The 57,212-nt window shown below is 65.8% G+C and carries 51 protein-coding genes and 4 tRNA genes (2 of these 55 running past the window's edge); 32 read left to right on the top strand and 23 right to left on the bottom strand.

The annotated features are described in order from the left end of the window. From N2K99_RS10350 to N2K99_RS10325, 6 genes are all read right to left on the bottom strand, one after another. On the bottom strand, positions 1-376 hold the 5' portion of the coding sequence (locus tag N2K99_RS10350; protein WP_227923758.1) for a hypothetical protein. It extends 371 nt beyond the left edge of the window; only the first 376 of its 747 coding nucleotides appear in the window; its start codon is at positions 374-376; its stop codon lies beyond the left edge, outside the window. 27 nt (positions 377-403) lie between these two features. Then, entirely contained in the window at positions 404-1,702 is a 1,299-nt protein-coding gene (locus N2K99_RS10345) for a hypothetical protein (RefSeq protein ID WP_227933699.1), read from the bottom strand. Next, a complete protein-coding gene (locus tag N2K99_RS10340; RefSeq protein ID WP_227933698.1) occupies positions 1,702-2,154 on the bottom strand; it encodes a DUF6507 family protein in 453 nt (150 codons plus the stop codon). Before N2K99_RS10340 ends, N2K99_RS10345 begins: the two co-directional genes overlap by 1 nt. 186 nt (positions 2,155-2,340) lie before the next feature. Further along, a tRNA-His gene (locus N2K99_RS10335) sits at positions 2,341-2,416 on the bottom strand. Between the two features lie 140 nt (positions 2,417-2,556). Then, complete coding sequence (orn, locus tag N2K99_RS10330) at positions 2,557-3,117, bottom strand: oligoribonuclease (protein ID WP_231711868.1); 561 nt, start codon at positions 3,115-3,117, stop codon at positions 2,557-2,559. Positions 3,118-3,210: 93 nt separating this feature from the next. Next, a complete protein-coding gene (locus N2K99_RS10325; RefSeq protein ID WP_227933697.1) occupies positions 3,211-3,819 on the bottom strand; it encodes a hypothetical protein in 609 nt (202 codons plus the stop codon). Between the two features lie 241 nt (positions 3,820-4,060). Between N2K99_RS10325 and mptB the strand changes: the two genes are divergently transcribed. Beyond that, positions 4,061-5,605 carry a polyprenol phosphomannose-dependent alpha 1,6 mannosyltransferase MptB gene (gene mptB / locus N2K99_RS10320; RefSeq protein ID WP_227933696.1) on the top strand — a complete coding sequence of 515 codons (1,545 nt, stop codon included), beginning with the start codon at positions 4,061-4,063 and terminating at the stop codon, positions 5,603-5,605. Here mptB and N2K99_RS10315 read toward each other — a convergent pair. Further along, entirely contained in the window at positions 5,568-6,833 is a 1,266-nt protein-coding gene (locus tag N2K99_RS10315) for a glycosyltransferase family 87 protein (RefSeq protein ID WP_227933695.1), read from the bottom strand. The two genes, mptB and N2K99_RS10315, sit on opposite strands and share 38 nt — an antisense overlap. 118 nt (positions 6,834-6,951) lie before the next feature. On the opposite strand from N2K99_RS10315, the gene N2K99_RS10310 reads away from it, so the two are divergent. Then, complete coding sequence (locus N2K99_RS10310; protein WP_227920992.1) at positions 6,952-7,371, top strand: DUF3224 domain-containing protein; 420 nt, start codon at positions 6,952-6,954, stop codon at positions 7,369-7,371. A gap of 13 nt (positions 7,372-7,384) precedes the next feature. On the opposite strand, the gene N2K99_RS10305 is transcribed toward N2K99_RS10310, so the two are convergent. From N2K99_RS10305 to N2K99_RS10285, 5 genes are all read right to left on the bottom strand, one after another. Further along, positions 7,385-8,122, bottom strand: a complete 738-nt coding sequence (locus N2K99_RS10305) for a M50 family metallopeptidase (protein WP_227933694.1) — start codon at positions 8,120-8,122, stop codon at positions 7,385-7,387. A 20-nt stretch (positions 8,123-8,142) separates the two neighbouring features. Continuing rightward, positions 8,143-8,976: an anti-sigma factor gene (locus N2K99_RS10300; RefSeq protein WP_227933693.1), complete on the bottom strand. Its 834-nt coding sequence runs from the start codon at positions 8,974-8,976 to the stop codon at positions 8,143-8,145. After that, entirely contained in the window at positions 8,957-9,529 is a 573-nt protein-coding gene (locus N2K99_RS10295) for an RNA polymerase sigma factor (protein WP_227920999.1), read from the bottom strand. Before N2K99_RS10295 ends, N2K99_RS10300 begins: the two co-directional genes overlap by 20 nt. 62 nt (positions 9,530-9,591) lie before the next feature. Further along, positions 9,592-10,272, bottom strand: coding sequence for a class F sortase (locus N2K99_RS10290; RefSeq protein ID WP_227933692.1), 681 nt, complete (start codon positions 10,270-10,272; stop codon positions 9,592-9,594). Positions 10,273-10,359: 87 nt separating this feature from the next. Then, the gene (locus N2K99_RS10285; RefSeq protein WP_227921003.1) at positions 10,360-11,187 is read right to left on the bottom strand and encodes a DUF4397 domain-containing protein; all 828 of its coding nucleotides are present in this window, start codon (positions 11,185-11,187) and stop codon (positions 10,360-10,362) included. 282 nt (positions 11,188-11,469) lie between these two features. Between N2K99_RS10285 and N2K99_RS10280 the strand changes: the two genes are divergently transcribed. The 5 genes from N2K99_RS10280 (at position 11,470) to ettA (ending at position 16,370) form a co-directional block, all read left to right on the top strand. Continuing rightward, a tRNA-Arg gene (locus tag N2K99_RS10280) sits at positions 11,470-11,542 on the top strand. 188 nt (positions 11,543-11,730) lie between these two features. Next, on the top strand, positions 11,731-12,813 hold the full coding sequence (locus tag N2K99_RS10275; protein ID WP_227933691.1) for an alpha/beta hydrolase: 1,083 nt from the start codon (positions 11,731-11,733) through the stop codon (positions 12,811-12,813). Between the two features lie 195 nt (positions 12,814-13,008). Continuing rightward, entirely contained in the window at positions 13,009-13,605 is a 597-nt protein-coding gene (ssb, locus tag N2K99_RS10270) for a single-stranded DNA-binding protein (RefSeq protein ID WP_227933690.1), read from the top strand. Between the two features lie 65 nt (positions 13,606-13,670). Beyond that, positions 13,671-14,129 (top strand): DUF6993 domain-containing protein, encoded by a 459-nt coding sequence (locus tag N2K99_RS10265; protein ID WP_260554625.1) that lies wholly within the window; start codon positions 13,671-13,673, stop codon positions 14,127-14,129. 558 nt (positions 14,130-14,687) lie between these two features. Further along, complete coding sequence (gene ettA / locus N2K99_RS10260; RefSeq protein ID WP_227921013.1) at positions 14,688-16,370, top strand: energy-dependent translational throttle protein EttA; 1,683 nt, start codon at positions 14,688-14,690, stop codon at positions 16,368-16,370. 78 nt (positions 16,371-16,448) lie between these two features. On the opposite strand, the gene N2K99_RS10255 is transcribed toward ettA, so the two are convergent. Further along, positions 16,449-17,333, bottom strand: a complete 885-nt coding sequence (locus N2K99_RS10255; protein ID WP_227933688.1) for an acyl-CoA thioesterase II — start codon at positions 17,331-17,333, stop codon at positions 16,449-16,451. A 147-nt stretch (positions 17,334-17,480) separates the two neighbouring features. Between N2K99_RS10255 and N2K99_RS10250 the strand changes: the two genes are divergently transcribed. Together N2K99_RS10250 and N2K99_RS10245 are read left to right on the top strand one after the other, a co-directional pair. Next, positions 17,481-17,954: a thioesterase family protein gene (locus tag N2K99_RS10250; protein WP_227921018.1), complete on the top strand. Its 474-nt coding sequence runs from the start codon at positions 17,481-17,483 to the stop codon at positions 17,952-17,954. Further along, complete coding sequence (locus tag N2K99_RS10245; protein WP_227921029.1) at positions 17,954-18,616, top strand: hypothetical protein; 663 nt, start codon at positions 17,954-17,956, stop codon at positions 18,614-18,616. Before N2K99_RS10250 ends, N2K99_RS10245 begins: the two co-directional genes overlap by 1 nt. A 9-nt stretch (positions 18,617-18,625) precedes the next feature. Here N2K99_RS10245 and N2K99_RS10240 read toward each other — a convergent pair whose 3' ends face one another. From N2K99_RS10240 to N2K99_RS10220, 5 genes are all read right to left on the bottom strand, one after another. Then, complete coding sequence (locus tag N2K99_RS10240; RefSeq protein ID WP_227933687.1) at positions 18,626-19,111, bottom strand: globin; 486 nt, start codon at positions 19,109-19,111, stop codon at positions 18,626-18,628. Next, positions 19,104-19,772: a mechanosensitive ion channel family protein gene (locus N2K99_RS10235; RefSeq protein ID WP_227921034.1), complete on the bottom strand. Its 669-nt coding sequence runs from the start codon at positions 19,770-19,772 to the stop codon at positions 19,104-19,106. Before N2K99_RS10235 ends, N2K99_RS10240 begins: the two co-directional genes overlap by 8 nt. Positions 19,773-19,821: 49 nt before the next feature. Continuing rightward, positions 19,822-20,340, bottom strand: a complete 519-nt coding sequence (locus N2K99_RS10230; RefSeq protein WP_227921036.1) for an OsmC family protein — start codon at positions 20,338-20,340, stop codon at positions 19,822-19,824. A gap of 58 nt (positions 20,341-20,398) precedes the next feature. Then, positions 20,399-22,951 (bottom strand): aminopeptidase N, encoded by a 2,553-nt coding sequence (gene pepN, locus N2K99_RS10225; RefSeq protein WP_227933686.1) that lies wholly within the window; start codon positions 22,949-22,951, stop codon positions 20,399-20,401. A 178-nt stretch (positions 22,952-23,129) separates the two neighbouring features. Continuing rightward, positions 23,130-26,225, bottom strand: coding sequence for an LGFP repeat-containing protein (locus N2K99_RS10220; protein WP_227933685.1), 3,096 nt, complete (start codon positions 26,223-26,225; stop codon positions 23,130-23,132). A 248-nt stretch (positions 26,226-26,473) separates the two neighbouring features. On the opposite strand from N2K99_RS10220, the gene N2K99_RS10215 reads away from it, so the two are divergent. Both N2K99_RS10215 and N2K99_RS10210 read left to right on the top strand, forming a co-directional pair. Next, positions 26,474-26,944 (top strand): ribose-5-phosphate isomerase, encoded by a 471-nt coding sequence (locus tag N2K99_RS10215; protein WP_227933684.1) that lies wholly within the window; start codon positions 26,474-26,476, stop codon positions 26,942-26,944. Then, complete coding sequence (locus N2K99_RS10210; protein WP_227933683.1) at positions 26,944-27,864, top strand: Fpg/Nei family DNA glycosylase; 921 nt, start codon at positions 26,944-26,946, stop codon at positions 27,862-27,864. The genes N2K99_RS10215 and N2K99_RS10210 overlap by 1 nt, the downstream gene beginning before the upstream one ends. A gap of 88 nt (positions 27,865-27,952) precedes the next feature. Here the strand turns inward: N2K99_RS10210 and N2K99_RS10205 are convergent. After that, a tRNA-Gly gene (locus tag N2K99_RS10205) sits at positions 27,953-28,026 on the bottom strand. Positions 28,027-28,177: 151 nt separating this feature from the next. Between N2K99_RS10205 and N2K99_RS10200 the strand changes: the two genes are divergently transcribed. The 6 genes from N2K99_RS10200 (at position 28,178) to N2K99_RS10175 (ending at position 33,444) form a co-directional block, all read left to right on the top strand. Then, a tRNA-Pro gene (locus tag N2K99_RS10200) sits at positions 28,178-28,251 on the top strand. Between the two features lie 54 nt (positions 28,252-28,305). After that, the gene (tig, locus tag N2K99_RS10195) at positions 28,306-29,655 is read left to right on the top strand and encodes a trigger factor (protein WP_227921048.1); all 1,350 of its coding nucleotides are present in this window, start codon (positions 28,306-28,308) and stop codon (positions 29,653-29,655) included. Positions 29,656-29,935: 280 nt separating this feature from the next. Further along, positions 29,936-30,556: an ATP-dependent Clp protease proteolytic subunit gene (locus N2K99_RS10190; protein WP_227922731.1), complete on the top strand. Its 621-nt coding sequence runs from the start codon at positions 29,936-29,938 to the stop codon at positions 30,554-30,556. 47 nt (positions 30,557-30,603) lie between these two features. Next, complete coding sequence (locus N2K99_RS10185) at positions 30,604-31,278, top strand: ATP-dependent Clp protease proteolytic subunit (protein WP_227921049.1); 675 nt, start codon at positions 30,604-30,606, stop codon at positions 31,276-31,278. A 168-nt stretch (positions 31,279-31,446) separates the two neighbouring features. Then, positions 31,447-32,739 (top strand): ATP-dependent Clp protease ATP-binding subunit ClpX, encoded by a 1,293-nt coding sequence (gene clpX / locus N2K99_RS10180; RefSeq protein WP_227921050.1) that lies wholly within the window; start codon positions 31,447-31,449, stop codon positions 32,737-32,739. Between the two features lie 66 nt (positions 32,740-32,805). Then, complete coding sequence (locus N2K99_RS10175; protein WP_227921051.1) at positions 32,806-33,444, top strand: DsbA family protein; 639 nt, start codon at positions 32,806-32,808, stop codon at positions 33,442-33,444. Positions 33,445-33,514: 70 nt separating this feature from the next. On the opposite strand, the gene valS is transcribed toward N2K99_RS10175, so the two are convergent. Together valS and N2K99_RS10165 are read right to left on the bottom strand one after the other, a co-directional pair. Then, positions 33,515-36,142 carry a valine--tRNA ligase gene (gene valS / locus N2K99_RS10170; protein WP_227921052.1) on the bottom strand — a complete coding sequence of 876 codons (2,628 nt, stop codon included), beginning with the start codon at positions 36,140-36,142 and terminating at the stop codon, positions 33,515-33,517. 47 nt (positions 36,143-36,189) lie between these two features. Further along, a complete protein-coding gene (locus tag N2K99_RS10165) occupies positions 36,190-36,513 on the bottom strand; it encodes a hypothetical protein (RefSeq protein ID WP_227933682.1) in 324 nt (107 codons plus the stop codon). Between the two features lie 615 nt (positions 36,514-37,128). Here N2K99_RS10165 and N2K99_RS10160 point away from each other — a divergent pair. From N2K99_RS10160 to ndk, 6 genes are all read left to right on the top strand, one after another. Further along, a complete protein-coding gene (locus tag N2K99_RS10160) occupies positions 37,129-37,971 on the top strand; it encodes a hypothetical protein (protein ID WP_227933681.1) in 843 nt (280 codons plus the stop codon). Between the two features lie 183 nt (positions 37,972-38,154). Continuing rightward, positions 38,155-38,925 carry an SDR family oxidoreductase gene (locus tag N2K99_RS10155; protein WP_227921058.1) on the top strand — a complete coding sequence of 257 codons (771 nt, stop codon included), beginning with the start codon at positions 38,155-38,157 and terminating at the stop codon, positions 38,923-38,925. A gap of 327 nt (positions 38,926-39,252) precedes the next feature. Next, the gene (gene ileS, locus N2K99_RS10150) at positions 39,253-42,552 is read left to right on the top strand and encodes an isoleucine--tRNA ligase (RefSeq protein WP_227933680.1); all 3,300 of its coding nucleotides are present in this window, start codon (positions 39,253-39,255) and stop codon (positions 42,550-42,552) included. Beyond that, positions 42,552-43,931 (top strand): folylpolyglutamate synthase/dihydrofolate synthase family protein, encoded by a 1,380-nt coding sequence (locus N2K99_RS10145; protein WP_227933679.1) that lies wholly within the window; start codon positions 42,552-42,554, stop codon positions 43,929-43,931. The genes ileS and N2K99_RS10145 overlap by 1 nt, the downstream gene beginning before the upstream one ends. A gap of 11 nt (positions 43,932-43,942) precedes the next feature. Further along, positions 43,943-44,419 carry a DUF4233 domain-containing protein gene (locus tag N2K99_RS10140; protein ID WP_227921061.1) on the top strand — a complete coding sequence of 159 codons (477 nt, stop codon included), beginning with the start codon at positions 43,943-43,945 and terminating at the stop codon, positions 44,417-44,419. Positions 44,420-44,458: 39 nt separating this feature from the next. Further along, the gene (ndk, locus tag N2K99_RS10135) at positions 44,459-44,875 is read left to right on the top strand and encodes a nucleoside-diphosphate kinase (RefSeq protein ID WP_227921063.1); all 417 of its coding nucleotides are present in this window, start codon (positions 44,459-44,461) and stop codon (positions 44,873-44,875) included. A gap of 72 nt (positions 44,876-44,947) precedes the next feature. Here ndk and N2K99_RS10130 read toward each other — a convergent pair whose 3' ends face one another. After that, positions 44,948-46,048 carry an SDR family oxidoreductase gene (locus tag N2K99_RS10130; protein ID WP_227933678.1) on the bottom strand — a complete coding sequence of 367 codons (1,101 nt, stop codon included), beginning with the start codon at positions 46,046-46,048 and terminating at the stop codon, positions 44,948-44,950. Between the two features lie 125 nt (positions 46,049-46,173). Between N2K99_RS10130 and N2K99_RS10125 the strand changes: the two genes are divergently transcribed. Further along, positions 46,174-46,812 carry a CG0192-related protein gene (locus N2K99_RS10125; RefSeq protein WP_227933677.1) on the top strand — a complete coding sequence of 213 codons (639 nt, stop codon included), beginning with the start codon at positions 46,174-46,176 and terminating at the stop codon, positions 46,810-46,812. Between the two features lie 34 nt (positions 46,813-46,846). Here the strand turns inward: N2K99_RS10125 and N2K99_RS10120 are convergent, their stop codons facing one another. Continuing rightward, positions 46,847-47,503 carry a vitamin K epoxide reductase family protein gene (locus N2K99_RS10120; RefSeq protein ID WP_374200050.1) on the bottom strand — a complete coding sequence of 219 codons (657 nt, stop codon included), beginning with the start codon at positions 47,501-47,503 and terminating at the stop codon, positions 46,847-46,849. A gap of 441 nt (positions 47,504-47,944) precedes the next feature. Here N2K99_RS10120 and N2K99_RS10115 point away from each other — a divergent pair, with 441 nt between their 5' ends. The 8 genes from N2K99_RS10115 to nadD all read left to right on the top strand — a co-directional run. Further along, entirely contained in the window at positions 47,945-51,253 is a 3,309-nt protein-coding gene (locus tag N2K99_RS10115) for an Rne/Rng family ribonuclease (RefSeq protein WP_227933676.1), read from the top strand. A gap of 374 nt (positions 51,254-51,627) precedes the next feature. Next, positions 51,628-51,939: a 50S ribosomal protein L21 gene (gene rplU / locus N2K99_RS10110; protein ID WP_146361875.1), complete on the top strand. Its 312-nt coding sequence runs from the start codon at positions 51,628-51,630 to the stop codon at positions 51,937-51,939. Between the two features lie 84 nt (positions 51,940-52,023). Then, positions 52,024-52,287, top strand: a complete 264-nt coding sequence (gene rpmA / locus N2K99_RS10105) for a 50S ribosomal protein L27 (RefSeq protein ID WP_104053918.1) — start codon at positions 52,024-52,026, stop codon at positions 52,285-52,287. A gap of 107 nt (positions 52,288-52,394) precedes the next feature. Then, on the top strand, positions 52,395-53,978 hold the full coding sequence (gene obgE / locus N2K99_RS10100) for a GTPase ObgE (protein ID WP_227921074.1): 1,584 nt from the start codon (positions 52,395-52,397) through the stop codon (positions 53,976-53,978). A 52-nt stretch (positions 53,979-54,030) separates the two neighbouring features. Continuing rightward, on the top strand, positions 54,031-55,245 hold the full coding sequence (proB, locus tag N2K99_RS10095; RefSeq protein ID WP_227921078.1) for a glutamate 5-kinase: 1,215 nt from the start codon (positions 54,031-54,033) through the stop codon (positions 55,243-55,245). Next, positions 55,242-56,552: a glutamate-5-semialdehyde dehydrogenase gene (locus N2K99_RS10090; RefSeq protein WP_227921080.1), complete on the top strand. Its 1,311-nt coding sequence runs from the start codon at positions 55,242-55,244 to the stop codon at positions 56,550-56,552. The genes proB and N2K99_RS10090 overlap by 4 nt, the downstream gene beginning before the upstream one ends. A 120-nt stretch (positions 56,553-56,672) precedes the next feature. Beyond that, positions 56,673-56,906, top strand: coding sequence for a hypothetical protein (locus tag N2K99_RS10085; RefSeq protein ID WP_227921083.1), 234 nt, complete (start codon positions 56,673-56,675; stop codon positions 56,904-56,906). Positions 56,907-56,998: 92 nt separating this feature from the next. Further along, positions 56,999-57,212, top strand: partial view of a nicotinate-nucleotide adenylyltransferase gene (nadD, locus tag N2K99_RS10080; RefSeq protein WP_231709344.1) — the 5' end (the start) only. Its footprint extends 395 nt past the window's final position; the window shows 214 of its 609 coding nt (coding positions 1-214); the start codon lies at positions 56,999-57,001; the stop codon falls past the right edge of the window.

Raw genomic sequence — 57,212 nt, 5'->3', positions numbered from 1 at the left:
AGCTGTTCCCTACATAGGTTTGTTCAGCCCCAGCATTCAAGTTGAAGGAAGCCAAGAGACCTTCATCCGTGTTGTCTGCAAAGAGCAGCAGTTGGAGCGTCGTTGGCCCAGTCGGTTTTTCATTTTCTTTGCGCACTAGCTCTTGGAGGCCGTCTAAAGTACTAGGTGCGGGGGAATAGCCCAGCCCATCGTCCGCGATCCGCATCCAAAAGGGGTTCACAGCGAGCTCCTTCGGCACCGCGTGAGTGAGCGCGGACATAGTCGCTGTGGCCCTGACTAGTACTTCTGTGGACGTCTCCTTCCGTCCACCCCACATGAGCGGAATAAAGGCGCAGCCGTCCTCGGGAGTAAAGAGTTCTGCAACGGTCTGTTTCATGGAGTCAACCTACCTGACTGATGGTATTCACGGCATCGGCTCAAATCTGACCACGATGTCCTTCCGTAGCAGGGGGTATCGCTTCATGACCTGCTCAAAGGTATCCATGACTACCTTTTCGGTAAATACCAATTCATGGACATATCCGGGTGTTCCGGAGTGCTTCAGCGCATCAATCTGGGGCACCAGCTCCCGAGTAACCATTTCGTCCAGTCTCTTTGTCAGCAGAGCAGGCTTGATATTGTCCAGGAAATCCAGATGCCCTTTTACCTCTTGAAAAACTTCTACGGGAGGATCCCCCCGCCATGTGTGGCCGTCGAAAGCAATCCCGACGCCGTCTTTGTTATGAACGACGTATTCGCGGGCTTGCGTTTCGTGTATCCGGTCGATGCCCGTTATGTATTGCTGCTCGGGGGCCCCGTTGATGCTGCGTGGTTTTATATCCTGGAACGAGCCGTTGCCTCCGTCAGGGTCGCCGACCTGAGGCTGGTGCGCCGGATCCCGGCCGTTGGGACTGTAAGTGTCGGCGAAGTCCTTCCCCCCGGCGGAGCCTTTGCCATCCCGGAATCTGGGGCCCTTGTTCGGGATGCCGGGGACGAAACCGTCTTTGATGGTGTCCCAGACACGTTCGCGCACCTCTTTGCCGGTGTCCCAGACACGTTCGCGCACCTCGTTGCCGGCGTCCCAGACACGTTCGCGGTTGCGTCCGGTCCACTCCCACCAGTCCACCAGCCAAAAATCGCCGTCTTCCATGGGGCCGCCCATGCCGGCCACCCGGTCTTCCGGAGAACGTCCGTACCCGATTTCCTCGCCGTCCCCGCCCTCTGAGTAACGGCGGCTGCTTCCGGAGATCGCGGCGATCCGGTTCGCTGCGTCCCTTTGCGCCTGATCCAGATCCGCCAGCAGCCGGGCCGACTCCGAAGCTAAAACGTTGTGCTCGGCGACAGCCTCGTCGTCGTCATTCCAGTCGGCCTTCTCCGTCCAGGGGTGCTCCGCATCGAAGCTGTCCACCCGGGCTTTGAGGTCCGTGTACCGGCCTTTCAGTGAATCGATTTCGTCAGCATAGCTAGCCATGGCTTCGGATAATTCGGTGGCTGTTTCAACCAGGTCCGACGTTGCGGTGCGCGCCGGCTGCAGGGCCGTGAAAACGACTTCGTCCCCGGTTACCGAATAAACGCCCGGCTGCGACAGCCGAAGCCAGGTTTGTTCGATCCCCTCCATCGCGGCATCCGTACGATTGACGACACGGTGGACCGCTGTGGTGTGGGAAAGTATCGCCGCCGCGTCGGGGAGTCGTTCGGCGAATTCCTCCAGCCCGAACGCCATCAGAAGGCCTGCGCGGGGCCGCGCCCTGTGTTGCGGGGATTGTCCGCAGCGCCGGGGGCGTCATCTGCGTGTTCCTGGGCGGCTTGGGCGGCAGCGCTGCGGGCGGACTCACTCATCTGGTCGTCGCCCTGCGCCAGCGCGTTAACCGCCTGAGACACGGCGACGACGGCATTGGCCGTACGGCGGCTGGCGATATTGATCGCCCACCTCATGACGTACGTGTAAAGAGAGGAGAGCTCTGCGGTGATGGGAGGTGCCTTGCAGGCCTGCGAGAGTTCCATCATTTCAGTAGCGGCCTCGCCGGTCAGCTGACCGAACTCGGCGGCCTGAATCTGTACGTCGGAGAGGACCTGACGGACGGCTTCCGGCATGACGTCGTAGGTGCCGTCACCCGACCCGGATGCCTCCGCGGGTCCTGGCTGCTGTTGTTGTACGGATAGATCGAACTTCATGACTGAGCCTGCCCCCATAAGCTGATGTGCGGCAATCAAAACCGACGCCGGCAGGCATGTCAATGGGGAGTTCTGTCCGCGCTCCGCGCCGGGACCGGTTGCCGGTAGGGGAGTGAAGATGATTTTCCCGCAGCAACGCTTAAACGACTGAGGGACGCCGTTTCCGGCGTCCCTCAGTCCTTCTCTTGGGGTGAGTAACGGGGGTTGAACCCGCGACCTCCTGGACCACAACCAGGCGCTCTGCCAACTGAGCTATACCCACCATGTGCCTCAAACGTTCATCCGCGAAGTCCAGGCGAGTGGTCTTGCGGACTCATTTATCTGAGGCAGCGGAATCAAGCTTACACGGTTTTTGGAATGCTTTTGACACGTCCTGCGCCGTACGGCTCTTTTGTGATGGAGCTAACTCGAAATCCCTGCGGCAATCTTCTTGGCAGTCGCGGAATCCGGCCCCGGCGCGGGGACGAAAATAGCCTCGCGGTAGTAGCGCAGCTCATTGATGGAATCGCGGATATCGCCGAGGGCACGGTGGCCGCCGTTCTTCGCCGGCGCCTGGAAGTAGGCCCTCGGGTACCAGCGGCGGGCAAGCTCCTTGATGGTGGATACATCGATGATCCGGTAGTGCAGGTAATCGATCACTTCGGGCATGTCGCGGGCCAGGAACATCTTGTCCGTCCCCACGGAGTTGCCCGCGAGCTGCGCTTTCTTGGGCTCGGGCACCCACTTGGTGATGTATTCGACGACGGCGGCCTCGGCCTCGGCCATGGTGATGCCGTGGGGCAGTTCGTCCAGGAGCTTGGAGGTGGTGTGCATCTGGCGCACAAAGTCACCCATCTGCGCCAGCGAGGCGTCATCGGGCTTTATGACCACGTCCACGCCGTCGCCGAGGATGTTCAGCTCGGAGTCCGTCACGAGGACGGCTACTTCGATCAGGGCGTCGTTCTTGATGTCCAGGCCGGTCATTTCGCAGTCGATCCAGACCATACGTTCATTTGTTATTGGCACTTCTCCAATGTACCGCTTTCGACCACCTGGTCCTTGGAAAGGGTCCGGAGGCTAAAGGCTGGAGTGGCTGCGCTGGCGCCGGTCCGGAAGGTCGTTGTCAGCGGTGGCGTAGCTCGCGGGAACGCCGGCCAGGTAGGGCTGCAGGGGGATCTGGCCGGTGTCGGGCGGTCCGAAGGTGCGGGTCCAGCGGCTCGGCTCGGCGGGCATCTCGTGAAACACCGGGGCGGCGGCAGCACGCCGTCCGTGCGGCGCGTTTCGGGTCCGGTCTGCGGAACGGGTGCGGGCATGCGGAGTGGCCGGTGCCGCGGATGCGGGAGATGCAACAGCAACGGTGGGCGGGGCTGGGGCGGGAACCGCTGCCGGAGCAGGCACCGCCGGAGCCGGAAGAGCCTGAACGGGAACGGCGGAGGCCGCCGCCGTCGTCGTACGCGGCGGAGCGAAGAGCCAGCTAAGCCCGAACGCGAGGAACAACAGCGCCGACGCGGCCGTCACGGTGCCCCAAGGCACCTCGACCCACAACATCGCGACGACGGCAACGGCAGTGAGGAAGACACCCCACGCCAGCAGTTCCGGACTGCGTCCCTGCGGCAGTACGGGCCGCGCTGCCGCGACCCGGATCCCTACGGGTTTGTTTATCGTTGTTGCCCGGTGGCGCCCCACAGCCAATACCGCCTTGCCTCGTTTGTCACAACAGAAACACCAGTGTATGCGACGGTGGTCCGGCTCACAGGATTGACGGCGGCCGCGTCGGCTACGACCCGGGCAAGCGCAGGGCCCGGTGCTAATATCAGCCTGTTACGGTACCCGGGCATTTTCATGCCCGCATTCGAAGCAGGTACCGGACCCTGACTGCCGACAGGCCCGCAGGACACAGTGTCACCCAGAGATTGGAACCACGTAGATGACCGCCCAGGTCCCCGCGACCGAGCCTTCGTCTCCGGGCACGGAGATAGCGAAAGCCGACCGCCCCAACATCGCGATCCTGCAGGGGTTCATCGGTTCCCTTTTGATCCTCTTCGGATCATTCGGCGTGGGCTGGCTGTCGCTCGCTTCTGCCAATCTCCGGAGCAATCCGCTGATTATCTGGATGCGCTTCGATCAGCCCATCGGCGCCGTAGCCGCTGTGCTGATGCTGGCAACGGGCGGGATGCTCCTGGTGCGGTCCTGGCTGCGGCTCGGCCAGCGGATGAAGGGATGCTGGGGTCCGGAGTCGCGGCCGGTAGTGCTGAGCGCCGTGATCGCATGGTCGGCACCCATGTGCGTTGCCCTGCCGCTGTTCAGCCGGGATGTCTTCGCGTACATCGCCCAGGGACTGGTGATGGTCAGCGGGTTGAACCCGTACAAGGACGGCTACTCCCAGATCTCCAACTACCTGCAGCTCGGCGCGGATGATCTCTGGGCCCAAAGCCCCACCCCTTACGGGCCGGTCTTCCTCTGGATCGAAGAACTCGTGGTCCGGATTACCGGCGGCCAGCCTGAGTTCTCGATCCTGCTGTTCCGGCTGATAGCCCTGCTCGGCGTCGCCCTCTGCATCTACTACGTGCCGAAGCTGGCCGAGCTGCACGGCATCAACCCGAACCGCGCCCTCTGGCTGACCGCCGCCAACCCGCTGTTCCTGGTTAATTTCATCGCCGCAGTCCATAACGATGCCCTGATGATCGGCCTGGCACTGGCCGGGCTGTACCTGGCCGCGACCAACCGGGCCCTCGCCGGCATCCTGCTGGTGACCCTGTCCATCGGCATCAAGCCGATCACCATCATTTTCCTTCCGTTCATCGGCCTGCTGTGGGCCGGAAAGAACGCGTCGTGGCGGCGGAAGTTTGTCTACTGGTTCATGACTGCGGGTATTTCCCTGGGCCTGCTGTGGATCATGGGCCTGATCAACGGCTTCGGCTTCGGCTGGGTGGGCGCCCTGAGCACGCCCGGCAGTGTCTGGATCTGGTACGCCCCGGTGGGCTTCGCCGGCATGCTGGTGGCAACCCTGGGCAACGCCCTGGGGTTGCCGGGCTGGACCCTGGCCGACATTGTCCACACCATCGGACGCGTGGCCTCCGTGGGGATTGTGCTGTGGCAGATGTTCGTGGGGCAGCACAGCCGCATGATCAGGCGGCTGGCACTGGCCTTCGCCGCCATCGTGATGCTGGCACCGATGATCCAGTCCTGGTACGTCGTGTGGCTCATCCCGCTGTTCGCCGTCACAGGCCTGCGGGACGACTGGCAGGCGAAGACGCTGTACCTGTTCGTGTCGTTCTTCATGGTCTACGCCATCAGCGACCAGCTCGATATCTGGCCCTACTTTGAGTTCAGCCTCAGCGCGGCCCGCCAGATCGCTGCCGTGATCGCGCTGGGCTTCGCCCTTTACCTGATCTTCCTGGATCCCAAGACCAAGGTCCTGTTCCGCAAAAAGCTTACGGAGCCTGCTCCGGGCGAACTTCGGACGCACTGAGGCTTTCGCCGCCGGCCCGGGTAAGGCGGATGACCCGGGCCACCGACCAGCCGAAGAGCACCAGCAGCAGGATGTTGCGGGCGGTCAGGAGCAGGGCGACGGCAATGTTCAGGTCGTTGTACAGGGCAGAGTAGAACATCGGATAGACCAGCGTGGTCAGCGCGGCAATTGCCGGCATAAGTACCCCGGGTACCTTCCAGGCCTTGCCTTCCCATGCCAGTCCGACGGCGACCACGGCGCCCAGCCACAGCATGAACTGCGGCGATCCCACCTTGTTGAACACAATGAACGCGCTCACCAGTGCCAGCGAGCCGGAGATCAGCAGGGCACGGGAATCGGCTCCGCGGTGCAGCGCCCAGATCAGCAGTCCGACGACGGCGAGGGCGGCCAGCGCCAGCAACGGCGTCATCAGCGCGGCCACGGGCTCGCCGAGGGCTCCGCGGACTTCACGGGTGTTGATGACCTTGTCTTCGAAAATGTATGCGTCGGAGGATCCGAGGATTGCCTGCCAGAGCCCCGGCGTGGTGAACGGCGCTTCCATCTGCATGCCGCGGGCGCCCTGTTCACCGATAAAGCTCAGCAGGTGGGAAAGGCCCCCGGAGAGTGCCACGGCGACGGCAATAACCGCCGACACGGCGGCACCGGTAGCCAGCAGGGTGAGGCGTTTCTTCCACGCTACGAGCACCGCGAGGATTACGGCGGCGGGCCAGACCTTGATCCAGGTAGCCAGCGACAGCAGGGCCGATGCCAGGACCGGACGGGTGGCAAGGAAGAGCAGGCCCATAATCACCAGCGGTGCGGTGAGTCCGTCCACGCGCCCCACGGCAACCGGTCCGAGCAGTGCCGTGACGGCCAGCCACCAGTAGGCGGAGGCGATGCCCTGGGTCCCGGCGCGCCGTGCGAGGACCGCGACGCCGGCCGCGTTCAGGGCGGTGAAGAGCAGGAACCAGGTGAACTGGTAGGCATCGTAGCCAAAGACCGCTGACAGGACCATCGGTAGGAGCGCCGCTATGGGATAGACCCAGCCGCCGTCAATCCCGACCCAGTAGCCGTTCTGGATTCCCGAGAACGCCCACAGCCGGTAGAAGCCCACATCGCTGAGGACATCGCCGCCGAGGATGCGGGTCGCGAGGGCGGCAAGGAAGCCCAGATGGACTACGGCAAATACTGTCCAGAGGGTGGCGGGGCGGAGTAACCGATGATGCTGGGATGCCGATTTCCGGGTCATGCGAGGGTGGTGCTCCTTAGGTAAATCCGTTGCCGTGCCGCGTCCGTGCACAGCGATAAGGCTACCCAAGCGCGGCACCCGGCATGCAATCCGCCGCCGGACACGGGATACTGGAGTAATGACCGACCTAACTGAAGAAGTGATTGTGGCGGATTTCGACGTTTCGGAGTGGGAACCGACGCCGTACCAGGTGGAAGGAACCAACAGCGAACTCTCCACGGTTCGGGCGGTGAAGATCTACGAGGGTGACATCACCGGGACTTCCGTCGCGGACCTGATTATGGCCGGCAACTCCATGGGAGCTGGCTATGTGGGCTCCGAGGTCTTTGCCGGAACCATAGCGGGACGCTCCGGAACCATGGTCATCCAGCACTGGGGGTTGGCCGAGGGAACTGCGACGGCGAGCTCCGGGCACATCATTCCCGGCTCCGGCACCGACGACCTCGCCGGCATTTCCGGCAAGGCCATCTACACGCAGGAAGAAGACGGCCAGCACCGGCTCGAGCTGCGGGTAACCTTCCCCGCTCCCCAGGCCTAGGTCCGCGGGCGGACTAGGCGCCCAGCGCGGCGAACACCGCCGTCGCGAGCGAAGCGGCAATGACGAGGGCGAATCCCGCCAGCCACAGGGCGGCAGGAACCCCGGTACGCCGGAAGAGGATGTAGGCGTCGGAGCTTTCCAGGTTCCGGCGCCGGCGTGTGTGGACGCTCAGTACATTGAGCCAGTCCCGGACAGCGCCCACCAGGAGCGCGATACCCGTACACATGGCCACATAGCCCGCCACCGGCGGGGCAGTGAACCAGACCAGCAGCACAGACACGGACGCGCAGCCGAAAGCAATTATGAACCCCTGGCCGTTTCGGATGAACAGCAGGGCAGCAACCAGGACCAGGGCGCTGAGCGACAGTGCCGCACCCGACCAGCCGCCCAGCGCCGCCAGCACCAGGACGGCACCGACCACGGCCGGAACAGGGTAGCCCCAGAAGCCGGCCCAAGCTGCGGGGAAACCGCCCCGCCCCAGGGAACGCATGTCTCCTGAGTGGTCAAAGCGGAGGCGGATGCCCTTCACTACCTGCCCGGTCATCAGCGCCGCGAAGGCATGGCCGAGTTCATGGACAAACGTCACGAATAGCCCGAACCACCGCCACGTTGCCCGGGGAACGCTCAGCAGTGCGGCAGCGGCGGCAATCATCAGCAGCACCCCGGGCCCGGGCTCCACGGCCGGAACGCGGTCGAAGCCAGCCAGGACCCGCGACCACCACTCGGCGGCGACGCCCAGAGACTCATCCACGGACGGCCGCCAGTGCGGGCTTAGAGCTCGAGGACTCCGCGCAGGATGGAATCGCCGGAATGGGTGGGATTGCCGTCAAAGGGCTCGTCCGAGATATCAACAATTGGGTACTCATCGAGGTCAAGGTTAGCCGGGATGGTGAACCGGCCTTCCGTGCCCTCCATCGTCCCGAGGCTGACCATGCGCTGAACATCAGGGGCGATCAGCCAGACTTCGCGGAAGCCCTGGGCATCGGATCCGCTCGCCGTGACTACCAGCTCGCGTCCGCCGTCGGAACGCTGGTCCACCTCGGCCCGGCCCGTTTCCGAATAGGCAGGCAAGGGGGCCAGCTCCACCGCGGCAATAACTTCGCTGCGGTCCGCCAGGATCCGGGAGATGCCCCAGGTGCCTGCGGCTGCCAGCACCACGGCGGCAGCGGCGGCACCGAGGACCTGCGGGAGCCGACGTCGTTCGCGGCGCCTCCGGGCGGCGTCCAGCGGAACCGGCGTCGCCCCTGCCGGGGACGACTGCACGGGCGCCGGAGACGGCGCCGATCCGGCCTCCACGTTCTGCTCGGGCGGAGACGATGCCTGCGCAGCCTCAGCGGACGGAGCCGCGTCAAAGGTAGGGGCGTCAAAGGGATCGGCGCGCACGGCATCCCCGAGTCCCAGCCGGGCGTGGATGGCGTCCCAGACCGACGACGGCGGCCGGGGGAGCCCCTCGGGAACTGACGTGGTCCTTCCGGCGGTCACAACGCGCTGCAGTGCGGTGACCTCGGCGGTGCACTCGGCGCAGTTGCCGAGGTGCGCCGTGTCCTGTGGACCGGCCTCGCCCAGGGCGCACAGGGCCAGCGCTTCAGGTGGCAGATGCTGCATCGCTGACCTCCAATCGCTGCCGGAGTTGGACAAGGCTTCTTCGAATATGGCTCTTTACGGTACCCAACGGGAGTTTCAGTGTTTCCGATATCTGCTGATGTGTCAGGTCTTCATGAAAGGCCAGGCGGAGGATGGAACCCTGGGGTTCCCCGAGCCTGGCCAGCTCGGCATCCAGCACCACGCGGTCTGCCACGCCGTCGGGATCAGGACCGGCGGGCGGAACCGGATTCCTGCCGGACTCCGGAGCCTCCATCAGGGTCTCCGAAGAACGGCCCCGGGCAGTGGCCATACCGGCTGCCACGTTCCGTCCGATCCCTACCAGCCAGGCGGCGAGGGTGGAGCGGTCAGGTGCGTAGCTGTCCCGGTATTTCCAGGCCCGGATGAACACTTCCTGCACGGCGTCGTCGGCTGAGCCCTGATCGAGCAGCTTGCGCAGCGCCAGCGCGCGGATCAGGGGCGAGAACCGGCGGTAGGCCTCCGCCAGCGCCGCTTCGTCCCCTGCCGCAAAGGCATGGTCCATCGCGGCGTCGCGATCTGGGGCGCCCGTGGGCATCAGTGCCGTTCTCCTGCCGTGCGGGGCTGCGTCCGGTATCCGGCAGCTCTCTGAGGTAGCCACTATGGTACGGGTACGGCGGTGAGCACAACGTTGTCTTCATAGTCACCTACCGAGTCCAGCCATCTACCGCCGCACGTTACCAGTTCCAGCCGCGGCGCACCGTCACGGTCGAAGAGATTAAATTCGTTGAGTGATGCCTTGGGAATGTTCTGCACCTTTTCGGTGGTGTACTTCACGACGGTTCCGTCGCTGCGGGTCACGGTCACGGGGGTGCCGGCAGGGACATCATCCAAGCCCGCGATGGGAAGTTCCTCGGTGCGTGAGTCCACATGGGCGGCCAGCACCGCTGCTCCGCGGGAGGACCCGGGCGCGGGTCCGTAGCGGTACCAGCCGGCCTGGTAATGGTTGTCCGGCAGCGTCATGGCGCCGTTCGCTTCCTGCCCCACCGGGATCACGTCCAGCTCGATGCCGGTTCCCTCCACGCTGACCCGCACGGGTTCGGGAACAACTTCCGCCGGGGTAGGTACGGCGGGCCGAACGGGTATGTCAGTGGCGGGAACGGTTGGTGCCGCCGTCGACGTCGGCGCGGGCGCCGTCGTCGACGCTGGTGCGGGTGCCGTCGAAACCGAATCCGCCGGGGAAGCGGTCTCGGGGGCGCCGCTGCAGGCCGCAGTACCGGCCAGGACGCCGGCGGAGAGGCAGGCCGCTGCGGCGAATCGTCGCAGGGGGACAACGGTCATGGATGGACCTCCGGAAAAGGGTGGCCCCGGTGCTGCGGCGCGGAAAGGGGGTGCGCCGCAGCATCGGGGGGATCGGGCGGGTGCTGCTTAGCTGTCGCTGACCGTGGCACGGCGGCGCAGCAGGGCGGCACCCAGGGTGAGCAGCGCGACGCCGCCGACAGCGGCAGCCGCCGTCAGCGTCTGGTCATCCCCGGACTGGGCAACCTGCTCCATGGCACCCGGAACAGCCTGCGGTGCGGAGTGCAGCCCCTCGATGGTCTGGGTGGCGAGGGCCAGGTTCCCTGCTTCAAGCGAACCCCACGCATAGACAATCGTGTTCGTGCCTTCGGCCAGGGCCAGATCCGCCGGACCGATCACCGGAGTGGTGGTGCCGGCTGCAGCGACCGAAGCGGAAACCGTTCCGGCATCCACGGTCAGCGCCTTCTCATTGGGGTTGGTGAGGCCCTCGATTACCGGTGTGCCGCCGGCCAGGACGTCGACGGCCGGTGCGGCGGCCACGTGGCGGACGGTCAGGCGTGATTTGCCTGCGTCGACGGCGGATGTGTCATTGGTGAACAGGTTTGCCGTCGGGTTGCCCGAGGCATCGAGGTTGGCGGTGGCAGTGTAGTTGCCTCCAGCTGCCAGGTCTGCAGAGACCGGGCCGATGATCGGGGCGGAGGCGTCGGCGGCGTCGGCGGCCGTGATGGCCAGCTGGTAGTTGCCGCCCGGCAGCTCCAGCGGCCCGGCAAGATCGCCGGGCATGAAGTCATCCAGGGTAAGCGTGCCGTTGACGTAGACGTCCACGGGAGTGTCCGGGACGCCGTGCAGTACCGACAGTTTTGCCGTGTCGGAATCAGCAGCGGATGCCGGTACAGCCGAGAAGGCTGCGGCGGCACCCAGTCCGAGGGTCGCGAGAGCGGTAGCGGTCTTGCGCATGGTCTGAGCTCCTTGATCTGCCGCACCTTTCGGGTACGGGTTCCGTGACTTACACCCCTACTACTTCCGCAGGGACCGTCGTGGATGCAGAACCGGAGATATTTTCCGCAAAAGTTTTTCCAAGGAGCCAAGCCCTACTTCGACGGGCGAAGCCCGGTACTTCGACGAGCCAAGCCCGGGACGGTGGCGGCGGGTGTGGCAGGGAACGGACGCGCGCAGAAGTGCCGTGCGGGAACGGTCCCGGACGGGAGCCTGCGGCGTCCGTAGTATCATCGTGTGGTTGCCCCCGTAGCTCAATGGATAGAGCAACGGCCTTCTAATCCGTAGGTTGCGCGTTCGAGTCGCGCCGGGGGCACTCAGCAGTCGCAGCGCCTTCGACGGTGGCGTAGGCTTCGCGGGGTACGCCCGCTCTCCCAAGGAGCCGCAGTGCCCGCCGGTTACCTCATCACCCTTCTATTGCTTGGAGTGAGTACCTGCTGCGCGCTTTGGCCGCCCGGCGCGGCCAGTCCACGTAAACGTACCTCCATACGGTCCCGTTGGTCCGTGGCGGCCTACCTCATCGGCATGACCTTCAACGAGGCTCCGCTGTTTCCGCTGCTGCTGGGCGTGGCCGCAACTGCCTTTGCCATTGGAGAAGGGGACGTCTCTCCGCCGCTGGCGACGGCCGCTGTGGGAGGCATGGCAGTTGTTGGAGCCGGGCTCGTGTGGGTGGCAGTGCGCGCGGTGCGGAGCCGCGGCGTTCCTATGGCGGCCCTGGATGCCTGTCTCGGTGGCGGCTGGCGCCCCGCCCTGCGAGGGGAGGCTTCCGCCGGGGCTGGACGCGGCACCGTCGTGGCCGGGCTTTTCCTGCCCTTCAGGCGCCGTCGCCGGGACGTGCAGCGGGTCAGGGGACTGCGGTACGGAGACTTGGGCCGGGAAAACACCCTTGACCTGTATCTGCCGCGGGGGAGACCGGCCAGGGGTCCCGTGTTTGTGCACTTTCACGGCGGACGTTTCGTCTCCGGGGCCAAGAACCGGGAATCGTTGTATCTGTTGCACCGGCTGGCATCCCACGGGTGGACCTGCGTTAGCGCCAACTACCGTTTGGCTCCGGCTGCGCGGTTTCCCGACTACGTGGTGGATGCCAAGCGGGTCCTCTCATGGGTCACGACGAACGGAGCCGCCTATGGCGCAGGTACGGGACCGGTGGTCGTGGCGGGAAACTCGGCCGGTGCATTCCTGGCAGCATTCACCGCGTTGACACCCGGCCGGACGGAGCTGCAGCCCGGATTCGAGGATGCCGATACTACGGTGGCAGGGGCTGTCTGCCTCTACGGCTATTACGGCAGGGTGCAGGGCACCAACCCGGACAGCACGCCGGCAGCCTATGCCAACCCCGCCGCCCCGCCTTTCCTGCTCCTCCACGGTGACAGTGACAGCGTGGTGTCCGTTGACCACGGACGGGACTTTGCGCAGACCCTTGCCGGGATCTCCCGGCAGCCGGTGGTGTGGTGCAGGCTGCCCGGTGCACAGCATTCCTTTGACTACTTTGCGTCTGTGCGTTCCCGTTTCGCGGCCGAGGCCATCGAAGGATTCGCAGACTGGGCCCAGGCGAGGAAAGTGCAGGGCACACGGTCCGGGGACTGACAGCTCTTCCTCCACAGGACAGGCAACGCCCTTTCCCGCCTCTCATGGTCCACACTCTGGCCCTTCCCAAGGGCACGGTCACACCCATCGGTGAAGACTCGCACGCACCGGTGGACCAGCCGGAACGCATGCGGGCGACACTGCGCATCGCCAAAAGGCGCAGGCGCCGCGGTACCGAACCGAAGGCAGGAAAACATGAGTGACACCATTACGCTCCGGGGCTACGTTGCCACCGACCTCCGCCAGAACACCACTGACAACGGACTCGCGGTGGCGAGCTTTCGAATGTGCACCACGGAGCGCCGGTATGACCGTGACACCGGGGGATGGCAGGACGGACAGACAAACTGGTACGCCGTCAGCCTGTTCCGCCAGCTGGCCACCAACGCCGCGTTCAGTATCCACAAGGGGGACCGGGTAGTAGTGACCGGCCGGCTGCGCCTGCGGCAGTGGGTCACGGAGGACGGTCGCAGCGGCACCAGCGCCGACATCGACGCCGACACCGTGGGCCATGACCTGATGTGGGGGACCGCCAGCTTCCGCCGCACCACGTCCGCAGGCAGCGACGCATCCGGTGTCGGCGGCGGTGCCGACACGGGGATGGCCGGCGGGGCAGGAGACGACGCCGGGCCCGGGTCTCACGAGGATCTTGAGTCCGAGGAGTCCCTGGGCCGGATTGATGCGTTGACCGGCGAGCTTCTTGATGCCGTCGCCGGGGACAGCCTGACCGCGGAGAACGAACAGGCGGAAACCACGAAGGCTGCCCGTGAAGGAGTCGCCGCGCCGTATTGAGAGCGCCCCCCCAAATCCCGGGGCTCTTTTTGTCCGTGCAGCGTAATACGTGGCACAATCGCCGGATGAACCCCCGCCGCAGAGCCCGACCGACCCCTCCCGCCGTTGGCATGGCGGCCGGGTTTCTGGCGCTCGCGGTCGGGCTTTCCGGCTGCGGATGGCAGGGGGAAAGCGCCGAGGAACCTGCGCCGGCGGGATCGGCCGCGACTGGATCGGCCTCGACGGAGACTCCCTCGCCCCATGCCGCGATCACCGAAGCACTGGAATCCGAGTTGGGGAAGCTGGCTGATTCGAATTCGCTGCCCAACGGAGAAGCAGTGGCTGCGGCGTTTACCGCGGCCGGCTTCCCCGCGGGATCGGTGGAAGTCTCGGCGGACAGCACGCCGACCGGCCTGGAAGTCGACTCGATCCAGGCTGCCGCTGTGCAGGACGGGGACTGCATTTTCGGTGAGGTCCGGGACGGGTCGGCCTACGTCACGGTGCTGCCGGTGTTGTCCGACGGTGGATGCTTCGTCGGGAACTGACCGGGAACCGGCGCCTGTAGGCACCGGCACGGAGGCGCATCAGCTGACCGGGAGCTGACCCGGGGCGCTGACCGGGAAGTGACCGGGAGTCGACCGGGAGCTGACCGGGGGAACCAGCGCCTGTAGACACCGGCACAGAGGCGCATCAGCTGACCGGACAGGTAGGGCGCCTCGGTTGGGGAAGTCCTTCGGTTTGTCGCGATCCCTGCGGTTTGTGACAATTCCTGCTCCGCGCGGTGCAGGGAGCCGGACATACTGCGGGGATCCGGACATCTTGCGGGGACAACCTGCAGGATTCCGGACATACTGCGGGGATCCGGACATCTTGCGGGGACAACCTGCGGGGGTCCGGACATATTGCGGGGGTCCGGACATCTTGCGGGGACAACCTGCAGGGAGCCGGACATACTGCGGGGATCCGGACGCATTGCGGGGACAACCTGCAGGGAACCGGACGCCCTGAGTCCCGGTATCCCCGGACGCAGCACGGGGGTAACCGCCCGCGCCCGGAAGCCGGGAAATGGTACATATCGGCGCTGACACATTAGCCTTGTAGATATGGCGGAATTTATCTACACGATGACCAAGGCCCGCAAGGCCGTTGGCGACAAAGTTATCCTCGACGACGTAAGCATGTCCTTCTACCCCGGTGCCAAGATCGGCGTGGTGGGTCCCAACGGTGCGGGTAAGTCCACCATCCTCAAGATCATGGCTGGACTGGACACCCCCTCCAACGGTGAGGCCCGGCTCAGCGCCGGCTACACGGTGGGCATCCTGCTTCAGGAGCCGCCGCTGAATGAGGAAAAGACCGTACTCGGCAACGTCCAGGAGGGCGTCGGCGAGATTTACGGCAAGATCCAGCGGTTCAACGAAATTTCCGAAGAGATGTCGCAGCCGGACGCGGACTTCGACAGCCTGCTTGAGGAAATGGGCAAGCTGCAGGAAGCCATCGACGCCGCCGATGCCTGGGACATTGATTCCCAGCTCGAACAGGCCATGGACGCCCTGCGCTGCCCGCCGCCCGAAGCGGACGTCACCCTCCTCTCCGGCGGTGAGCGCCGCCGCGTGGCGCTGTGCAAGCTGCTGCTGCAGAAGCCGGACCTGCTGCTCCTCGATGAGCCCACCAACCACCTGGACGCCGAGAGCGTGCTCTGGCTTGAGCAGCACCTCTCCGCTTACCACGGTGCCGTCCTGGCCGTGACCCACGACCGGTACTTCCTGGACCACGTGGCCCAGTGGATCGCCGAAGTGGACCGCGGACACCTGTACCCGTACGAGGGCAACTACTCCACGTACCTGGAAAAGAAGCGCGCACGCCTGGAAGTCCAGGGCAAAAAGGACCAGAAGCTGGCCAAGCGCCTCACCGATGAACTGGACTGGGTCCGGTCCAACGCGAAGGGCCGCCAGACGAAGTCCAAGGCCCGTCTGGCCCGCTACGAGGAAATGGCAGCCGAAGCGGACCGCACCCGCAAGCTGGACTTCGAAGAAATCCAGATCCCGCCGGGCCCGCGCCTGGGCTCCCTGGTGCTGGAAGCCAAGGGCCTGCAGAAGGGCTTCGGCGACCGGCAGCTCATCGACGGACTGTCCTTCTCGCTTCCGCGCAACGGCATCGTCGGCGTCATCGGCCCGAACGGCGTGGGTAAGTCCACCCTGTTCAAGACCATCGTCGGCCTGGAAGAGCTCGACGGCGGTGAGCTGAAGATCGGCGACTCCGTGAAGATCTCCTACGTGGACCAGTCCCGCGGAGGCATCGACCCGGAGAAGAGCCTGTGGGAGGTCGTTTCCGAGGGGCACGACTGGATCCAGGTGGGACAGGTGGAAATGCCGTCCCGCGCCTATGTCTCCGCTTTCGGGTTCAAGGGCCCGGACCAGCAGAAGAAGGCCGGCGTGCTTTCCGGTGGTGAGCGCAACCGGCTGAACCTGGCCATGACCCTGAAGCAGGGCGGAAACCTGCTCCTGCTCGATGAGCCCACTAACGACCTGGACGTCGAAACCCTGTCCAGCCTCGAAAACGCGCTGCTCGAATTCCCCGGCTGCGCCGTGGTGGTCTCCCACGACCGGTGGTTCCTGGACCGCGTGGCCACCCACATCCTCGCTTTCGAAGGCACCGAGGAAAACCCGGCGAACTGGTACTGGTTCGAGGGAAACTTCGAGTCCTACGAGCAGAACAAGATCGAACGCCTCGGCCCGGATGCGGCCAAGCCGCACCGTGTGACGCACCGCCGCCTGACCCGCGACTAAGTCCGGCACAGCCAGAGCAAAAAGAGCTCCGCTTCCCTTCGGGGAAGCGGAGCTCTTTTCTTGCGGGGTCAGCAGTGCTTACTGCGGGACGCGGACCATGCCTTCCTGGGCAACAGTGGCGACCAGTTCACCGCTTCGGTTGAAGATCCGTCCGGTGGACAGCCCCCGCGCGGCGGAGGCGCTGGGGGATTCCTGGACATAGAGCAGCCAGTCGTCCACGCGCACCGGCCGGTGCCACCACATGGCGTGGTCCAGGCTGGCGATGCTCATGCCCGGAGTGGTCCAGGCAAGCCCGTGCCCGCGCAGCACCGGTTCCAGCAGGGTGTAGTCGCTGGCGTACGCGAGGGCCGCGCGGTGCAGGTTCTCGCCGTCGGGCATGGGCTTGAAGGTCTTCATCCAGACAGCGTTGTGCGGGGTCTTTTCCCGTCCGGCGCGGACGTAGACCGGATCCATCACGTGGCGGATATCCATGGGGCGCCGGTGGGACCAGGCCTCGGCCACCGGGTGGTCGAAGTCCTTCAGCAGCTCGGCCGTGGTCGGCAGGTCCTCCGGCTCGGGGATGCCGGCGGGCATCTCCTCCTGGTGGTCCACTCCCGAATCGGGAACCTGGAAGGAAGCGATCATGGACAGGATCGGCTTGCCGTTCTGGTAGGCGTGGCTGCGCCGAGCGGAGAAGGAACGTCCGTCCCGCAGCCGTTCCACACCGAACGTAATGGGCACCTCGGTGTCGCCGGGGCGGAGGAAGTACCCGTGCATGGAGTGCATGATCCGGTCTTCGGGAACGGTACGGGCGGCAGCAACAAGGGACTGGCCCAGCACCTGTCCGCCGAAGACCCGCTTGCGCGGTTCCGCCTGGGAACCCCCGACAAAAATGTCCTCGTCGGTCTTCGCGCCGCCGGCCCAGCTAAGGTTCAGGAGCTCGAGCAGGGACGCGGTCGGATCGAAGGATTCATCAATGGACATCAGGGACTATCTCCTAGCAGGAAAGGCGGTGCTGCGTGGGGCAGGAACCGTGGAACACTTCTAGCTTAAACGTACCGGCCAGTAACCAGTGCGGCGGCCGGGGCCCTGCGTTTTAGGGCAAACCTCACTCTCTGGGAAGATGGGGGCATGCATCGTTTCCCCGTCCAGCTTCGCTTTGGCGACCAAGATCCCAACGGCCACATCAACAACGTTAGGTTCGTCCAGTTCCTGGAGGAAGCGCGGGTCCAGCTGGGCCTGCTGACGCTTCCGGCCGGTGCGGGCGGACCGGGTAGTTTCCGGGATCTGGCCGGGGACCGGACGGCAACGTATGTGGCCCGGCAGGAAATCGAGTACGTGTCGCCGTTGCTTCACCGGAAGGAACCCGTCTGGGTGGACGTCTGGGTGACCCGGATCGGCTCCAGCAGCCTTGCCTACGGATTCCGTGTGGCGGATGAAGACCCGGAGACGGTGTACGCCTATGCCGAAGCGGCAATGGTGCAGGTCGAGGCTGCCACCGGCAGGCCCACACCGCTCACGGACGAGCAGCGGGAAGTACTCCAGGCGTGGATGGGCGAGCCCGTGCCGTTCCGTGCTGCCGTCCCTGCCGGACAGGGCAACTAATGGACAGCGAACTCCGGCTGGCCGACCCGCAGGTCACCGCCGATCTGCGTAACTTTGTGACCCGTGCCCGGACGGCCGACGACGGCGCGGTCCGCCTGCAGGCGGTGGGCAGTGTCCTGGCCGCCTATGTCTGCGTCCTGCGCCCCCGGATCCTCGGGGAAGACACGCCGACTGTGCTGGGCCTGCGGACCATGCCGCTGGCTGCTCCGGCGGAGGTGGACGCCACGGTCCAACTGTCGGCTGTCGGGGACCGGCTCGCCCGGATGGGAAGTGCAGACACTGTGCTGCCAGTGCCGCCGATGACCGTGCGTGAAACCTGGGCGGGCATCCTGGCACCGCGTTCGGGCTGGCAGCCGGCCGGCAGGGTTCCGGTACAGCTGCTCGAACAGACAGCACACCGGGGAATCCGCGAGGTTGCCGCGATGCTGCCCCAGAGCCCGGGAGCCGCCGTCGTGCACAGCGCCCGGACAAGGGTCTGGGCGCAGCCCATGGGCGGAACCGAAACGCCGGTGCCGGCCGGGGCTGCCTTTGCGGCGCTGTCCCTCGGTTTCCTGCCCGCCGGCGGACCCGAGGTCGACGCCGCCCTGTTCAGCAACGGGCGCTGGCTGCGGCTGAGCACTCCGCTCGGGCATGTCCTGACCCGGTTGCCGGCGGTCCTGTAGGCCTGCGGATCAGGCCGAGTTGACCATGGAGTGGGCGGCCCGCTCCAGGTAATCCCAGAGGGTCCCCTCGTGCAGGGGCGAGAGATCGAGGGAGTCGACGGCGGCACGCATGTGCCGCAGCCAGGCGTCCCGCGCGGCGGGAGTGACGATGAAGGGCATGTGCCGCATCCGCAGGCGGGGGTGCCCGCGCTGCTCGCCGTAGGTCTTCGGGCCGCCCCAGTACTGCTCAAGGAACAGGAGGAGGCGCTCCTTGGCCGGCCCGAGGTCTTCCTCGGGATACATCGGCCGCATCAGCGGGTCCTCCGCCACGCCGGCATAGAACACGTCCACGAGTTTCACGAACGTGGGATGCCCGCCCACGGCCTCATAGAAGTTGTCCGTGTACTGCGGTTGCTGGAAGGCCTGGGGCTGCTGCGTGGGCTGCTGGGCCGGGCGCAGCGGCAGGGACGCCGCGCTCGGCGGCGTCTCTGCCGGAACAGGTGTCGGTTCAGTCATTGGCAGCCATGCCGTCTTTGAGCGCGTCCGCCTTTGCCGGTTCCGCCGGTGTTTCGCCCAGGTACGTGCCCTGGGAGCGGTTGCCGATCTTGGCGATCTCGCCGTTGCGGATGTACCAGATGACGCCGCGGTCATCGATGATCCGGGTGATCCGGATGCCCACGGACTGCACCGTTCCGGCGGTGTCGCCGACTTCGATGACGTCGCCGATTCCGTACTGGTCCTCAATGGTGATGAAGAACCCGGCCAGGGCGTCGCGGATGAGTTCGCGCGCGCCGAAACCGAGGGCGATGCCGACAATGCCGACGCTGGCCAGCAGCGGGGCGATGTTGATGCCGACGGCATCCAGCACCATGATGATCGCGACGGTCCAGATGGAAACGTTGACGGCGCTGCGCAGCAGGGCGCCGATGGTGTCTGCGCGCTGGGCGCGGCGTTTTTTGTCCAGGTTGCGCATCACCGGCTGCGCCCACTTGATCTTGGAGGAATGCAGCAGCGAATAGCCCTTCTGGGCCCGCGCCACCAGCCGGTTGATCAGGAAACGCGCGACAAACCAAACGCCGGTAGCGGCCAGGACGATAAAGGCAGCCTCGATCAGGCCGGAAAAGTCAAAATCATTGACGGTCACTGAGGAGAGGTCAATTTCGGAAGCGGAAAGCACGGGTAACTGTTCATCCTTTGTGTAGCCGGACAGTGGTCTGCGGTTAAGGCTACCCGTGCCGGCTGTGGCCGGAGGGCAGCGCCGGCCCGGTCAGCGTCTGGGGTCGGTGCTCCACCGGGAAGTTGACGCTCCGCGCAATGAAGCAGAGGCTGTTCGCCTCGGCGTGCATCGGCCCGGCTGCCAGTTCGACGGCGGCAGGCCCCGCGCCGCCGTCGATAGTCACCTTGGGACGAAGGACAGCTGTGGTGAACTCACCGCTGCCGTCCCTGTTGAGCCGCAGCAGCCCCTCGGGGGAGTCCTCGTAGGCGAGTACCCTGATGCCGTTCCGGACCGCCACGTGCAGGTAGGAAAGCATGTGGCACTGGGCCAGTGCGGCCAGCAGAAGCTGCTCGGGGTTCCAGCGGTCCCGGTCGCCGTGGAAGGTGGGATCCGCCGTTCCGGGCAGGTCCGGCAGCCCGGGGGCGCGGATGATGTGGTCGCGGCCGTAGCCGCGGTAGGAAACGGTCCCGCCGCCGCGGTTTCCCGTCCATTCCAGGTCGAGCGTGTAACGGTGTTCGGAGAGATTCACGCTCTCCAAGCTACCGTCAAAGTCCTTGGATGGAAGGGAAACCGCGGGGGCAAGGGTGTTACCGGTCGGCTTCCTGCGCCTTCAGGGCACGGACCACGCCGTCGCGGCTTTCCAGGATCAGCCGTCGCAGCGAGGGCGAGTCCTCGCCCAGATCGGCGAGGAAGGCATCGGTGGTGTCCACCGTGTCCTGGCGCGTCAGCCGCGACGGATAGAGGCCGACGGCGATCTGCTGGGCAATCTCATGGGTGCGGCTGGCCCACACGTCGCGGATCGACGCAAAGTACTTCTGTGCGTACGGTTCCAGCAGACCGGTGTCGTGGACCCGCATGAAGCCGGCGATGGCCGAACGCTGCGCGGCATTGGGCATGTCGGAGCGCTCCACGATTGCTTCCCAGGCCGCGGCCTTGGCTTCGGCCGTAGGGATGGCCGCGCGGGCCATGGCCGCGGCCAGGGCACCCGTGGCGGTGGCATCGCGCTCGAGTTCGGCGTCGATGTCGGCTGTGCCCAGCCGGCCACCGGCCACCAGGCCGGTGAGCAGCTCCCAGCGCAGGTCCGCGTCGACAGCCAGCCCTTCAAGGGACTGGTCGCCGGTGAACATGCCTGCCAGCGCGTCCAGCTGCTCGTCGGATGAGGCGTGGGCGGCGAAGGCCTTGACGAACTGCAGCTGTGAATCCGAACCCGGCTCCGCTGCGGAAGCCAGCTCCCAGAGACTCTCGGCAGCGGCAACGGTCATGGGTTCGCGGTCCTGGGGGCTGACGTAGAAGGCCAGGGTGGTGGCCAGCTGGCGCAGCAGCACCTGGACAACGGTCGAGTCGGACTCGGAGGCGATGTTCTGCAGGACCAGTTCCACATAGTTGCGGGCCGGGATCTCCGCGTCCCGCGCCGCGTCCCAGGCGGAGGCCCATACGAGCGTCCGGGGGAGGGAATCGGCAATGTTGCGCAGGCTGCGGGTGGCGGTGTGCTGCGAGGCGGCGTCCAGGCGGATCTTTGCGTAGGCAAGGTCGTCGTCGTTGAGCAGCAGCAGGGCCGGCCGCGGCTGGCCGATAAGTTCGGAAACTTCGGTGCGTTCGCCGTCGACGTCGAGCTCCACGCGGTGCGTGCGCTGCAGTCGGCCGTCCCCGTCCGGGTTGTAGAAGCCGATCGCCAGGCGGTGCGGGCGAAGGGTGGGGTATTCCTCGATAGCGCTCTGGAGCACGGCGAAGGACGTGATGGTGCCGTCCTCATCGGTGTCGAACTCCGGACGCAGGGTGTTTACGCCGGCAGTTTCCAGCCACTTCGCGGACCAGTCGGACAGATCCCGGCCGCTGGCTGTTTCCAGCTCGGACAGCAGATCCGACAGCTCCGTGTTCTGCCAGGAGTGCTTGCCGAAGTACTCGCGCACGCCGGCCATGAACTTGTCCTGTCCGACCCAGGCCACCAGCTGCTTGAGGACGGACGCGCCCTTGGCGTAGGTGATGCCGTCGAAGTTGACCTGGACGTCTTCCAGGTCCCGGATTTCGGCGACGATGGGATGCGTGGTGGGCAGCTGGTCCTGGCGGTAGGCCCAGGCCTTTTCCAGCGAGGCGAAGGTGGTCCAGGCCTGCTTGAACTCGGTCGCCTCGGCGGCGGCGAGGGTAGACATGAACTCGGCGAAGGATTCGTTCAGCCACAGGTCGTTCCACCAGCGCATCGTGACCAGGTCGCCGAACCACATGTGCGCCAGTTCGTGCAGGATCGTCACGGCGCGGCGTTCCACGGTGGCTTCGGTGACCCGGGAACGGAAGACGTAGCTCTCGAGGAAGGTCACCGCACCGGCGTTTTCCATGGCCCCGGCGTTGAACTCGGGCACAAAGAGCTGGTCATACTTCTCGAACGGGTACGGCGTACCGAACTGCTCCTCGTAGAAGGCGAAGCCCTGGCGGGTGAGTTCGAAGATGTTCTCCGCGTCCATGAACTGCATCAGGGACCGGCGGGCAAAGACACCGAGGGGGATGGTGCGTCCGTCGGAACTGGTCAGCTCGCTGCGGACGGACTGGTACGGACCGGCGATCAGCGCGGTGATGTACGAGGAGATCCGCGGCGTGGGTTCGAAGGACCAGGTGGAGCGCGGACTGGCGTCGGTCAGGTCGCCGGCGGCAACGGGCTCCGGGGTGGGGGAGTTGGAAATGACGTCCCAGTGCGACGGCGCGGTGACCGTGAAACGGAATGTGGCCTTCAAATCCGGCTGTTCGAAAACGGCGAACATCCGGCGGGAGTCCGGAACCTCGAACTGCGAATAAAGGTAGACCTCGTTGTCCACGGGGTCCACGAAGCGGTGCAGGCCCTCACCGGTGTTCATGTAGCGGGCATCCGCCTCCACCACGAGTTCATTGGACTCGGCGAGGTTCGGCAGGGAGATCCGCACGCCGTCGGACACCTCCGCCGGGTCCAGGGACACGCCGTTCAGCGTGATCCGGTGAACCGTGTCGGTGACCGCGTCGATGAAGGTCGACGTCCCGGGGCGGGCGGAGAACCGGACGACGGTCGTGCTGCCGAACACCGTCTCTCCCCGGGTCAGGTCGAGGTTGACGTCGTAGGACTCGACGTCAAGAAGTTCTGCACGTTCACGGGCTTCGGAGCGCGTGAGATTCATACCTGGCAAGGTAGGGCCTTTCTCAAGGACAAGGAGTGCGGCGGATTCATGGTGGTTGCACGTTCCGTCAACACTAGTGATCTTGTGCAACAGTCTCTCATTGCCAAGCACCCTGCCAAAGCACGGAACGGCGGATTGCAATGAGCAACCCGCCGTTCCACTGTCCTGCCGTCAGCGGCTAGTTGTAGCTGACCTGTACCTTGCCGTCGGCCGTCCGGGTGATCTTTCCACCCTTGAAGCTCTGGACCGTTGCACCGCCTGCGGCCGCGGTCGGACCGGAGGTCGGGTACCCGAGGCGGCCCGTCTCCGCGCCCTGCGCACGGTAGGCGTCCCGGATGGGACCGTTTGCGAGAATATGCGTTCCCGTGCCGGCAGAGGAGAGGATGGTGCCGCCCTCGAATTCCTGCGTGGTTCCACCGTTGGAGGATTTCTCTCCGCTGGTCGGAAGGCCGAGGTAGCCCGAGTTGAAACCGGTGGAGCCCCAGGCTGAACGAATGGGACCGTTCTTCGAGATCTGCGCCCCGGTCTTCTGGGACCAGATGATCGCACCGCCCTCATAGTCCTGGTACTTGCCCTGCGCTCCCATGCTCTGTTCTTTTCCGGTGGGAAGCCCCAGATAGCCGGAGTTGAAGCCCGTGGAACCCCAGGCCGAGCGGATCGGTCCGTTTACGGACACCTGGGCTCCGGTCTTTGCGGACCAGACGATGGCGCCGTGTTCGTAGTCCTGGTAGCTGCCCTGGGTGCCCATGGCCCGTTCCTCCCCGGTCGGCAGGCCCAGCGGGCCGGCGTTGAAGCCCGTGGCTCCCCAGGCGGAGCGGATGGGACCGTTCCGGGAGATCTTGGCCCCGGTCTTCTCCGACCAGATGATCGAGCCGCCCTGGTAGTCCTGGTACTTGCCCTGGGTGCCCATGCTGGTCTCCGGCCCGGTGGGAAGGCCGAGGTAGCCGGCGTTGAAGCCCGTGGCACCCCAGGCCGAGCGGATGGGACCGTTCTTGGAGATCTGAGCTCCGGTCGCAGCGGACCAGATCATGGCACCGCCCTGGTAGTCCTGGTAGGTGCCCTGGGTGCCCATTCGGACTTCCTCGCCCACGGGGTACTTCAGATCCGACTTTTCCGCTCCGGCGGCACGCCAGACATTCCGGACAGCGCCCGTGACGATCCAGGCTCCTGACGCAGGGGAGTGGATGATGGTTCCGCGCTGGTACTCCTGGGAGGTGCCGCCGTCCGCGAGCGTCACCTGGTTTGTCGTCGGGTAGCCGATGGGGCTGTTCTCGAAGCCGGAACGGCGCCAGGCCTCACGGATGGGTCCGTTCCGGGAAACGCGGGCTCCCGTGGCCGGAGACCAGATGATGGCTCCGTTCTGGAAGTCCTGGTAGGTACCGCCGTTGGGCAGCCCGCCTGTCTCGTTGCTCGTGGGGTAGCCCAGGTAGCTGCGTTCGAACCCGGTGTAGCCCCACTCGTTGCGGATCGGGCCGTTCTTGGAGACCCGCGCCCCGGTGGCGGGCGACCAGATGATGGCGCCGCCCTGGTAATCCTGGTAAGCGCCGCCGTTGGGCAGGCCGTAGACCTCGTCACTGGTGGGAAGGCCGAGGTAGCCGACGTCGAAACCGGTGGACGCCCAGGCGGAGCGGATCGCTCCGGTGGAAACGCGTGCACCTGTGTTGGGGGACCAGATGATGGCTCCGTTTTGGAAGTCCTGGTAGGCCCCGCCGTCCTTCAACCCGCCGCGGATATCGCCGATGGCTTTGCCCAGCTCCGGGTGCGCCCTGCGGGCTTCGTCGATCGGGGCTCCGGCACGCGCGGCCACGCCGCCGGTCACCGTGACGGACGCGGCGTCGCCGCTGATCCAGTTGACGTGCACGGTAGTGCCGGAATGCGACGTGAAGGTCTGGCCGGCCTGCCAGGTGCTGTTGGCATTGGTATAGCCCACGAAATCCCGGGTGTTGGGCGCAACCACCAGGGAATTCACGGCCCAGTTGTTCGCCAGGTCGGGTTTGACGATCTTCACGCCGCGGTTGCCGCCGACAGCCGTGGACTGGTCGTATCCCACCGGAAGCCGAAGCTCGAGGTAATACGTCTCACCGGAAGAATCCCTGAATTTCACCGCACGCTGCGCCGAAGAGCCGGCCCAGGGCCTCAGGGTGTAGGTGATCGAGGAGCCGGGAGTGCCGGCGTTGTAGATCTCGTCGCCGCGGCCGAAACCGCCGGCGTCCCAGAAATAGGAATTAATGGCCGGCGAAGCATACTGCGCGTAACCCATGAGGTCGGAGGTGTCCCCGTATTCACGGGAGGTGCAGGAACCGTCGGCCCAGGCGCCGTTGGAGCCGACGCCGATATCGGACCGGCCGTTGTTGCATTTGAGGCTGTTGGCGTGCAGCAGGCCCAGGACGTGGCCGAATTCGTGGGTCACCACGTTGTTGGTGAAGCCGGAAGGCTGCGGCATCAACACCGAGCCGCTGGTGGGACCGGAAGTCCAGCCGCCGCCGAGGATGCCGCCGTAGCCCCCGCTCTTGAGATCGTTGGCGGGCACAAAAACCAGCAGGGCATTGTTGGCGCTGTCCCGCCATCCGAGGTCACGCTTGATGGTGTTCATCATGTCGGCGTAGTCCTGCCGGGAATTGGCGGAGCTGTGGATGGCGCGGGTGTTGGCATGGAGTACGCCCAGCCGGCCGTTGGACATGGCCCGCCAGTACTGGTTGGCCGCGGTCATCGAGTTAAGCGCTCCGGCTTCATTCACCGCGCCCCGGTTATCGGTAAGCGTGGCGTACACGAGCGTGATATTGATCGTCCCGCTGCGGGCAGCTGCACCCATCGTGCTTGCCCCGCCGTCCGCGCTGCTGAAGGCAGCGGCACCGTGGTCATGCGCTGCGGAGATGTCCGTCTCCACGGCGGAACGCACGGTGCCGTCCGGGTCCGTGACCATCGGAGTGTTGGGACCGGGGACCGGGAAACCGCCGCCGACCACGGGGTCGTACCCGAGCTCATCCCCGGATTCGGCCGTGTCCGTGTGGCTTTCTTCGCCGTCGGCGGGATGTTCCTCGGCCGGGGCGTCGGTCGCCGGGACGGACTGCGTCGGTTCAGCCTCCGGGACGGCTTCCACGACGGCGCTGCCGGCGTCGGGCGCAGGAGACGGAGGCAGGGTGGCCGCGCCGGGATCGGCAGGGACCTGCGTGGCAGCCGGTTCGCCGGGGACGGCGTAATCCTGGGCCGGAAGTCCGCCTGCCGTCAGCGAAGCAGCGAGGAGGGCCAGAACGGCGAGTTTTACACTTTTCAAATGACTAATCCTTGTAGGGCGATTCCTGGTGGGCGCAACGGTGCAGTATCCGCGACGCCAGCGTCGGACGCGGGTAGACCGCTCCAATCCGGAGGGATCGGAGTATAGTCCTACCTGCTCTATCGGCACGCGTGAACGCCATGTAAGAGCGGTTTCCGGTCGAGGCGGCGGAATTTGGAGGCGCGGCTGCAGCGGAAGCTAGGCTGGAAGCGTCTTTTCCCCATCCTCAAGAAACGGACTTACCCCAAATGCGCGTCCACATTGCAACCGACCATGCAGGCATGGAACTGAGCTCCCACCTCATTGCCCATCTGACGGGCAAGGGGTACGACGTCGTCGACCACGGCCCCCGCGAATACGATGCCGAGGACGACTACCCCGCGTTCTGCATCGACGCTGCCGAGGCCGTGGTCCGGGACCGGGAAGCGGGCACGGACGCCCTGGGAATCGTGCTGGGCGGTTCAGGCAACGGCGAACAGATTGCGGCCAACAAGGTCCGCGGAGTCCGGGCCGCGCTGGCCTGGAACCTGGAGACCGCAAAGCTCGCACGCCAGCACAATGATGCCAATATCGTCGCGGTCGGCGGCCGCCAGCACAGCGTCGAGGAGGCCACCGGAATCATCGAAGCCTTCCTCGCCGAGCCCTTCAGTGACGCCGAACGCCATGTCCGCCGGATCGGACAGATTGCACGGTACGAAACCACCGGCTCCACGCTCTAATGCCCGAAGGGCATTCGATCCACCGCCTGGCCCGGCAGTTCTCCTCGGTGTTCGGTGGTGAAAGGCTTGCCGTAAGCAGCCCGCAGGGCCGGTTTGCTGCCGGTGCCGGCCGGCTGGACGGACATGTGCTCGAGGCGGCGGAAGCCCACGGCAAGCAGCTGTTCCTGCGCTTCGACCATGATCTCTACCTGCGCATCCACCTGGGCCTCTACGGGGCCTTCGATTTCGGCGGGGACGAAACGTTCATCGGATCCTCCAGCATCGGGGCGCCCCGGCGGCTGGGGGAGCAGGAGGTGACAGGCGACGACGGCGCGGGCTACTCCGGGCCGCCCGAACCCAAGGGCGCGGTGCGGGTCCGGCTGGTTTCCAGGCACGGCTGGGCGGACCTGCGCGGTCCCACTGCCTGCGAGGTGGTGACCGAAGCCGAACGCCAGAAGGTGCTGGCCAGGCTGGGGCCGGACCCGCTGGCGGGCGGGGACGGCGGCGGCGGTGATGACGGCGGCGCCGGTGCCGGGCGCGCTGCGGAATTCATCAGCCGGCTGCGCAGCAAGGGTTCACCTGTCGGCCTCCTGCTGATGAACCAGGAGGTGCTGGCGGGGGTTGGCAACGTCTACCGTGCGGAAGTGCTCTTCCGGACCCGGATGTCTCCCTGGCGGCTGGGCCGCAGCGTAGGCGAGGCCGAGGCAGGGGAGCTGTGGGACGACGTCGTACGCCTGATGAACGACGGAGTGCGGCAGGGCAGGATCATCACCACAAACGCGCAGGACCGGGACGACGCCGGCGAACCGGTCCCCGTGGCCGAGGCCCACTATGTCTATAAGCGGACCGGACTGCCGTGCCGGCGCTGTGGAACACCGGTGGCGGGAACCGAGATGGGCGCCCGCAAGCTGTACTGGTGCCCGTCCTGCCAGGCCGACTGAACACGGGCCCAGGCACTGCCATTGCCGGCGCCCTGCACGGACCGAAAAGCAAGAAGGGCCTTCCGCGCGGCGGAAGGCCCTTCTAAGGTGGAGGGGATGACGGGAATCGAACCCGCGTAATCAGTTTGGAAGACTGAGGCTCTACCATTGAGCTACATCCCCGGCGCCGTAAGGCAGGTTTTACCTTAGCACGCGAAAACCGGCCGTGAGTAATCGGCCCGTATCCGGCTCCCAACCGGGCGCGGAATCGATCCTGGCGCAGGGAAAATTCGTCATACCAGCTTCGGGGCAGGTAGGCTGTCAGGTGCACTGACGGGGTGTAGCTCAGCTTGGAAGAGCGCCTGCTTTGGGAGCAGGAAGTCGCAGGTTCAAATCCTGTCACCCCGACTCTGTATAACCATGGTGCAGACCAATCCCAGAACCCTCAGGAGAACTTACGCTGTGAAGAGCGCCGTAGAAAACCTCACACCCACGCGGGTAAAGCTCAACGTCGAAGTTCCGTTCGAGGAACTGAAGCCGAGCATCGAAGAGGCCTACAAGACCATCGCCACTCAGGTGCAGGTCCCGGGCTTCCGCAAGGGCAAGGTTCCCAACCGCCTCATCGATCAGCGCGTTGGCCGCGGCTACGTCCTCGAGACGGCGATCAACGACGGACTCAACGGCTTCTACGCCGAAGCCGTCCAGGAAACCGGAATCAGCCCCCTGAGCCGGCCCGAAGTTGAGATCACCGAAGTGCCGGACCCGACCACCGACGAAGGCCAGCTGGTCTTCACCGTCGAGCTGGACATCCGCCCCGAAATCGAGCTCCCGGACTACGCCGGCCTCGAGGTCACCGTCGAGCCCGCCGAGGCTTCCGACGCCGACGTCGACAAGGCCCTGGACGAGCTGCGCAGCCGCTTCGGCACGCTGAAGTCCGTGGACCGCCCCGCCGCCGCCGATGACTTCCTGACCATGGACCTGATCGCCAAGGTAGACGGTGAAGAGGTGGATTCCGCCGCTGACCTGTCCTACCAGGTAGGCGCCGGCACCATGCTCGAAGGTATGGACGAGGCCGTCACCGGCCTGAGCAGCGGCGAATCCGCCACCTTCAACACCAAGCTGGCCGGCGGTGAGCACGCCGGTTCCGACGCCGTGGTCACCGTTACCGTCAAGGCAGTCAAGGAGCGCGAGCTCCCCGAGGCCAACGACGACTTCGCCCAGCTGGCAAGCGAGTTCGACACCATCGCCGAGCTCCGCGAAGACCTCACCAAGCGTGCCGCCGAGTCCAAGCTGATGGAGCAGGGCGTCGAGGCCCGCGACAAGGTCCTGGAGAAGCTGCTCGAGCTCGTTGAGGTTCCGGTACCGGAATCCGTCATCGAAGAGCAGATCGAACAGCACTTCAACTCCGAGAGCGCCCAGACCTCCGGTCCGGACCACGACACCGAAGAGCACCGCGCCGAGGTTCGTTCCAACACCGAGCAGGCGTTCAAGAACGAAATCATCCTTGACGCGGTAGCCGAGAAGGAAGAAGTAGGGGTCAACCAGAACGAGCTGATCGACTACATCGTTTCCTCCGCTTCGCAGTACGGCATGGATCCGAACCAGTTCGCCCAGCTGATCGACCAGAGCGGCCAGGTTCCGATGATGGTCGGCGAAGTCCGCCGCCGCAAGGCACTGGCCAAGGTCCTCGAGCTGGCCAAGGTCACCGACACCACCGGTGCCGAGATCGACCTCACCGAATTCGTCCGGCCCGCCGGCGAAGAGGTCGAGGCAGCAGAAGCAGAAGAGCAGCAGAACGAAGACAAGGCCTAGCCTGTCCCGGTTTTCTAAACCGTCCGTTGTGCCGTCGGTCCGAAAGGGCCGGCGGCACAGTGGTTTAAGCGTTCCTTTCACGGGCCGGCCCGCGCCACAGACCGATGTGACGCGCATCGTGCGCCGTCAGCGAACAGTCGGCCAAACCGAAGCAGATCGTCGCCGCAACAGGCTAGTGTCCTAGAAGAGACAAACGGCAGGAGCCGCTGGCACGGCCAGCACCCGTTCCTGCCAGAGCGAGAGGTCACTCAGTATGGCAACTGCACCGAACACACCCACCATGGCTACGGTGGACCCGGCCGGCCGGGACGACTACATCTACAACCGCCTGCTCAAAGAGCGGATCATCTGGTTGGGCTCGGAAGTCCGGGACGAGAATGCCAACGCGATCTGCTCCCAGCTTCTGCTGCTTTCCGCGGAAGATCCCGAGAAGGACATCTACCTTTACATTAACTCTCCCGGCGGCTCCGTGACCGCGGGCATGGCGATCTACGACACCATGCAGTTCATCCCGAACGACGTGGTCACCGTCGCCACCGGCCTGGCCGCCTCCATGGGCCAGTTCCTGCTCTCCTCCGGCACCAAGGGCAAGCGCTACGCAACGCCGCACGCCCGCATCCTGATGCACCAGCCCTCCGGCGGAATCGGCGGCACGGCTTCGGACATCAAGATCCAGGCCGAGCTGATCCTGAACATGAAGCGCGTGATGGCTGAGCTGACCGCCGAGCAGACCGGCCAGACCGTCGAAACCATCCTCAAGGACAATGACCGCGACAAGTGGTTCACCGCGCAGGAAGCCCTGGAATACGGCTTCTTCGACAAGATCTCCGCGCACGCAGGCGGAGTGACCGGCGGCGGCGGAACCAACCAGGACCAGGCAGAGGGCAAGGACGAGGACTAGGGTCCCCGGCCAGCCACCCCTCCATTTGCAGACTTCAGGAGTAATTCATGAACCATAATTTCGGCACCGCCGGCTCCGCCGTCGCCCCGCAGATGCCCACCAGCCGCTACGTCCTGCCGCAGTTCGAAGAGCGCACGCCCTACGGCTTCAAGCGCCAGGATCCGTACACCAAGCTGTTCGAAGACCGCATCATCTTCCTGGGCGTCCAGGTTGATGACGCGTCCGCTGACGACGTCATGGCCCAGCTGCTGGTGCTTGAGTCCACGGATCCGGACCGCGACATCACCCTGTACATCAACTCCCCGGGCGGCTCGTTCACGGCCATGACGGCCATCTACGACACCATGCAGTACATCCGTCCGGAGATCCAGACGGTCTGCCTCGGCCAGGCTGCCAGCGCGGCCGCCGTGCTGCTGGCCGCCGGTACCCCGGGCAAGCGCCTGGCACTGCCGAACGCCCGCGTGCTCATCCACCAGCCGTCACTGTCCGGCGGCCAGGGCGGCCAGGCCTCCGACCTGGAAATCCAGGCCGCCGAGGTCATGCGGATGCGTACCTGGCTGGAGGACACCTTGGCGCTGCACTCCAACCGCACCTCCGAGCAGGTCAACACGGACATCGAGCGCGACAAGATCCTGACCGCCGATTCGGCCCTGGAATACGGGCTGATCGACCAGGTGCTTGATTCCCGCAAGCTCAAGACGCCGGCCATCAACAAGATGTAACCTGCTTCGCCGAAATAATGGCATGTCCAGCCGGCCCGTGGCGCGTAATATCGCACCACGGGCCGTTTGGTTGCTGAATAGCTCCTCCAAGTGTCCTAGAGTGGATCATGGTTGGCTCAGCCCATGCTGCGGAACCGTTTTTGATGGACCATCTAAGGGGACTGAACTATGGCTCGCATTGGTGAGAGCACGGATCTGCTCAAGTGCTCTTTCTGCGGAAAGAGCCAGAAGCAGGTACGCAAACTCATTGCCGGCCCCGGCGTGTACATCTGCGACGAGTGCATCGACCTCTGCAACGAGATCATCGAGGAAGAGCTTTCCGAGGTTGCAGATCTGGGCACCTTCGAGCTGCCCAAGCCGCGGGAAATCTTCGACTCGCTGCAGGAATACGTCATCGGCCAGGAACCCGCCAAGCGGTCGCTCGCCGTTGCGGTCTACAACCACTACAAGCGCATCCAGGCAGGGCACGCCCCGCGCGGCGCCGGCAACCTCGCCGATGCGGTAGCTGCCGACGACGTCGAAATCGGCAAGTCCAATATCCTCCTGATCGGTCCCACCGGCTGCGGCAAGACGTATCTGGCGCAGACCCTGGCCCGCCGGCTCAACGTCCCCTTCGCCGTCGCTGATGCCACCGCGCTCACCGAAGCCGGGTATGTCGGTGAAGACGTGGAAAACATCCTGCTCAAGCTCATCCAGGCGGCGGACTACGACGTCAAGAAGGCCGAGCAGGGCATCATCTACATCGACGAGATCGACAAGATTTCCCGCAAGAGCGAGAACCCCTCGATCACCCGGGACGTATCGGGTGAAGGCGTACAGCAGGCCCTGCTGAAGATCCTCGAAGGAACGGTTGCCTCCGTGCCGCCGCAGGGCGGGCGCAAGCATCCGCACCAGGAATTCATCCAGATCGACACCACCAATGTCCTCTTCATCGTTGCCGGCGCCTTCGCCGGCCTGGAAGAAATCATCGGTTCGCGGTCCGGCCGCAAGGGCATCGGGTTCGGTGCGCCGCTGATCGAAACCACCAAGGGCACGGACTCGTACGCCGAGGTAATGCCCGAGGACCTGCTCAAATTCGGCCTGATTCCCGAATTCATCGGACGGTTGCCCGTCATCACCACCGTGTCCAACCTGGACCGCACAGCTTTGATCCGCATCCTCACCGAGCCGAAGAACGCCCTGGTGAAGCAGTACCAGAAGATGTTCCAGCTCGACGGCGTCGAACTCACCTTTGAGCAGGGCGCGCTGGATGCAATCGCGGAGCAGGCGCTGGACCGCGGCACCGGAGCCCGCGGCCTGCGTGCCATCCTCGAAGAAGTGCTGCTGCCGGTCATGTTCGACCTGCCCAGCCAGGAGGACGTCGCCACGGTCGTCATCACCGCGGATACCGTGGAGAAGAAAGCCGAACCGACCCTCATCTCCCACGCTGTCGCCACCAAGCGCCGGAACAAATCCGCGTAGGACGGGGTTGGGAGGAGTAGTACGTTCCGCGCCGTATGCGCCATCGACCGCTTCGAAGGAGTTTCCATGACCGTTAATGGTTCTGCGTCGCCTGCCAGTTCCGCATCGACTGCCGATTTCTGGTTTGACCCGATGTGCCCGTTCGCCTGGGTCACCTCCCGTTGGATGGACGAGGTGGAAAAGGTCCGCGACGTCCGCACCAACTGGCACGTCATGAGCCTGTCCGTGCTGAACGAGGGCCGCGACCACCTCCCGGAGGACTACCGGAAGCGGATGGACGCGGCCTGGGGGCCGGTGCGCGTCATCATCGCAGCGCAGGAACTGCACGGCAGCGAGTACATCAAGAAGCTGTACGACGCCATGGGAACAAGAATCCACATCGGCGGAAACTCCGACTTCCCGACGGTGATCCGTGAGGCCCTGGCCGAGGTCGGCCTGCCCGCCGAGCTCGCGCAGTACGCCGAAACGGAAGAGTATGACTCCCAGCTGCGCGCCTCACACAAGGAAGGCATCGCAAAGGTGGGCGACGACGTCGGCACCCCCATCGTGGCCTTCAACGGGACGGCCTTCTTCGGCCCGGTCCTGACCCGCATTCCGCGCGGCGAAGAGGCCGGCGCGATGTTCGACGGCGCCGTAATGCTGGCCTCCAACCCGGCGTTCTTCGAACTCAAGCGCAGCCGCACCGAGAGCCCGCAGTTCGACTGATTACTTTGCTTCCATAAACCAGAACGCCCGGCCGGGTAACCCGGCCGGGCGTTCTGCTGTCCTGCGGCGGTTACTCCGCCGGCGGTGCCAGCTCGACGTCGGAAACGCTCAGCTCGCCCTCACCGACGGCCAGGTTGAGTTCGCGGACGTTGCCGGCGGCCTTCAGATCCGCCTGCCCGGCGCGGAGCCGGGCAACTGCACCCTCAGGCGCGGTGACCGTGGCCTTGAGGACCTCGGTCCGCTGCTTCACCTTGGCCTCGGACTTCGCCTTGCGGATACCGCCCAGGGCGGCGGCAACCGTACCGAGGATGCCGGCGTCGGCATCCACCACGGCGGCCGCAAGGCCGTCCACGTTCGGCCACGGCGCGCGGTGCACAGACCCGGCGCGCCACCAGCCCCAGACCTCTTCGGTCGCGAACGGCAGGAACGGCGCGAACAGGCGCAGCAGCGCATCCAGGGTGGTGGCCAGCGTAGCGAGCACGGAGGCCTGCTCCGCGTCTCCGGCAGCCCCGTAGGCGCGGTCCTTGATCAGCTCCACATAGTCATCAGTGAAGGACCAGAAGAAGGACTCGGTCAGCTGCAGTGCCTTGGCGTAGTCGTAGCGTTCGAAAGCACTCGTGGCGGCGTTGACGACGTCGGTCAGCTGGGCCAGCAGCGCCAGGTCCAGTGCGTTGGTGATCACCGAGGTGTCCGCCAGGGCCACGTTCTTCTCCGTAGCGCCCAGGTTCAGGACGAACTTTGACGCATTGAGCAGCTTGATGGCCAGCCGGCGGCCGATCTTCATCTGCGCAATTTCGTACGCAGTATCCGCACCGAGCTTCGCCGAAGCGGCCCAGTAGCGCACGGCGTCGGAACCGAACTCGTTCAGCACGTCGGTGGGCACCACCACGTTGCCCTTGGACTTGGACATCTTCTTCCGGTCCGGATCCAGGATCCAGCCCGAAATCGCGGCGTGCTTCCACGGCGCGGCGGCGTTCAACGCATCGGCACGGACCACTGACGAGAACAGCCAGGTCCGGATGATGTCGTGGCCCTGCGGCCGAAGGTCGAACGGGAAGACCTTCGCGAAGAGGTCCTCGTCCACGCTCCAGCCGCCCACAATCTGCGGGGTCAGCGAGGAGGTGGCCCAGGTGTCGAGCACATCCGCGTCGCCGATGAAGCCGTTCGGCTGGTTGCGGGCAGACTCTTCGTAGCCCGGAGCCGGTTCGGCGGCCGGGTCCACGGGGAGGGATGCGGAATCGGGCAGTACCGGGTGGTCGTAATCCGGGTTGCCGGCGGCATCCAGGGGGTACCAGACCGGAACGGGCACGCCGAAGAAGCGCTGACGGGAGACCAGCCAGTCACCGTTGAGGCCCTCGATCCAGTTCTCGTAGCGGGAGCGCATAAACGCCGGGTGGAAGTCGATTTCCTTGCCCCGGGCAATCAGGCGTTCGCGGCGTTCCTCGTCGCGGCCGCCGTTGCGGATGTACCACTGGCGGCTGGTGACCACTTCGAGGGGCTTGTCGCCCTTTTCGAAGAAGTTGACCGGGTGGGTGATCTTCTTCGGTTCGCCGTCGAGGTCGCCGCTTTCGCGCAGCATTTCCACCACGGTCTCTTTGGCGCTGAAGACGGTCTTCGTGGCGATGGCCGCGTAGTTTTCCTTGGCCGTCTCGGTGGCAATCCACTCCGGAGTATCAGCGAGGATACGCCCGTCGCGGCCGATCACGGCACGGGTGGGCAGGTTCAGCTCGCGCCACCAGGTCACGTCGGTCAGGTCGCCGAAGGTGCAGATCATGGCGATGCCGGAGCCCTTGTCGGGCTTGGCCAGCGGATGCGCCTTCACTTCCACCTCGACGTCGAACAGCGGCGACTTCACCGTGGTGCCGAAGAGTCGCTGGTACCGCTCGTCGTCGGGATGCGCAACGAGGGCAACGCAGGCCGGCAGCAGTTCCGGGCGGGTGGTCTCAATGTAGATCTTCTCGCCGTCGGGGGCGTGGAAGCTCACCCGGTGGTAGGCGCCGGGCTGCTCGCGGTCCTCAAGCTCTGCCTGGGCCACGGCGGTGCGGAAGGTGACGTCCCAGAGGGTGGGGGCTTCGGCCATGTAGGCGTCGCCGGCCCGCAGGTTGTCCAGGAAGGCGCGCTGGCTGACGGCACGTGAGTGGTCGTCGATGGTGCGGTAAGTGCGGTTCCAGTCCACGGACAGGCCGAGGGTGGAGAAGAGGTCCTCGAAGACCTTCTCGTCCTCCACTGCCAGTTCCTCGCACAGCTCGATGAAATTGCGGCGGGAGACGACGTCGAAATCACGCTGGTTCTTCGCGGCCTTGGCCGGCGGGCGGTAGTCGGCGTCGTACGGCTTGGTGGGATCGCACCGCACACCGTAATAGTTCTGCACGCGGCGCTCGGTGGGCAGGCCGTTGTCGTCCCAACCCATCGGGTAGAAGACGTTCTTGCCGGTCATCCGCTTGTAGCGGGCCATCACGTCGGTCTGCGTGTAGGAGAACATGTGCCCCACGTGCAGCGAGCCGGAGGCCGTGGGCGGGGGAGTGTCGATGGAGTAGACCTCGTCGCGGACCGTGTCCGGATCGAACGCGTACGTTCCCTCCTCGCGCCAGCGGGCACTCAGCTTGGACTCAAGCCCCTCAAGGGCGGGCTTGTCGGGGACGGAAACGGTCTGGGGTTCGTTGTCGGGCGTGTCTGTGCCCGGGATATGTTCAGCCATGGTTTCCATTCTTCCATGCAGGCCTATGGTCTGAGGCACTGCCGGGTTTACCGGACTGTCCCGGGTGTTCCCGCCTGCTTCCCGTCCTGCGGTGACTTGCCGAAGTAATGGGCCAGGAAGAAGGTCATGGCCACTGCTCCGGTGAGCAGCGAGACGCGTTCACGTGGACCGGCCGGGGTCCGGCCCAGAAGGGCGACGCCGCCCGCTGCGTTCAGGGCGCTCCATACGGCGTTGGCCAGGGGGCCCGAGAGTCCGACGCCGGGCGGATTGGCAAACGGCGTGGGGAATTTTCGACCCTGGACGGCGCTGACCCCGTGCGGGACTGCGTTGGCGAGGAGTACTCCGGCGAGGAATCTGGTGACAAGAGGCATGGATAGGTCCTGTTCGGGCCGCGGAGGGACGGGGCAGCCAGCGGGGGTGGCGTACCGAGAGCCTACAGCTTGGCCCTGCGCTCGTGCGGGGTGGCTGGGGCCCCTGCGAGCACAGCGTCCCATCGGGTGGTGCTGTTGGTGCGGGTGGGGCCTCAGCAGGTATCAGCAGCCCCCGGTCGTGGGGCCCTGTGCGGGTTGGGTCCGTCAGCGAGCACAGCGTCCCACTGGGTGGTGCTGTTGGTGCGGGTGGGGCCTCAGCAGGTATCAGGAGCCCCAGATCGTGGGATGCCGTTCGGGATCGGCTCCCTGGCAGCACGGCGTCCCACTGGGTGGTGCTGTTGGTGCTGGTGGGGCTTCAGGAGATACCAGGAGCCCCAGGTCGTGGGACCCTGTGCGGGTTGGGTCCGTCAGCGAGCACAGCGTCCCACTGGGTGGTGCTGTTGGTGCGGGTGGGGCTTCAGCAGGTACCGGCAGCCCCAGGTCGTGGGACCCTGTGCGGGCAGCAGCGGCTTTTATCCCTCCACAGGGGCCCGAACCGCACCGGGCGGCCTGATGCACTCCACCCCGCAGCCCGGAAGAGCAACAATCGGCCGGAGACACTCCACTATGTGGGGGATGCAGCAACTGGAGGCATTCCTGCTCACACGTTACGGAGTAGCAAGCTACGGGACGTTGACCGCCAACGGGTTCCCGCGGCGGACGATCGATCAGGCCCTGCGCACCGGGATCGTCCGGCGCGTAGCCCGCGGAACGTTTGCGCTGCCCCAGGCAGACGCCCGGTTGGTCCATGCCGCACGCAACCAGTCCTCGCTGACATGCATCTCGGCGGCAGGCATTCTTGGCTGGTGGTTGCTGACCCCATCCGAAACGGTACATGTCCGGTGCGACGCGGCCCGAACAATACCCGGCACGGTCCTCCACCGGGGAGAGCGGTCGGCACACCGGCTGATAGCGCCGCCCCGGCAGATCCTCCGGGATGCCTTCCGCTGCCTTCCCCGGCTGGACGCACTGGTGATGGCGGAATCCGCAGTCGTAACGGGTGCCGTGGGACTGCAGAACCTGCAGAAGGAATTCTCCGGGCAGCAGGACTGGCAGGTCCGGGCCCTGTTGGGGACCGTTCGGCGCACCACGGCATCACCACTGGAGGTCTGCGCGCGGTTCCACTTGCTGAACGCCGGACTGCGGGTTGAGACAGAGGTGGCCTTGCCCGGTCTCGGACGGGTGGATCTGCTTGTTGACGGGTGGCTGATCATCGAGATCGACGGGTTCGCGTTCCACAGCAGCCGGGAGCACTACCGCGCGGACCGACGACGCTGGAACGCGTCGGCAGCGGGCGGGTGGATCACGCTGCGGATCACCGCGGAACTTGTCCTGCACCGGCCGGAAGAGTTTGTGGATCTGGTGAAAAAGACGCGGGACATGTGGAGCCTCCGTGTGCGACGGCTGCAGCAGCAGTAAGGGAAAGCGGCCGGAGGAATTAGTGGACCTGGTGAAAAAGACGCGGGACATGTGGAGCCTCAGTGTGCGACGACTGCAGCCGCAGAAAGAGAGCAGCGGCCGCAACATCGACCGTCGTAACAAAGCCCGGCTGCCCCGTGCCGAAAAACCGGGACGGAACCAAACGCTGGCTAAAGTGGTCCCATGACTGAGATCACACCGAAGCGGGCCGTTGTTACCGGAGCAAGTTCAGGGATCGGGGCAGCGGCGGTACGTGCGCTGCGCGCCTCGGGCTGGGACGTCGTCGCCGTCGCCCGCCGCCGGGAGAAGCTGGAGGCGCTCGCAGAGGAAACCGGTGCTGAAGCCATCGCAGCGGACGTCACCGATGATGCTTCGGTGGCACGGCTCGCGGAGCAGGTGCTGGCCGGCGGGGGAGTGGATGCCCTGATAAACAACGCCGGCGGTGCCTTCGGGCTGGACCCGGTCGCCAGCGGAAGCATCAGCGACTGGCAGCGCATGTACGACGTCAATGTCCTGGGTGCGCTGCGGACAACGCAGGCATTCCTGCCCGCGCTGCGGGCGAACGGCCGGGGATCGGTCCTGCTGCTGACATCGACGGCGGCCTTCACCGCCTACGAGGGCGGGGCCGGCTACAGTGCGGCGAAGTCCGGGGAAGAGATGCTGGCCCGGACACTGCGCCTGGAGGAAGCCGAACACAACGTCCGTGTCATCGAGATTGCGCCCGGCATGGTGAAAACGGAGGAATTTTCCCTGAACCGGGTGGGGGACAAGGAGGCCGCGGACAAGGTGTACGCCGGCGTCGAAAAGCCGCTGACGGCGGAAGATGTTGCCGAGGTCATCGCGTTCGCTTTGAATGTGCCGCACCACGTTAACCTGGACCAGGTGGTCCTGCGCCCGCTGGCGCAGGCTGCCCAGCACAAGGTCATACGCACCGCATTGCAGGCCGGCAGGTAGTCCCGGACGCCCCGCCGGGGACGGTGCTTCGACAACCGGCGCGGGCGTGGCCTAAACTTGACCGGAACAGCACTGACCCGGCCATCACCGGTGAGCTTCCGGAAGAACAGCTACCTCGTTAACTACCTCGTTAATAGGGGCAGCCCAGTAGAACCGGACGGGTAAGCCCGTCACAGCAGTCAATGAGCGGCAGCCGCGCGAACCCAGCACCAGCGGGAACGCACGGCGGCAAGCGAGGTGGTACCGCGGTTACCGCCGGCCTTTCGGGGCCGGTAGAGGCCGCCCTCGCATCCTGTTCCACAGCCAGATTCACTTGCCGCTATCAGGATGACGAATATGCCCTCTGTATACCCCAAAGCCAGCACCGGCGACGCAGCTTCTGCTGCCGTTCCCTCCTCCCCCCGGTTTCCGGAACTCGAAGAACGCGTTCTGAAGTACTGGGACCAGGACGGCACCTTCCAGGCATCCATTGACGCCCGGCCGGCCGGAAACGACGGCGAGAACGAGTTCGTCTTCTACGACGGCCCGCCCTTCGCCAACGGCCTGCCGCACTACGGCCACCTGCTCACCGGCTACGTGAAGGACCTGGTGGCCCGCTACCAGACCCAGCGCGGCCGCCGCGTGGAACGCCGCTTCGGGTGGGACACCCACGGCCTGCCCGCCGAACTCGAGGCCATGAAGCAGCTCGGGATGAGCGACAAGGTCCAGATCGAGAAGATGGGCATCGACAAGTTCAACGATGCCTGCCGCGCCTCGGTCATGAAGTACGCCGGCGACTGGCAGGACTACGTCACCCGCCAGGCACGCTGGGTGGACTTCGAGAACGATTACAAGACGCTCAACGTCGAGTACATGGAATCGGTCATCTGGGCGTTCAAGACCCTGCATGAAAAGGGCCTGACCTACAGCGGTTTCCGCGTGCTTCCGTACTGCTGGAAGGACGAGACGCCGCTGTCCAACCATGAGCTGCGCATGGATGACGACGTCTACAAGATGCGCCAGGACCAGACGGTCACGGTCACCTTCCCCATCACCGCCGGCGAGAACGCGCTTTCCGCCGAGCTCGAAGGCGTGCAGGCCATCGCCTGGACCACCACCCCCTGGACCCTGCCCACCAACATGGCCCTCGCCGTCGGACCCGAGGTCCGCTACGCCGTCGTGCCCGCAGGACCGAAGGGCACTCAGGCAGGCGAGGGACGCTTCCTCCTGGCTGAGGACCTCGTGGGCTCCTACGCGAAGGACCTGGGGTACGACGACGCCGAGGCCGCCCGCGCGGCAGTCACCGCCGTCCACCTCGGCAAGGACCTCGCCGGGCTGCGCTACGCACCGCTGTGGAACTACTACACCGACACGGAAAAGTGGGGCACTGCCAACGCCTGGCAGATCGTCACCGCGGATTACGTCACCACCACCGACGGCACCGGCGTCGTCCACCAGGCACCGGCCTACGGCGAAGACGACCAGAAGGTCTGCGAGGAATTCGGCATCCCCGTGATCCTCTCCGTGGACGAGGGCGGCAAGTTCCTGCCCATGTTCGCCGTCGGGGAACTCGCCGACATCGCCGGACTGCAGGTCTTCGACGCCAACAAGCCGATCACCCGCGTCCTGAAGGCGGACGGCCGGCTGCTGCGCCAGGCCAGCTACGAGCACAGCTACCCGCACTGCTGGCGCTGCCGGAACCCGCTGATCTACAAGGCGGTCTCCTCCTGGTTCGTGGAGGTCACCAAGATCAAGGACCGCATGGTCGAGCTGAACCAGCAGATCAACTGGATCCCCGAGAACGTCAAGGACGGCCAGTTCGGCAAGTGGCTGGAAAACGCCCGTGACTGGTCCATCAGCCGCAACCGCTACTGGGGCAGCCCCATCCCGGTCTGGGTTTCGGACGATCCCAACTACCCCCGCACCGACGTGTACGGTTCCCTGGCTGAAATGGAAGCCGACTTCGGCCGGCTGCCGCTGAACAAAGAAGGCCAGCCGGACCTGCACCGCCCGTTCATCGACGAGCTGACCCGCCCCAACCCGGACGACCCCACCGGGCAGTCCACCATGCGCCGCGTCGAAGACGTGCTGGATGTGTGGTTCGACTCCGGGTCCATGCCGTACGCCCAGGTGCACTACCCGCACGAGAACGCCGACTGGTTCGAGAACCACAACCCCGGTGACTTCATTGTCGAGTACATCGGCCAGACCCGCGGCTGGTTCTACACGCTGCATGTCCTGGCCACGGCACTGTTTGACCGGCCGGCCTTCCGCAACGTCATCAGCCACGGCATTGTCCTGGGCTCCGACGGGCAGAAAATGTCCAAGTCGCTGCAGAACTATCCGAATGTCTCGGAGGTGCTGGACCGCGACGGTTCCGACGCGATGCGCTGGTTCCTGATGGCCTCCCCGATCCTGCGCGGCGGAAACCTGATCGTCACCGAGCAGGGAATCCGCGACGGCGTCCGCCAGGCCATCCTGCCGCTGTGGAATGTGTGGCACTTCTTCAGCCTCTACACCAACGCCGCCAACAACGGCAACGGCTACGAGGCCAAGGCCTGCTACGACTCCACCGAGCCCCTGGACCGCTACCTGCTCGCCGCCACCGGCGACCTGGTGCGGGACATGGCGACGGCGCTGGACACCTATGACGTGTCCGTGGCCTGCGAGATCCTCCGCGCCTACATGGACACGCTGACCAACTGGTACATCCGCCGCAGCCGTACGCGCTTCTTCGAAGAAGACACGCAGGCCTTCGACGTGCTCTACACCTGCCTGGAGACCGTGTGCCGGGTGGCAGCTCCGCTGCTGCCGCTGATCGGCGAGGAAATCTGGCGCGGCCTGACCGGCGGGCGCTCCGTGCACCTGACCGACTGGCCGGACGCGGACCTCTTCCCGAGCGACCCCGTACTGGTGGAACGCATGGAAGCGACCCGCCGGATTGCCTCCGTCGGTTCCTCGCTCCGCAAGGGTGCCAACCTGCGCGTGCGCCTGCCGCTGTCCGAAATGACCGTCGTCGCTCCGGAGGCGCAGTCCCTGACCGGACAGTTCGCAGCAATCATCGCGGATGAGCTGAACCTTAAGAACGTCCGCTTGGTGGAGGCCGCCGACGCCGACCCGGCCGAATTCGGCATCAGCCAGAAGCTCGTGGTCAATGCGCGCGCAGCCGGACCGCGTCTGGGCAAGAACGTCCAGACGGCCATCAAGGCCGCCAAGTCCGGCGACTGGTCCGTGGACGACGCCGGAACGGTCACCGCCGGCGGCCTCGCCCTGGAGCCGCAGGAATACACCCTGGAAACCGTCGTCGAATCGGATGAAGGGGAATCCGCCAAGGCGGTTGCCGTGCTGCCCGGCGGCGGCTTCCTGGTGCTTAACACCGAGGTCACCCCGGAACTGGCCGCCGAAGGCACCGCCCGCGACGCCATCCGCGCGGTCCAGCAGGCCCGCCGCGACGCGAACCTGCATATCAGCGACCGCATCCGCACCCGCATCAGCACGGGGGAGGAAGAGGCAGCCGCCCTCCAGGCCAACGTGGCCCTGGTGAAGGCAGAAACGCTCACCGATGACCTGGTCATCACCGGGGACCTGGTCACCGACGGCGCCGACACCGACGCCGAGAAATACACCGTCACAGTGGAGAAAATCTAATGAGTTCAGCAGACCGCCCGTCCGGTTCCATTGACGGGTTCTCCGTGGAGAGCGTCTACGCCGAGCTGCTCAGCCGCGCGCCGGAGAACAAGATGGAGCCGCGCATGGCTCCGCTGTTCCGGGCAATGGAGGTACTGGGGGAGCCGAACAAGGCGTTCCCGATCATCCACATCACCGGTACCAACGGCAAGACGTCCACGGCCCGCATGATCGAAGCCGGGCTGCGGGCCTACGGGCTGCGTACCGGCCGGTACACCAGCCCGCACCTGACCAGCGTCACCGAGAGGATCAGCATTGACGGCGAGCCCGTCAGCGATGAAACGTTTGTCCGGATCTGGGACGAGATCCATCCCTACCTGGACATTGTCGACGCCGAGCTGGAGGCTGCGGGCGAGCCCCGGCTGACGTACTTCGAAGCCGTGACCATCCTGGCGTTCGCGGTGTTCGCGGACGAACCGGTGGACGTGGCGGTCATCGAGGTCGGCCTCGGCGGCATCACCGATGCCACCAACGTCGGTGACGGCACCGTTTCCGTGGTCACACCCATTTCCCTGGACCATACCGAGCTGCTGGGCGACGACGTCGCCGACATTGCCCGGGAAAAGGCCGGCATCATCAAGGAGGACGGGTTCCTCATCAGCGCCGCCCAGCCCATGGACGCGGCGCAGGTGCTGCTGGAAAAGGCCCACGAGGCAGGCGTCCCGTTCCGGTTCGAAGGCGTCGAGTTCGGCGTCGAATCCCGGGTGATGGCAGTGGGCGGGCAGATGGTCACCATCAACGGCCTCGCCGGCCGCTATGAGGACCTGCAGGTTCCCCTGCACGGCGCCCACCAGGCCGAAAACGCCGCAGTAGCCGTGGCGGCGCTGGAAGCCTTCATCGGCGGCGGGACCAAGGAGCTCGACGTCGAACTGCTGCGTACCGGGTTCCTGACCGTCACCTCGCCCGGCCGTCTTGAGGTGGTGCGGACCGCACCCACCATCGTTGTCGACGCCGCGCACAACCCGGCGGGCGCGAAGGCGACCGCCGAGGCGCTGCGCGAGGCGTTCAACTTCACCACGCTCGTCCTGGTGGTCGGCATCCTCGCGGAGAAGGACGCCGTCGGCATCCTGAGCGAACTCCGCGAACAGCTCGGCGACCTGGTCAGCGGTGTTGTCCTGACCCAGTCCGCCTCTCCGCGGGCCATTCCTGCCGAGGAACTGGTCCAGGACGCCGTGGATGCCGGGTTCGCCGACGAAGACATCCAGGTCGAGGCCGGCCTGGACAATGCCCTCGAATGGGCCGTAGCCAAGGCCGAGGAGAACAACGATCTCTCCGGCGGCGTGCTTGTGGTCGGTTCCATCACCGTGGTCGCCGAAGCGCGCACCCTCCTCGGAAAGTAGGCTTCGCAGCTATGGCTAAACTGACCAAAGCGCAGCGCGAATGGCGTCCGGGAATGCCCAAGAAGCGCCGCTCCGTCAAGGTAATGTTCGCTTCGACGGTGCTGACACTGGAAGCATTCGTGGTCCTGTTCGGGACGCTGGCCGTCTTCGGGCTGCACCGGGACAGCATCTCCCCGCCGCTGCTGCTCAGCGGCGGACTGCTGCTGGCGGCGGCGCTGATCGGAACGTGCGCGCTGCTCTCCAAACCTGCGGGTCCGCTGATCGGGTGGATCCTGCAGCTGGTGATCATTGCCAGCGGTTTCCTGGAACCCATGATGTTCCTCGTCGGCGTACTCTTCGCCCTGACCTGGTGGTACGGCCTCAAAGCCGGAATGCGCCTGGACCGGGAAAACCGCGAACGGGACCGGATGCAGGCCGAATGGGAGAAAGCCCATCCCGAAGAAGGCAATGCGGCAGCCGGCCCCGAAACCGCCGCCGGCACCGACTAGGCTTAGATCCGATATCCGATCGTTCCAAGGAGATACACCGTGAGCACCGAGCGCACACTTGTCCTGATCAAGCCCGACGGCGTCGAGCGCCGGCTCACCGGAGCCATCCTGGCCAGGATCGAAGCCAAGGGTTACACCGTGGCCGAGCTGAAGAAGACCGAAGCCACCCGCGGCATCCTCGAAGAGCACTACGCCGAGCACCAGGGCAAGCCGTTCTACGAGCCGCTGGTCGAGTTCATGCTCAGCGGCCCGATTGTTGCGGTGGTCCTTGAAGGACAGCGTGTGATTGAAGGCTTCCGGTCCCTGGCCGGCACCACCGATCCCACCACGGCGGCACCGGGCACCATCCGCGGCGACTTCGGCCGCGACTGGGGTTCCGCCGTCCAGCAGAACCTGGTCCACGGCTCCGATTCGCCTGAATCGGCCGCCCGCGAAATCGGCATCTGGTTCAACTGACAGCGCAGTCCATCCGGACACGGGAAGGGCCGGCACCATCACTGGTGCCGGCCCTTCGTGTGCAACGGGAGGTTACGGAATCAGGTTTTCGGCCCGAAGCCGCGCAAAGAGCGCCTTGAAGGCATCCTCCGTGCGACGGTAGCCCGTGAAACCGGCGACCCGGCTCTTGCTCATATCCGTGAGTACCTCGACCTTCCGACCGAGGTCGGCATCGGTGTGCCACCAGGAGGCCAGGCGTCCCAGATCAGGCTCGGCCAGGCCGTGAGCGTCGGCAATCTTGGCCCAGGCTTCGGACATGCCGGCCATTTGCTCCTCCATCGGGCGCGGCTCCGACTCAAAACCGACCGGCTCGACGCCGAACTCGGCGGCCAGCCGAGGCCACAGGGACCGCCAGCGGAAAACGTCGCCGTTGACCACGTTGAAGGCTTCATTGGCGGTGTGCTCATCCGTCGCAGCCCAGAGCATGTGCTCGGCAAGCAGGCCGGCGTCGGTCATGTCGGTGACTGAATTCCACTGGGTTTCGGAGCCGGGGAAAATAAACGGCATCCCCAGCTCGCGGCACAGTGTCGCCTGCACGGCAAGGGTCTGGCCCATGTTCATGGCGTTTCCGACGGCGAAGCCGATCACGGTGTGGGCACGGTGGACCGACCAGGCGAAGTTCTGCCGCTCGGCCGCTGCCATCAGTTCGTCTTCCTGCGCATAGTAGAAGTTCTCCACCGGCAGGCGCGGTTCGTCTTCGGAGAACGGAGTGTCCGGCATGGGACCCTCGCCGTACGCCTCGAACGGCCCCATGTAATGCTTGAGCCCCGTCATCAGGGCCACATGCTCCAGGGGAGCGTCCGCCAGAGCGGTGAGCAGGTTCCGGACCATGGCCGAATTGACGGCAATGTTCTCCGCCTCCGTCTCCTGCCGGGACCAGGACGTAAAGAAGACATGCGTGGGGCGGGCGCCTTCCAGCGCCTTTGCCAGGCTGTCGGGGGAACCGAGGTCCGCTGCAACCGGAACGACGCCGGGACGCGCCGGGTCGGGGTTTCCGGCCTTCCGCGACAGGGCCAGGACGGTCCAGCCCTCGTCCGAGAGCAGGTCCACCAGGGCCGCTCCGGCAATTCCGGTGGCGCCGGCAACGAGTGCGGTGCGCGGAGTTTCCGGGCGGGCGGGCGTGGTTCTGAGCATGGTTCTCCTCATGGATCGAAATGCGGCGTGCGGGGCAATCTTCCGCACGCCTTCCTCTGGGCCAACGGGGAACCGGCGGGGGAAATTCCTCACGGGTTCCGGAGAAAGTCGCCTAGGCTGTGGCCATGGCACTTATATACGACGCCGAGCTGCGTCCCGGCAAAATGGAATTGATCTCCGGCTGGTTGCCGGGCACCTGGTGGTTTCCCTCCACGGAACCGGTGACCGCTCAGAAGGTGGCTTCCTTCCGGTTCGATGACCCCGAGGGCGAGGTGGGAATCGAAACCCATATCGTGGCAGCCGGTTCGCTGCTGGTGCAGGTGCCCCTGACCTACCGCGGCGCGCCGCTGGCCGGCGCGGAGGAATTCCTGATCAACGAAATGGAACATTCGGTGCTCGGACGGCGCTGGGTCTACGACGCCCTCGGCGATCCGGTCTACGCCCGGGCCCTGGAAGCGGCCCTCCTTGCCCGGCAGCCGCAGGCAGCCCAGTACCTGGATAACGACGGCGGACGCGAGCTGTTGTCGGAAACCATGCAGGTCCGCAGCACGGGGATGCCCGACGGCGCCGGGCTGGTTGATGCGCCCGCTTCCGATCCGGAGGGCTGGGCAACCTCCGTCCTGACCGAGGGCGGCTGGGAGTTCTCCGTAGTGCGCTTGCTGGACCTGGACGGACGCACGGCGCCGGACCCCTCACTGACGGCCACCTGGGAGGGCCAGGAAATACCGGTGGTGCTCGCCTGGGGGCTTCCGCTGGAACGGTAGTTCCCGCCCGGGCCGCTGAAACTCCGGGGAAGGGCTAGCTGCCCAGGAAAGAGTTCAGGAACCGGAAGAAGATGGATGCCGCCGTCGCGACCCAGAGCAGAACGACGATCGGCCACGCCCAGTCGGTCAGGAAGCGGACCAGGCCGGCCGGCGCCGGAATGGTGCCGGCCGTCAGGTTGCGGATGGTCGTGAAGACGAACAGCGGAATCATGGCAGCCCACACCACGATGCAGTAGATGCACAGTACGTAAATATCGAACAGTGCCTGGCTCCACAGCCAGACCACGAACACCATGCCGAGGGTGACGCCGATCTGCAGTCCGATCCAGTACCAGCGGGCGAACCGGGCACCCGCCAGCAGACCCATGGCAGTGGTGATAACGACGGCGAAGGCCACGATGCCGATCAGCGGGTTGGGGAAGCCGAAGATGGCCGCCTGCCAGGTCTGGAACACCGTTCCGCAGGAGACCCACGGGCTGATGTCGCAGCTGGTGATGTAGTCGGCGTCCGCGTACACGTGGAGGCGTTCAATCACCAGGATGCCGGACGCGACCCAACCGACTACCGAGGTGACCAGGAGCGTCCAGGCAAAGGACCGGCGTTCCGGACGGACGGCAGCGGCTGCCTGGTCCCGGGGATCGGCTTCGTCCGGGGTGGCGCCGGATGATGGACGGGCTGCGCTGGAGGGCACGGAAGCTCCTTACGGAGTAGCTGTCGGAAGTAACTATCTGCGTCGAGTCTATGCGCAGGGACGGGCCAAAAAGGCGGCCGTATGCGATAATGAAGCTTGGCTGACAACGGAACCACATTCCGTCGCCGGTCCAGCGACAGGCTTCCGGTTCTGCCGGTGACGCTTCCCGTGTAGTTGACCCATCAATCCGGATGGGAACCAGGGAATCCGCCGGCCAGACCTACCCAGAACAGCCGTAACGAAAATTATCCGTTCCGCAGGGGTAGCAGGAAAAGCGCCGCTGGTCTTCGAGTGATACCGCGCCCCACAGCTGGCACGACCTCGAACGACATCCAGACGACTTCCGGCTGGCGGGCAGGCTGCGATGCCACCGCACAGCCGACACATTGCCTTGGGGCATTGGAATGTGGCCAGTGCCGCAGGGCCGGAGCATAGGCCTACATGACTAATCAGAATAATGGAACCAATGAACTGCCTGTGGAAACCGCAGCGGCAGGGGATCTTCCCGTGCAGCCGGCCGAGCAGCCGGCACCCGTAAAAAAGGCCACCCGCAGCCGCCGCAAGTCTGTCCCCGCTGCGTCCCCCGCAGGACAGCCCGCGGCGGACGCCCCGCAGGCCGAAACAGTCGCGGCGGAAACCCAGCCGGAAACCCCCGCGCCCGCCGCTGAGAAGCCCAAGCGCACACGGACCCCCCGTAAGAAGGCAGCACCGGCCGCCGAAGCAGCCGCGCCGCGCGAGGAGACCCCCGAGACTGCTGCCGCCGCCGCGGATTCGGTTTCCGCCGACGGAGCTGCCGAAACCGCTTCCGCTGAAGCAGCTCCCGCCAAGACAGTGCGCCGGCGCCGCACCCCGGCCAAGAAGCCTGCCGTTGATGCCGCTGCCGCGGAGAACGCTGCTGCCGACGAAGTGACGCTGGCTGCCGGTCCCGAGTCCACCAACACTGCCGAACCCGCTGCCGAAACGGCCGCCCCGGCACCGAAAACCCGGACGCGCCGCCGCGCCAGCACGCCGACCGGCCCGGCACGATCGGCTGAGTCGGCCGCGTCCGCTGCTGCGGAACCCGCCGAAACCCCCGCCGAGCCGGTGCTGCCCGCCGCGGCTGAAGCACCCGCCAAGGAAGAGCCCCCCGCCAAGAACCAGGAGCCGGCCAAGGCTGAAGCCGCAGGGCCCACCTCGGCACTGGATCCGTTCTCGGTACCGGAATCGCCCACGTCGGTGCTGTTCCACGCCCCGGACCTCACCGCCGTACGTTCCGTGCCGGTGGCCAAGCCCGCCGAAGCCGAAGAAACGGACGAGCCGGAGGGCAGCGAAGATTCCGGCCGTTCCCGCCGCCGGTCCCGCCGCGGCCGCAGCCGCCAGGGCTCGGAATCAGGAAACGGGCAGGAAGCCGGTGCGGAAGAAGCATCGACCGGCCCCGAGGACTCCGAGTCCGACGGCGTAACCTCCCGCCGTCGTCGTCGGCGCCGCCGCGGGGACGCCGATCTGGAACTGACCGGGGGAGCGGACGATGATCCGCCCAACACCGTCACCCGGGTGCGTGCACCGCGCGCCCACGCCGAGGCTCCGGTCTCGGACCGCGTCACCAGCGTCAAGGGGTCAACCCGGCTGGAAGCCAAGAAGCAGCGCCGCCGCGAGTCCCGCGAGTCGGGCCGGCGCCGCCACGTAATCACCGAGGCTGAGTTCCTGGCCCGCCGCGAGTCCGTGGACCGCCAGATGATTGTCCGCCAGCGTGACGAGCGGATCCAGATCGGCGTGCTGGAAGACGGCGTCCTCGCCGAGCACTTTGTCTCCAACACCCAGCAGGACTCCCTGATCGGCAACGTCTACGTCGGCAAGGTCCAGAACGTGCTGCCCAGCATGGAGGCCGCCTTCGTGGACATTGGCCGCGGACGCAATGCCGTGCTGTACGCCGGCGAGGTCAACTGGGATGCCGCCGGCCTGGACGGCCAGCCGCGCCGTATTGAACTGGCGCTGAAGTCCGGCGACTCGGTCCTGGTGCAGGTCACCAAGGATCCGGTGGGCCACAAGGGCGCACGCCTGACCAGCCAGATTTCCCTGCCCGGCCGCTACCTCGTGTACGTCCCCGGCGGTTCGATGACCGGCATCTCACGCAAGCTGCCCGACGTCGAACGCAACCGGCTCAAGAAGATCCTCAAGGACCACCTGCCGGAAAACGCCGGCGTCATTGTGCGCACCGCCGCCGAAGGTGCCAGCGAGGAAGAGTTGATGAATGACATCAACCGCCTCCGCGCCCAGTGGGAGAACATCGAAGCCAAGTCCACGTCCACCAAGACGCTGCCGCCGGAACTCCTGTACGGCGAACCGGACCTGACCATCAAGGTGGTCCGCGACGTCTTCAACGAGGACTTCTCCAAGCTCGTGGTCTCCGGTGAAGAGGCCTGGGACACCATCGAGGCCTATGTCACGTACGTGGCCCCGGACCTGGTGGGACGCCTCGAGAAGTGGACCAAGGACGAGGACATCTTCTCGGCGCACCGCATCGACGAGCAGATCGCCAAGGCGCTGGACCGCAAGGTGTTCCTGCCTTCGGGCGGCTCCCTGGTGATTGACCGCACCGAAGCCATGACCGTGGTGGACGTCAACACGGGCAAGTTCACCGGCAGCGGCGGCAACCTGGAAGAGACCGTCACCAAGAACAACCTCGAAGCGGCCGAAGAAGTGGTCCGCCAGCTGCGGCTGCGCGACATCGGCGGCATCATCGTCATCGACTTCATCGACATGGTCCTTGAAGCCAACCGTGACCTGGTGCTGCGCCGTCTCGTGGAGTGCCTGGGCCGGGACCGTACCAAGCACCAGGTCGCCGAGGTTACCTCGCTGGGCCTGGTCCAGATGACCCGCAAGCGCATGGGCACCGGCCTGCTGGAAGTCTTCGGCGAGACGTGCGAGCACTGCGACGGCCGCGGCGTCGTCACGCAGGACGTACCCGTGGAGCACCGCCGCAGCACCAGCCACACGCCGGCCGCCAACGGCCACGCGGTTGCCGACGATAATCACCAGCAGCACCTCAAGCAGGAAAAGCAGTCCCGCGGGGACCGGAAGCGGAACCGCAGCCGCGGACAGAACGGCAATGTCCAGGTACCGGAAGAGCAGCCGCAGGCTGACGAGCCGGTGCAGGAAGATGCCGAGCGGCAGGCGAAGGCCGAAGCCGCCCGCGCAGCCTTGGCCAGCATTGCCGCTGCGACCGCCGCCGCACATGAGGTGGTTGACGCAGCCGCCAACGGCGACGCGGGATCCTCGACGCCGGCCGCGAAGGAGGCAGCCGATGACGAGTCCGACACCGAGCCGGGGGCCGTGCTGAACATCCAGGGGGAAACCGTAGTGGTTCCCCGCCGCCAGCGGCGCCGCCAGGTGAAGGAAGAACCCGTCCTGACCCTCGAAAGCCTGACCGAAGCCTTCAACGAGGTTGCCTCGGCCGTGTCCCAGCCCGTGCAGCCGGCCGCCGATGCGGAGCCTGCTGCGCAGGTGCAGGAGCCGAAGTCCACCCGGCAGGCCGCAGTGCAGGCATCCGCGCCGGAGGCACCGGCCCGTCCGGCACGCCGCCGCAGGGCGGCCAGCAGCCCGCAGGGTGCCGCCGAGGTCCTGGCACCGGCAGCAGGGGAATCCGCTTCCTCCACGCCGGCGCGGCATACGGTCACGGCTGCCGGCAAGCCGCCGGTTGCCCGGGAGGAAAAGACCGGTGCTGCGGCTCCGGTGATCCTTGGCGTAGGCGTACCGGCCTCCGAGCTGTAGCGTCCTCGTACCACTGCCTGCGGGCGGCCTGTCCCTTAGGGGCCGGGCCGCCCGCAGGCTTTTAAGCCCGTGCCATGGACCCGCCGGGGTGCCGATGCCCGGAACACCGGCATCATGGGATAAAGTAGAGATCGAGCAGTGGCACCGGTTCGGTGGCGCCCTTGGTCCGACTGCACCTGTACAGCTCTATGAGTACAGTGTGCAGGCACCGCATTTGCGGGTTATAGGACCATTAGCGTAGCCTTGAACTTCGGTGCGAACGCCTTCCAACCGTTTATCGGCTTAGGCGGAACTGCATGGCGCAAGGCAGGCCCAATCTGGTCCCAGCTAAATGCGCATCCAAGTATTAAACGTCGAGAGAAGTGAGTTCCCAAGTGGTGTACGCGATTGTCCGCGCTGGCGGCCGCCAAGAAAAGGTTTCCGTCGGAGACCTCGTAACCCTGGACCGCGTCCCCGGTGGAGCCGGTAGCACCTTTGAGCTGCCTGCCCTGCTTTTGGTTGATGGCGACAAGGTCACCTCTGCTGCACAGGACCTGGCCAAGGTTACCGTGACTGCAGAAATCGTCGAGAACTTCCGGGGTCCGAAGATTGTCATCCAGAAGTTCAAGAACAAGACCGGCTACAAGAAGCGTCAGGGCTACCGCTCCTCGCTGACCAAGGTCAAGGTTACGTCCATCAACTCCTGATTCTCCTGCCGGCCCCAGGGCCGGGAACGCGGGTGTGATCCCGCCTGAGGGTTTCAATATCAGTTAGCAAAGGCAGGCAAAGAAATGGCACATAAGAAAGGTGCGAGTTCCACTCGCAACGGTCGCGACTCCAACGCCCAGTACCTCGGCGTAAAGCGTTTCGGCGGCCAGGTTGTCAAGGCAGGCGAAATCATCGTTCGCCAGCGTGGCACCCACTTCCACCCGGGTGAGGGCGTTGGCCGCGGAGGCGACGACACCCTGTTCGCCCTGGAAGCAGGCGCAGTTGAATTCGGCAGCCGTCGTGGCCGCCGCGTCGTGAACATCGTGGCTGCTGCAGCCGCCGAGTAATCACCGGCATTTAGCTTTTCCGACGGGGCGGGCCTTGATGGCCCGCCCCGTCGTTTTTTAAGCCAAGTAGAATTGGCATGATCAAGAAGTTCCTTTGAAGGAGAACCATGGCCAGCTTTGTAGACCGCGTAGTGCTGCACGTTTCGGGCGGTACAGGCGGCCATGGTTGCGTGTCCGTCAAGCGTGAAAAGTTCAAGCCCCTGGGTGGGCCCGACGGCGGCAACGGCGGCGACGGCGGCGACGTCATCCTGCGCGTTGACTCGAATACCACCACCCTGCTGGACTACCACCACGCCCCGCACCGGCACGCCACCAACGGCGGCAACGGCATGGGCGACTGGCGCGCGGGCAAGACCGGCGAGACGCTGATCCTCCCCGTGCCGGACGGCACCGTCGTCAAGAACAAGGCCGGCGAGGTCCTGGCGGACCTGGTAGGCGAGGGCAGCGAGTACATCGCTGCCGCCGGCGGCCAGGGCGGCCTCGGCAACTCCTCGCTTTCCTCACAGAAGCGCAAGGCTCCCGGATTCGCGCTGCTGGGCGTGCCCGGCGAAGAGTCCGACATTGTCCTGGAGCTCAAGTCCATTGCCGATATTGCACTGGTCGGCTTCCCGTCGGCCGGCAAGTCCTCGCTGATTGCGGCCATCTCCGCTGCCCGGCCGAAGATCGCCGACTACCCCTTCACCACGCTGATCCCGAACCTGGGCGTTGTCCAGTCCGGCGACGTGCGCTTCACCGTCGCCGATGTTCCCGGCCTCATCGAGGGCGCTTCCGAGGGCAAGGGCCTGGGCCACAACTTCCTGCGCCACGTGGAACGCTGCGCCGCCCTGGTGCACGTGCTGGACTGTGCCGCACTGGAAACGGACCGCGACCCCATTGGGGACCTGGAAGTCATTGAGCGTGAGCTCGAGAAGTACGAAGTGGACATGAGCTACGCGGGCACCGACGGTGACGTCGTGCCGCTGAACCGCCGTCCCCGCCTTGTCGCACTGAACAAGGTGGACGTCCCTGACGGCCGCGACATGGCCGAATTCGTCCGGCCGGAGCTGGAGAAGCGCGGCTACCGCGTGTTCGAGGTTTCCGCGTCCAGCCATGAAGGCCTGCGTGAACTCGGGTTCGCCATGGCTGCCATCGTCAAGGAAGCCCGGGACGCCGTGGAGAAGGCTCCGCCGCGTATCCAGCCGCCGGTCCTGAAGCCGCGCGGCGTCAACTACAAGGGTGGCTTCCTGATCCGCCGCGAGGAGCGCAACCTCGAGCCGCTCTTCCGCGTCCTGGGTGAGAAGCCGGTTCGCTGGGTGCAGCAGACCGACTTCACCAATGACGAAGCCGTGGGCTACCTGGCGGACCGCCTGGCCAAGCTGGGTGTGGAGGAGAAACTGTTCAAGGAAGGCGCCAAGCCCGGTGACGCCGTGGTCATCGGCGAGGGCGACGGCGTCGTCTTCGACTGGGAGCCCACGATGATCGGCGGAGCGGAACTGCTTGCCGCTTCCCCGCGTGGCAGCGATATCCGCGTCGAAGACTTCTCCCGCCCGACCCGCGAGGAAAAGCGCGGCGACCACCAGAAGCGCAAGGAAGCCCGCGCCGCGGCCCGCGACGAGCTCGAAGCAGAGCGCAAGGCAGGCATCTGGACCGAGTCCGTGAACTACAAGCACTCCACCCGCCCTGCGGACGTCGAGGGTAACGAAGAGGCGTAACACCTTCATCTTCCCGGTAGGGACGGGGTGCAGCGCATAGGCTGGGCAGGTTATGAGTGAACACATCGAATTCGCCACACCTGCCCGCCGTGCGTTAACGTCCCGTTCCGGGCTGGCCCGGGCCCGCCGGGTGGTCGTCAAAGTGGGGTCCTCGTCCCTGACCTCCGTGGCGGGCGGGATCTCCGACTCTGCCCTGCGGTCCCTGGCCGATGTGCTTTCCGCCCGGCATGCGCAGGGCACCGAGATCATCCTGGTCTCATCCGGCGCTATCAGCGCCGGGTTGGCGCCGCTGGGACTCACCAAGCGTCCGGCACAGCTTTCCTCCCAGCAGGCTGCAGCCAGCGTGGGGCAGGGCCTGCTGATGGCGCGTTACACGCAGGCGTTCAGTGCGCACGGTGTCACGGTCAGCCAGGTGCTGCTCACCATTGAGGACCTGATGCGCCGCGCCCATCATGCCAACGCGCACCGGGCCATGGAACGGCTGCTGAACTTCGGCGTCCTGCCGATTGTGAATGAGAACGACGCCGTCGCCAGCCACGAGATCCGGTTCGGCGACAACGACCGGCTGGCCGCGCTTGTGGCGCACCTTGTGAAGGCCGACGCGCTCATCCTGCTCTCCGACGTCGACGCCCTCTACGACGGTCCGCCGTCCGAGGGCGCCCGCCGCATCCCCGAAGTCACCGGTCCCAAGGACCTGGCGGACGTGCGGATCGGCAGGGTGGGCAAGGCCGGCGTCGGTACGGGCGGCATGGCAACCAAGGTCGAAGCAGCCACCATTGCCGCGGAATCGGGCATCCCGGCACTGGTCACGTCCACGGCCAACGCGGCCGCCGCGCTGGCCGGCGAAGACGTGGGCACCTGGTTCACCACCCGCGGCCGGCGCCGGTCCATCCGCTTGCTGTGGCTCGCCCACCTCGCCCGCATTCAAGGCACACTGGTGCTCGACGACGGCGCCGCGAAGGCAGTGGGGGACCGGCACCGTTCGCTGCTGCCGGCAGGCATCACTGCTGTGAAGGGGCAATTCGAGCCCGGTGACGCCGTTGCCCTGGCCGATACCGCGGGCCGCGTGATTGCCCATGGCCTGACGAACTACGGTTCGGACGAGCTGCCCTCCATGCTTGGCCGCTCCACCCGGGAACTGTCCCGCGAGCTGGGGCGCGGATATGAACGCGCGGTGGTCCATGTAAACGACCTCGTTCTCCTGCACCCCAACGAAGCACCGGCACCCGGGCCGGAAGCCGGCACCGGACCTACACTGGGAGCATGACTTCCGTGAACACAACTGAGGCTGAGCTGGAACATGCCGGTACGGACAACGGCGTGGAAGCCCAGGTCCATGCCCTTGCCGACCGTTCCCGCACCGCCGCCCGGCGCCTGGCGCGGGCCAACCGCGCCTGGAAGGACCGCGCCCTGCGGCAGATCGCGCAGAACGTCAACGCCAAACACGCCGCCATCCTCGCGGCCAACGCCCGCGATGTGGCGGCCGGCCGGGACAACGGGACCTCTGCGGCCATGCTGGACCGGCTGTCGCTGACGCCGGCACGCATCACCGCGCTGGCCGCAGCGCTGGAGAACCTGGCCGGGCTGCCGGATCCGGTGGGTTCCGTCGCCCGCGGCCAGACGCTGCCCAACGGCCTGCGGCTGCGCCAGGTGCATGTTCCGATGGGCGTGGTGGCCGCGATCTACGAGGCCCGCCCCAACGTCACCCTCGATATTGCCGGACTGGCGCTGAAAAGCGGCAACGCCGTTCTCCTGCGCGGCGGCAGCGCCGCCGAGAACACCAACGCCGTCCTCGTGGAAATCATCCGTGACTCCCTCGAGGAAGCGGGCCTGCCCGCCGACGCCGTGCAGAGCGTTGACCAGTACGGCCGTGAAGGCGCCAACGTCCTGATGAAGGCCCGGGGCCGGGTGGACGTGCTGATTCCGCGCGGCGGCCGCTCCCTGATCCAGTCCGTCGTCACCAACGCCACTGTGCCCGTCATTGAGACGGGGGAGGGCAACGTCCACATCTACCTGGACCGGACGGCGCCGGTGGAGATGGCTGTGGACATCCTGCTCAACGCCAAGACGCAGCGCCCCAGCGTCTGCAATACAGTCGAGACCCTGCTCATCCACGAGGGTGCGCCGGCTGCCCGCGACGTCCTGGCGGCGCTGGCCGCCGCCGGCGTCCGCCTGCACGCCGACCCCCGCGCCATGGAACTGCTGCCCGCCGGAGTCAGCGCGGAAAAAGCCGACGACGGCGACTGGGGGCGTGAGTACATGGACCTGGACCTGGCCGTGGCGGTAGTGGACACGCTCGATGACGCGCTGGATCACATCCGGCGCTGGACCACCGGACACACTGAAGCGATTATCACCAATGACCTTGCCAATGCGGAGCGGTTCATTGCGGAGATCGATTCCGCGGCGGTGATTGTCAATGCCTCCACCAGGTTCACGGACGGGGGCGAACTCGGGCTGGGAGCCGAGGTGGGCATTTCCACGCAGAAAATGCATGCCCGCGGTCCCATGGGGCTCAGGGAACTGACCACTACGAAATGGATCATCCAGGGCGACGGGCAGATCCGCGACTAGTTCCGTCCAGCGGCCCGGCGACGGGTCCGGCTGCGATGTGCACTCCGTTACGCGTACCATTGACTAAGAACCCGTTCCGCCGGCTGCCCGGCGGAACCTATCGATCTCTAGGGGAGATACATGCTGATCCAGCTTACGGGCGCCGTGTTTACTGCTGCCGAAGAACACCACGTTGAACTGCCGGCGTCTCCGTACGTCTACGGCGGAGTGATCTTTGCGGCACTGCTGCTGCTGATGCTGATCACGGTGTCCTTCTCCAACGTGGGCAACCGCCACACGGCCGAGCCGGAGCACGTTGACCCCCAGCGCCAGTTCCCCGACAAGCATGACCACGGCCAGGCCATCAGGGACTGACCCCGTACGTGGAGTCAGCGGAGGCGTTCTTCCCCATGGGTGAACCGCAGCGGACACAAAGCAACGGAAAGCGCAGATTCCGCCTCGGAGTCATGGGTGGAACGTTCGACCCCATTCACAACGGCCACCTGGTTGCGGCGAGTGAGGTTGCGTCCACGTTCGATCTGGACGAAGTGGTTTTTGTTCCCACCGGTGACCCGTGGCATAAACCGGCCGCCCAGCAGGTGAGTCCGGCAGAGCACCGGTATCTGATGACTGTCATCGCTACGGCATCGAACCCGCGGTTTACGGTGAGCCGGGTCGACA

Source organism: Arthrobacter sp. zg-Y1110 (assembly GCF_025244865.1).
Classification (GTDB): domain Bacteria; phylum Actinomycetota; class Actinomycetes; order Actinomycetales; family Micrococcaceae; genus Arthrobacter_B.
Note: the sequence above shows the minus strand (reverse complement) of the source record. Positions and strands in the feature narration are given on the sequence as shown.

Bases quoted from the DNA above. Each gene is read 5' to 3' on its own strand.
- N2K99_RS10345 (WP_227933699.1), bottom strand. From the start codon at position 1,702: ATGGCGTTCGGGCTGGAGGAATTCGCCGAACGACTCCCCGACGCGGCG.
- N2K99_RS10340 (WP_227933698.1), bottom strand. From the start codon at position 2,154: ATGAAGTTCGATCTATCCGTACAACAACAGCAGCCAGGACCCGCGGAG.
- orn (WP_231711868.1), bottom strand. From the start codon at position 3,117: ATGACCGGCCTGGACATCAAGAACGACGCCCTGATCGAAGTAGCCGTC.
- mptB (WP_227933696.1), top strand. From the start codon at position 4,061: ATGACCGCCCAGGTCCCCGCGACCGAGCCTTCGTCTCCGGGCACGGAG.
- N2K99_RS10315 (WP_227933695.1), bottom strand. From the start codon at position 6,833: ATGACCCGGAAATCGGCATCCCAGCATCATCGGTTACTCCGCCCCGCC.
- N2K99_RS10310 (WP_227920992.1), top strand. From the start codon at position 6,952: ATGACCGACCTAACTGAAGAAGTGATTGTGGCGGATTTCGACGTTTCG.
- N2K99_RS10300 (WP_227933693.1), bottom strand. From the start codon at position 8,976: ATGCAGCATCTGCCACCTGAAGCGCTGGCCCTGTGCGCCCTGGGCGAG.
- N2K99_RS10295 (WP_227920999.1), bottom strand. From the start codon at position 9,529: ATGCCCACGGGCGCCCCAGATCGCGACGCCGCGATGGACCATGCCTTT.
- N2K99_RS10290 (WP_227933692.1), bottom strand. From the start codon at position 10,272: ATGACCGTTGTCCCCCTGCGACGATTCGCCGCAGCGGCCTGCCTCTCC.
- N2K99_RS10285 (WP_227921003.1), bottom strand. From the start codon at position 11,187: ATGCGCAAGACCGCTACCGCTCTCGCGACCCTCGGACTGGGTGCCGCC.
- ssb (WP_227933690.1), top strand. From the start codon at position 13,009: ATGAGTGACACCATTACGCTCCGGGGCTACGTTGCCACCGACCTCCGC.
- N2K99_RS10265 (WP_260554625.1), top strand. From the start codon at position 13,671: ATGAACCCCCGCCGCAGAGCCCGACCGACCCCTCCCGCCGTTGGCATG.
- ettA (WP_227921013.1), top strand. From the start codon at position 14,688: ATGGCGGAATTTATCTACACGATGACCAAGGCCCGCAAGGCCGTTGGC.
- N2K99_RS10255 (WP_227933688.1), bottom strand. From the start codon at position 17,333: ATGTCCATTGATGAATCCTTCGATCCGACCGCGTCCCTGCTCGAGCTC.
- N2K99_RS10250 (WP_227921018.1), top strand. From the start codon at position 17,481: ATGCATCGTTTCCCCGTCCAGCTTCGCTTTGGCGACCAAGATCCCAAC.
- N2K99_RS10245 (WP_227921029.1), top strand. From the start codon at position 17,954: ATGGACAGCGAACTCCGGCTGGCCGACCCGCAGGTCACCGCCGATCTG.
- N2K99_RS10240 (WP_227933687.1), bottom strand. From the start codon at position 19,111: ATGACTGAACCGACACCTGTTCCGGCAGAGACGCCGCCGAGCGCGGCG.
- pepN (WP_227933686.1), bottom strand. From the start codon at position 22,951: ATGAATCTCACGCGCTCCGAAGCCCGTGAACGTGCAGAACTTCTTGAC.
- N2K99_RS10215 (WP_227933684.1), top strand. From the start codon at position 26,474: ATGCGCGTCCACATTGCAACCGACCATGCAGGCATGGAACTGAGCTCC.
- N2K99_RS10210 (WP_227933683.1), top strand. From the start codon at position 26,944: ATGCCCGAAGGGCATTCGATCCACCGCCTGGCCCGGCAGTTCTCCTCG.
- N2K99_RS10190 (WP_227922731.1), top strand. From the start codon at position 29,936: ATGGCTACGGTGGACCCGGCCGGCCGGGACGACTACATCTACAACCGC.
- N2K99_RS10185 (WP_227921049.1), top strand. From the start codon at position 30,604: ATGAACCATAATTTCGGCACCGCCGGCTCCGCCGTCGCCCCGCAGATG.
- clpX (WP_227921050.1), top strand. From the start codon at position 31,447: ATGGCTCGCATTGGTGAGAGCACGGATCTGCTCAAGTGCTCTTTCTGC.
- N2K99_RS10175 (WP_227921051.1), top strand. From the start codon at position 32,806: ATGACCGTTAATGGTTCTGCGTCGCCTGCCAGTTCCGCATCGACTGCC.
- valS (WP_227921052.1), bottom strand. From the start codon at position 36,142: ATGGCTGAACATATCCCGGGCACAGACACGCCCGACAACGAACCCCAG.
- N2K99_RS10165 (WP_227933682.1), bottom strand. From the start codon at position 36,513: ATGCCTCTTGTCACCAGATTCCTCGCCGGAGTACTCCTCGCCAACGCA.
- N2K99_RS10160 (WP_227933681.1), top strand. From the start codon at position 37,129: ATGCAGCAACTGGAGGCATTCCTGCTCACACGTTACGGAGTAGCAAGC.
- N2K99_RS10155 (WP_227921058.1), top strand. From the start codon at position 38,155: ATGACTGAGATCACACCGAAGCGGGCCGTTGTTACCGGAGCAAGTTCA.
- ileS (WP_227933680.1), top strand. From the start codon at position 39,253: ATGACGAATATGCCCTCTGTATACCCCAAAGCCAGCACCGGCGACGCA.
- N2K99_RS10145 (WP_227933679.1), top strand. From the start codon at position 42,552: ATGAGTTCAGCAGACCGCCCGTCCGGTTCCATTGACGGGTTCTCCGTG.
- N2K99_RS10140 (WP_227921061.1), top strand. From the start codon at position 43,943: ATGGCTAAACTGACCAAAGCGCAGCGCGAATGGCGTCCGGGAATGCCC.
- N2K99_RS10130 (WP_227933678.1), bottom strand. From the start codon at position 46,048: ATGCTCAGAACCACGCCCGCCCGCCCGGAAACTCCGCGCACCGCACTC.
- N2K99_RS10125 (WP_227933677.1), top strand. From the start codon at position 46,174: ATGGCACTTATATACGACGCCGAGCTGCGTCCCGGCAAAATGGAATTG.
- N2K99_RS10115 (WP_227933676.1), top strand. From the start codon at position 47,945: ATGACTAATCAGAATAATGGAACCAATGAACTGCCTGTGGAAACCGCA.
- rpmA (WP_104053918.1), top strand. From the start codon at position 52,024: ATGGCACATAAGAAAGGTGCGAGTTCCACTCGCAACGGTCGCGACTCC.
- obgE (WP_227921074.1), top strand. From the start codon at position 52,395: ATGGCCAGCTTTGTAGACCGCGTAGTGCTGCACGTTTCGGGCGGTACA.
- proB (WP_227921078.1), top strand. From the start codon at position 54,031: ATGAGTGAACACATCGAATTCGCCACACCTGCCCGCCGTGCGTTAACG.
- N2K99_RS10090 (WP_227921080.1), top strand. From the start codon at position 55,242: ATGACTTCCGTGAACACAACTGAGGCTGAGCTGGAACATGCCGGTACG.
- N2K99_RS10085 (WP_227921083.1), top strand. From the start codon at position 56,673: ATGCTGATCCAGCTTACGGGCGCCGTGTTTACTGCTGCCGAAGAACAC.